The organism is Streptomyces sp. NPDC057099, from assembly GCF_042671245.1.
Classification (GTDB): Bacteria; Actinomycetota; Actinomycetes; order Streptomycetales; family Streptomycetaceae; genus Streptomyces; species Streptomyces purpurascens.
Map to the genome: position 1 here is coordinate 57,672 of NZ_JBHUTX010000021.1, position 56,462 is coordinate 114,133.

The 56,462-nt window shown below is 71.7% G+C and carries 55 protein-coding genes (2 of these 55 cut by a window edge); 41 read left to right on the plus strand and 14 right to left on the minus strand.

From position 1 onward, the window contains the following. The 12 genes from ACFT4A_RS24595 to ACFT4A_RS24650 all read left to right on the plus strand — a co-directional run. Positions 1-59, plus strand: partial view of a helix-turn-helix transcriptional regulator gene (locus ACFT4A_RS24595; protein WP_382833430.1) — the final stretch only. 1,030 nt of this gene lie to the left of the window's left edge; the window shows 59 of its 1,089 coding nt (coding positions 1,031-1,089); its start codon lies beyond the left edge, outside the window; the stop codon is at positions 57-59. A 580-nt stretch (positions 60-639) separates the two neighbouring features. Next, complete coding sequence (locus tag ACFT4A_RS24600; RefSeq protein WP_382833432.1) at positions 640-933, plus strand: hypothetical protein; 294 nt, start codon at positions 640-642, stop codon at positions 931-933. A 44-nt stretch (positions 934-977) separates the two neighbouring features. Further along, positions 978-1,172 (plus strand): hypothetical protein, encoded by a 195-nt coding sequence (locus ACFT4A_RS24605; protein ID WP_189726570.1) that lies wholly within the window; start codon positions 978-980, stop codon positions 1,170-1,172. Between the two features lie 260 nt (positions 1,173-1,432). Then, positions 1,433-1,717 (plus strand): Sec-independent protein translocase subunit TatA, encoded by a 285-nt coding sequence (gene tatA, locus ACFT4A_RS24610; RefSeq protein ID WP_382833434.1) that lies wholly within the window; start codon positions 1,433-1,435, stop codon positions 1,715-1,717. Positions 1,718-1,764: 47 nt separating this feature from the next. Beyond that, positions 1,765-2,724, plus strand: coding sequence for a twin-arginine translocase subunit TatC (tatC, locus tag ACFT4A_RS24615; RefSeq protein ID WP_382833436.1), 960 nt, complete (start codon positions 1,765-1,767; stop codon positions 2,722-2,724). A gap of 31 nt (positions 2,725-2,755) precedes the next feature. Further along, complete coding sequence (locus ACFT4A_RS24620; protein ID WP_382833437.1) at positions 2,756-3,646, plus strand: diacylglycerol kinase; 891 nt, start codon at positions 2,756-2,758, stop codon at positions 3,644-3,646. A gap of 40 nt (positions 3,647-3,686) precedes the next feature. Further along, on the plus strand, positions 3,687-6,536 hold the full coding sequence (locus tag ACFT4A_RS24625) for a DEAD/DEAH box helicase (protein ID WP_382833439.1): 2,850 nt from the start codon (positions 3,687-3,689) through the stop codon (positions 6,534-6,536). 327 nt (positions 6,537-6,863) lie between these two features. Beyond that, positions 6,864-8,507 carry a sensor histidine kinase gene (locus ACFT4A_RS24630; protein WP_382833441.1) on the plus strand — a complete coding sequence of 548 codons (1,644 nt, stop codon included), beginning with the start codon at positions 6,864-6,866 and terminating at the stop codon, positions 8,505-8,507. Beyond that, positions 8,504-8,911, plus strand: a complete 408-nt coding sequence (locus ACFT4A_RS24635) for a roadblock/LC7 domain-containing protein (RefSeq protein WP_184597403.1) — start codon at positions 8,504-8,506, stop codon at positions 8,909-8,911. Before ACFT4A_RS24630 ends, ACFT4A_RS24635 begins: the two co-directional genes overlap by 4 nt. Next, complete coding sequence (locus tag ACFT4A_RS24640) at positions 8,908-9,309, plus strand: DUF742 domain-containing protein (protein ID WP_382833443.1); 402 nt, start codon at positions 8,908-8,910, stop codon at positions 9,307-9,309. Before ACFT4A_RS24635 ends, ACFT4A_RS24640 begins: the two co-directional genes overlap by 4 nt. Continuing rightward, complete coding sequence (locus tag ACFT4A_RS24645; RefSeq protein WP_382833445.1) at positions 9,290-9,910, plus strand: ATP/GTP-binding protein; 621 nt, start codon at positions 9,290-9,292, stop codon at positions 9,908-9,910. The genes ACFT4A_RS24640 and ACFT4A_RS24645 overlap by 20 nt, the downstream gene beginning before the upstream one ends. A gap of 106 nt (positions 9,911-10,016) precedes the next feature. Then, a complete protein-coding gene (locus ACFT4A_RS24650; RefSeq protein WP_382833447.1) occupies positions 10,017-11,522 on the plus strand; it encodes a cytochrome P450 in 1,506 nt (501 codons plus the stop codon). Here the strand turns inward: ACFT4A_RS24650 and ACFT4A_RS24655 are convergent. After that, positions 11,516-12,502, minus strand: a complete 987-nt coding sequence (locus ACFT4A_RS24655) for an RluA family pseudouridine synthase (protein ID WP_382833449.1) — start codon at positions 12,500-12,502, stop codon at positions 11,516-11,518. The genes ACFT4A_RS24650 and ACFT4A_RS24655 overlap by 7 nt on opposite strands. A gap of 81 nt (positions 12,503-12,583) precedes the next feature. On the opposite strand from ACFT4A_RS24655, the gene ACFT4A_RS24660 reads away from it, so the two are divergent. After that, positions 12,584-13,165 carry a GNAT family N-acetyltransferase gene (locus tag ACFT4A_RS24660; protein ID WP_382833451.1) on the plus strand — a complete coding sequence of 194 codons (582 nt, stop codon included), beginning with the start codon at positions 12,584-12,586 and terminating at the stop codon, positions 13,163-13,165. Between the two features lie 28 nt (positions 13,166-13,193). On the opposite strand, the gene ACFT4A_RS24665 is transcribed toward ACFT4A_RS24660, so the two are convergent. Together ACFT4A_RS24665 and ACFT4A_RS24670 are read right to left on the minus strand one after the other, a co-directional pair. Then, the gene (locus ACFT4A_RS24665; RefSeq protein WP_382833452.1) at positions 13,194-14,036 is read right to left on the minus strand and encodes a siderophore-interacting protein; all 843 of its coding nucleotides are present in this window, start codon (positions 14,034-14,036) and stop codon (positions 13,194-13,196) included. A gap of 123 nt (positions 14,037-14,159) precedes the next feature. After that, complete coding sequence (locus tag ACFT4A_RS24670) at positions 14,160-15,089, minus strand: 5'-3' exonuclease H3TH domain-containing protein (protein WP_382833529.1); 930 nt, start codon at positions 15,087-15,089, stop codon at positions 14,160-14,162. 200 nt (positions 15,090-15,289) lie between these two features. Between ACFT4A_RS24670 and ACFT4A_RS24675 the strand changes: the two genes are divergently transcribed. From ACFT4A_RS24675 to ACFT4A_RS24690, 4 genes are all read left to right on the plus strand, one after another. Next, positions 15,290-16,381, plus strand: coding sequence for a glycine betaine/L-proline ABC transporter ATP-binding protein (locus ACFT4A_RS24675; RefSeq protein ID WP_382833454.1), 1,092 nt, complete (start codon positions 15,290-15,292; stop codon positions 16,379-16,381). Beyond that, positions 16,374-18,989, plus strand: coding sequence for an ABC transporter permease/substrate binding protein (locus ACFT4A_RS24680; RefSeq protein ID WP_382833456.1), 2,616 nt, complete (start codon positions 16,374-16,376; stop codon positions 18,987-18,989). The genes ACFT4A_RS24675 and ACFT4A_RS24680 overlap by 8 nt, the downstream gene beginning before the upstream one ends. Before the next feature lie 344 nt (positions 18,990-19,333). Further along, complete coding sequence (locus ACFT4A_RS24685) at positions 19,334-19,903, plus strand: helix-turn-helix domain-containing protein (RefSeq protein WP_382833458.1); 570 nt, start codon at positions 19,334-19,336, stop codon at positions 19,901-19,903. Beyond that, complete coding sequence (locus tag ACFT4A_RS24690; RefSeq protein WP_382833460.1) at positions 19,900-20,619, plus strand: helical backbone metal receptor; 720 nt, start codon at positions 19,900-19,902, stop codon at positions 20,617-20,619. Before ACFT4A_RS24685 ends, ACFT4A_RS24690 begins: the two co-directional genes overlap by 4 nt. Here ACFT4A_RS24690 and ACFT4A_RS24695 read toward each other — a convergent pair. Further along, positions 20,546-21,682 carry a TDT family transporter gene (locus ACFT4A_RS24695; RefSeq protein WP_382833462.1) on the minus strand — a complete coding sequence of 379 codons (1,137 nt, stop codon included), beginning with the start codon at positions 21,680-21,682 and terminating at the stop codon, positions 20,546-20,548. The two genes, ACFT4A_RS24690 and ACFT4A_RS24695, sit on opposite strands and share 74 nt — an antisense overlap. A 70-nt stretch (positions 21,683-21,752) precedes the next feature. Between ACFT4A_RS24695 and ACFT4A_RS24700 the strand changes: the two genes are divergently transcribed. Then, on the plus strand, positions 21,753-22,688 hold the full coding sequence (locus tag ACFT4A_RS24700; RefSeq protein ID WP_382833463.1) for a LysR family transcriptional regulator: 936 nt from the start codon (positions 21,753-21,755) through the stop codon (positions 22,686-22,688). Between the two features lie 117 nt (positions 22,689-22,805). Here ACFT4A_RS24700 and ACFT4A_RS24705 read toward each other — a convergent pair whose 3' ends face one another. The 3 genes from ACFT4A_RS24705 to ACFT4A_RS24715 form a co-directional block, all read right to left on the minus strand. After that, positions 22,806-23,537: a gamma-glutamyl-gamma-aminobutyrate hydrolase family protein gene (locus ACFT4A_RS24705; RefSeq protein ID WP_382833465.1), complete on the minus strand. Its 732-nt coding sequence runs from the start codon at positions 23,535-23,537 to the stop codon at positions 22,806-22,808. A 1-nt stretch (position 23,538) separates the two neighbouring features. Then, on the minus strand, positions 23,539-24,984 hold the full coding sequence (gene eat, locus ACFT4A_RS24710) for an ethanolamine permease (RefSeq protein WP_382833467.1): 1,446 nt from the start codon (positions 24,982-24,984) through the stop codon (positions 23,539-23,541). A 129-nt stretch (positions 24,985-25,113) separates the two neighbouring features. Beyond that, complete coding sequence (locus tag ACFT4A_RS24715; protein ID WP_382833469.1) at positions 25,114-25,848, minus strand: FadR/GntR family transcriptional regulator; 735 nt, start codon at positions 25,846-25,848, stop codon at positions 25,114-25,116. Positions 25,849-25,946: 98 nt separating this feature from the next. Here ACFT4A_RS24715 and ACFT4A_RS24720 point away from each other — a divergent pair, with 98 nt between their 5' ends. Genes ACFT4A_RS24720 through ACFT4A_RS24735 form a run of 4 tightly spaced genes read left to right on the plus strand, consistent with a single transcriptional unit; the run spans position 25,947 to position 30,416 of the window. After that, positions 25,947-27,311 (plus strand): glutamine synthetase family protein, encoded by a 1,365-nt coding sequence (locus ACFT4A_RS24720; protein ID WP_382833471.1) that lies wholly within the window; start codon positions 25,947-25,949, stop codon positions 27,309-27,311. An 8-nt stretch (positions 27,312-27,319) separates the two neighbouring features. Beyond that, a complete protein-coding gene (locus tag ACFT4A_RS24725; protein WP_382833472.1) occupies positions 27,320-28,693 on the plus strand; it encodes an aldehyde dehydrogenase family protein in 1,374 nt (457 codons plus the stop codon). Beyond that, positions 28,690-29,478: a 3-oxoacyl-ACP reductase gene (locus ACFT4A_RS24730; protein ID WP_376392718.1), complete on the plus strand. Its 789-nt coding sequence runs from the start codon at positions 28,690-28,692 to the stop codon at positions 29,476-29,478. Before ACFT4A_RS24725 ends, ACFT4A_RS24730 begins: the two co-directional genes overlap by 4 nt. Before the next feature lie 29 nt (positions 29,479-29,507). Continuing rightward, complete coding sequence (locus ACFT4A_RS24735; protein ID WP_382833531.1) at positions 29,508-30,416, plus strand: DUF2510 domain-containing protein; 909 nt, start codon at positions 29,508-29,510, stop codon at positions 30,414-30,416. Between the two features lie 5 nt (positions 30,417-30,421). Here the strand turns inward: ACFT4A_RS24735 and ACFT4A_RS24740 are convergent, their stop codons facing one another. After that, a complete protein-coding gene (locus ACFT4A_RS24740; RefSeq protein ID WP_184597366.1) occupies positions 30,422-31,624 on the minus strand; it encodes an amino acid deaminase/aldolase in 1,203 nt (400 codons plus the stop codon). Positions 31,625-32,124: 500 nt separating this feature from the next. On the opposite strand from ACFT4A_RS24740, the gene ACFT4A_RS24745 reads away from it, so the two are divergent. From ACFT4A_RS24745 to ACFT4A_RS24755, 3 genes are read left to right on the plus strand one after another with little or no spacing between them, the layout of a single operon-like run. Continuing rightward, positions 32,125-33,894, plus strand: coding sequence for a hypothetical protein (locus ACFT4A_RS24745; RefSeq protein WP_382833476.1), 1,770 nt, complete (start codon positions 32,125-32,127; stop codon positions 33,892-33,894). Further along, on the plus strand, positions 33,891-35,111 hold the full coding sequence (gene mycP, locus ACFT4A_RS24750; protein WP_382833479.1) for a type VII secretion-associated serine protease mycosin: 1,221 nt from the start codon (positions 33,891-33,893) through the stop codon (positions 35,109-35,111). The genes ACFT4A_RS24745 and mycP overlap by 4 nt, the downstream gene beginning before the upstream one ends. Before the next feature lie 59 nt (positions 35,112-35,170). After that, positions 35,171-35,899, plus strand: coding sequence for an SseB family protein (locus ACFT4A_RS24755; protein WP_382833482.1), 729 nt, complete (start codon positions 35,171-35,173; stop codon positions 35,897-35,899). A 61-nt stretch (positions 35,900-35,960) separates the two neighbouring features. On the opposite strand, the gene ACFT4A_RS24760 is transcribed toward ACFT4A_RS24755, so the two are convergent. Beyond that, on the minus strand, positions 35,961-36,317 hold the full coding sequence (locus ACFT4A_RS24760) for a DUF1844 domain-containing protein (RefSeq protein ID WP_215122530.1): 357 nt from the start codon (positions 36,315-36,317) through the stop codon (positions 35,961-35,963). A gap of 394 nt (positions 36,318-36,711) precedes the next feature. Here ACFT4A_RS24760 and infC point away from each other — a divergent pair, with 394 nt between their 5' ends. The 10 genes from infC to ACFT4A_RS24810 all read left to right on the plus strand — a co-directional run bounded on the left by infC (position 36,712) and on the right by ACFT4A_RS24810 (position 47,427). Next, positions 36,712-37,374 (plus strand): translation initiation factor IF-3, encoded by a 663-nt coding sequence (gene infC, locus ACFT4A_RS24765; protein WP_359896758.1) that lies wholly within the window; start codon positions 36,712-36,714, stop codon positions 37,372-37,374. A gap of 109 nt (positions 37,375-37,483) precedes the next feature. Then, positions 37,484-37,678: a 50S ribosomal protein L35 gene (rpmI, locus tag ACFT4A_RS24770; RefSeq protein ID WP_003989075.1), complete on the plus strand. Its 195-nt coding sequence runs from the start codon at positions 37,484-37,486 to the stop codon at positions 37,676-37,678. A gap of 95 nt (positions 37,679-37,773) precedes the next feature. Further along, complete coding sequence (gene rplT, locus ACFT4A_RS24775; protein WP_004002577.1) at positions 37,774-38,157, plus strand: 50S ribosomal protein L20; 384 nt, start codon at positions 37,774-37,776, stop codon at positions 38,155-38,157. Positions 38,158-38,248: 91 nt separating this feature from the next. Next, the gene (locus ACFT4A_RS24780) at positions 38,249-39,109 is read left to right on the plus strand and encodes a TrmH family RNA methyltransferase (RefSeq protein ID WP_382833485.1); all 861 of its coding nucleotides are present in this window, start codon (positions 38,249-38,251) and stop codon (positions 39,107-39,109) included. 54 nt (positions 39,110-39,163) lie between these two features. Further along, positions 39,164-40,315 carry an ATP-binding protein gene (locus ACFT4A_RS24785; protein WP_382833489.1) on the plus strand — a complete coding sequence of 384 codons (1,152 nt, stop codon included), beginning with the start codon at positions 39,164-39,166 and terminating at the stop codon, positions 40,313-40,315. Between the two features lie 138 nt (positions 40,316-40,453). After that, the gene (gene pheS / locus ACFT4A_RS24790; protein ID WP_382497773.1) at positions 40,454-41,575 is read left to right on the plus strand and encodes a phenylalanine--tRNA ligase subunit alpha; all 1,122 of its coding nucleotides are present in this window, start codon (positions 40,454-40,456) and stop codon (positions 41,573-41,575) included. Next, positions 41,575-44,097, plus strand: coding sequence for a phenylalanine--tRNA ligase subunit beta (gene pheT / locus ACFT4A_RS24795; protein ID WP_382833492.1), 2,523 nt, complete (start codon positions 41,575-41,577; stop codon positions 44,095-44,097). The genes pheS and pheT overlap by 1 nt, the downstream gene beginning before the upstream one ends. 132 nt (positions 44,098-44,229) lie before the next feature. Continuing rightward, positions 44,230-45,162 (plus strand): PP2C family protein-serine/threonine phosphatase, encoded by a 933-nt coding sequence (locus tag ACFT4A_RS24800; RefSeq protein WP_382833495.1) that lies wholly within the window; start codon positions 44,230-44,232, stop codon positions 45,160-45,162. Positions 45,163-45,433: 271 nt separating this feature from the next. Next, on the plus strand, positions 45,434-46,774 hold the full coding sequence (locus ACFT4A_RS24805; RefSeq protein WP_382833497.1) for a transcriptional regulator: 1,341 nt from the start codon (positions 45,434-45,436) through the stop codon (positions 46,772-46,774). 107 nt (positions 46,775-46,881) lie between these two features. Then, a complete protein-coding gene (locus tag ACFT4A_RS24810) occupies positions 46,882-47,427 on the plus strand; it encodes an NUDIX hydrolase (protein ID WP_189726532.1) in 546 nt (181 codons plus the stop codon). Between the two features lie 11 nt (positions 47,428-47,438). Here ACFT4A_RS24810 and ACFT4A_RS24815 read toward each other — a convergent pair whose 3' ends face one another. Next, positions 47,439-47,696 (minus strand): hypothetical protein, encoded by a 258-nt coding sequence (locus ACFT4A_RS24815; RefSeq protein ID WP_184597347.1) that lies wholly within the window; start codon positions 47,694-47,696, stop codon positions 47,439-47,441. A 219-nt stretch (positions 47,697-47,915) separates the two neighbouring features. Here ACFT4A_RS24815 and ACFT4A_RS24820 point away from each other — a divergent pair, with 219 nt between their 5' ends. Then, positions 47,916-48,146 (plus strand): hypothetical protein, encoded by a 231-nt coding sequence (locus ACFT4A_RS24820; protein ID WP_382833499.1) that lies wholly within the window; start codon positions 47,916-47,918, stop codon positions 48,144-48,146. 22 nt (positions 48,147-48,168) lie between these two features. On the opposite strand, the gene ACFT4A_RS24825 is transcribed toward ACFT4A_RS24820, so the two are convergent. Next, entirely contained in the window at positions 48,169-49,044 is an 876-nt protein-coding gene (locus ACFT4A_RS24825) for a 3-hydroxybutyryl-CoA dehydrogenase (RefSeq protein WP_382833502.1), read from the minus strand. Positions 49,045-49,224: 180 nt separating this feature from the next. Here ACFT4A_RS24825 and ACFT4A_RS24830 point away from each other — a divergent pair, with 180 nt between their 5' ends. Next, positions 49,225-50,454, plus strand: coding sequence for a glycoside hydrolase family 10 protein (locus ACFT4A_RS24830; protein ID WP_382833505.1), 1,230 nt, complete (start codon positions 49,225-49,227; stop codon positions 50,452-50,454). A gap of 22 nt (positions 50,455-50,476) precedes the next feature. On the opposite strand, the gene ACFT4A_RS24835 is transcribed toward ACFT4A_RS24830, so the two are convergent. Both ACFT4A_RS24835 and ACFT4A_RS24840 read right to left on the minus strand, forming a co-directional pair. Continuing rightward, positions 50,477-50,677, minus strand: a complete 201-nt coding sequence (locus ACFT4A_RS24835; RefSeq protein ID WP_382833508.1) for a DUF1918 domain-containing protein — start codon at positions 50,675-50,677, stop codon at positions 50,477-50,479. Between the two features lie 92 nt (positions 50,678-50,769). Beyond that, positions 50,770-51,687, minus strand: a complete 918-nt coding sequence (locus ACFT4A_RS24840; protein ID WP_382833511.1) for a DMT family transporter — start codon at positions 51,685-51,687, stop codon at positions 50,770-50,772. On the opposite strand from ACFT4A_RS24840, the gene ACFT4A_RS24845 reads away from it, so the two are divergent. The 3 genes from ACFT4A_RS24845 (at position 51,686) to ACFT4A_RS24855 (ending at position 54,269) form a co-directional block, all read left to right on the plus strand. Next, positions 51,686-53,122 carry a PLP-dependent aminotransferase family protein gene (locus ACFT4A_RS24845; protein WP_382833514.1) on the plus strand — a complete coding sequence of 479 codons (1,437 nt, stop codon included), beginning with the start codon at positions 51,686-51,688 and terminating at the stop codon, positions 53,120-53,122. The two genes, ACFT4A_RS24840 and ACFT4A_RS24845, sit on opposite strands and share 2 nt — an antisense overlap. Positions 53,123-53,161: 39 nt before the next feature. Then, complete coding sequence (locus ACFT4A_RS24850; protein ID WP_382833517.1) at positions 53,162-53,602, plus strand: GNAT family N-acetyltransferase; 441 nt, start codon at positions 53,162-53,164, stop codon at positions 53,600-53,602. Positions 53,603-53,675: 73 nt separating this feature from the next. Continuing rightward, positions 53,676-54,269, plus strand: a complete 594-nt coding sequence (locus ACFT4A_RS24855; RefSeq protein WP_382833520.1) for a histidine phosphatase family protein — start codon at positions 53,676-53,678, stop codon at positions 54,267-54,269. On the opposite strand, the gene ACFT4A_RS24860 is transcribed toward ACFT4A_RS24855, so the two are convergent. Then, complete coding sequence (locus ACFT4A_RS24860) at positions 54,251-54,691, minus strand: DUF6314 family protein (protein ID WP_382833523.1); 441 nt, start codon at positions 54,689-54,691, stop codon at positions 54,251-54,253. The genes ACFT4A_RS24855 and ACFT4A_RS24860 overlap by 19 nt on opposite strands. Before the next feature lie 137 nt (positions 54,692-54,828). Between ACFT4A_RS24860 and ACFT4A_RS24865 the strand changes: the two genes are divergently transcribed. Further along, positions 54,829-56,462: the 5' portion of an alpha-L-arabinofuranosidase C-terminal domain-containing protein gene (locus ACFT4A_RS24865; protein WP_382833526.1), read on the plus strand. The gene runs 850 nt beyond the window's last position; the window shows 1,634 of its 2,484 coding nt (coding positions 1-1,634); the start codon lies at positions 54,829-54,831; its stop codon lies off the right edge, out of view.

Here is a 56,462-nt window from a genome sequence, read left to right on the forward strand (position 1 = left end):
CGCGCGGCGTGAGCGCGGTACGCCCCGTTCCGGACGGACCGGACGGCGGGCGAGAGTGACGCCCGGGTGCCCGTGGCGCCGACAGCCGAGCGCGGCCGCCTCCGACATCGGCTGCGGTGCCGGGGCGCGGATCCGGCCGTCATCGGTGGTGAGCCGGACGCGTCGACGACCGAGTGCTGCCGCCCCTGACATGGGCCGTGGTGCTGGGACACGGTCCCGGCTGAGATTGGTGGTGAGCCGGACTCGTCGGCGTCCGAGTGGCGCCGCCCTCGGTATCGGCTGCGGTGCCGGGGCATGGATCCGGCCGTCATCGGTGGTGAGCGGGACGCGTCGACGGGTGAGTGCGGCCGCCCTCGGCATCGGCTGTGGTGCTGGGGCACGGTCCCGGTCGTCGTCGGTGGTGAGGCGGACGGGTCGGCGGCCGAGTGGCGCCGCCCTCGGCATCGGTTGCGGTGCCGGGGTGCGGATCCGGTCGTCATCGGTGGTGAGCCGGACGCGTCGACGACCGAGTGCGGCCGCCCCCGGCACCGGCCGGGGTGCCCGGGCGCGGACTCGCTCGATGTCGGTGGTGGGCCGGACCGTACCGGTGGCACCCGGGAGCCCCGGAGGCGTACCAGCCGAGACAGAGGAGCGAGGTCTGTGAGCGAGTCGGCGACGCACGGTGCGCGCGGTATGACGGTGGAGTCCGCGTTCGCAGGGATGACGAGCGTGTCGCCGGTGGTCTTCAGGGCGGGCTGCCCGGACTGCCGGGAGCGCTTCGAGCTCACCGCGGGCGCCCTGCGCCTCGCCATCGGCGCCACCAGCCGCACCACCTTCTACTCCTTCACCTGCCCGCACTGCGGCGCGTCCGTCCGCAAGCCCGCGGGGGAGCGGATCGTGGAGCTGCTCACGGGCGGCGGCGTGCGGACCCTGCGGCTCGCTCCGACCCGCTGAGGGTCTGGGCGTCCGCCCCTCCCGGAGGGTCTAGGCTCGACGGCATGTTCTGGCCGATGTTCGCGATTGCCGTGGGGTTCGTGGGTCTCGCCGTGCTCGGGGTGCTCGCCGTCCGGGTCTTCGTGGAGGCACAGCGCCTGGGCAGGCAGGTCACGGACTCCGCCCGCCGTATCAACCGGGCCGCCGAGGACCTGGAGCGGGCCGCGGGGAGCGCGGCCCGGTCTGTGGACGCCCTGTGAGCCGTTCGGCAGGCGGCTGTGAGTTGCGCTTTGGGGCACTTCGCCCTGTCACCTCTGTGGTTCGGACAGGTACGCTGCTGGTCGCGGCCCGGTTAACGAGGCACTGGTCGCGGAGCGGGAGTACGTACAGGGGATGCAGAGGGATTGCCTCACGTTTACCCCCGAGCGTTACGATCGCTGTCAACACGATCGTTCGGACAAATGTCCGACCGGTCGGACAGCACCCCACCCCAGCCGCCTCGGTGAGAAGGTAAAGACTTATGTTCGGAAGGCTCGGAGCCCCCGAGATCATTCTCATCCTCGTCGTCATCATCCTGCTGTTCGGCGCGAAGAAGCTTCCGGACATGGCTCGGTCGCTCGGCAAGTCCGCCCGCATCCTCAAGAGCGAGGCCAAGGCGATGAAGGACGAGAGCAAGTCGTCCACGACCCCGGCCGGCCCGCCCAACAACGACGAGCAGCCCTCGCACCGCACCATCCAGGCAGCGCCCGGCGACGTGACCAGCTCCCGCCCGGTCAACGAGCCCACGGACACGACCAAGCGCTGAAGCCGGGCCGGTGACCTCCGGCCCGCCGCACGAGATGGGAACGTGGGTTGCTGAAGTCTGCCCGCAAGCAGGAGAAGGATCCCGAGGGGCGGATGCCCCTCGCGGAGCACCTTCGCGAGCTCCGCAACCGGCTCGCCAAGGCGATGCTGGCGATCGTCGTCATCACGGTCGTCGCCGCCTTCTTCTACAACGACATCATCAACTTGATCACCAAGCCGATCCTCGACTCGGTCGGCTGTGACAAGACCTTCGAGGAACTCGCCCGGTCGCGGTCCTCCAAGCCGTGTGCGCAGATCACCATCAACGGTCTGATCACCCCCTTCACGCTGGCGCTGAAGGTGTCCCTGATGGCCGGTGTCGTGCTGGCCTCGCCCGTCTGGCTCTACCAGCTCTGGGCCTTCATCGCGCCGGGCCTGCACCGGCACGAGCGGAAGTACGCGTACGCCTTCGTCGCCACGGGCGCCCCGCTGTTCATCATCGGCGCCTACTTCGCGTACACGGTGCTCCCCACCACGGCGAAGGTCCTCCTCGAGTTCACCCCGGGCGGCACGTCCAACCTCCTCCCGCTGGACGACCTGCTCGACCTGGTCATGCGGATGGTGCTCGTCTTCGGCCTCTCGTTCGAGCTGCCCCTGCTGCTGGTCATGCTCAACCTCACCGGAGCAATCACCGGCAAGCGCATGCTCGGCTGGTGGCGCGGCATGATCATGGGCATCACGGTCTTCGCGGCCGTCGCCACGCCCAGCACCGACCCGCTGACCATGCTGATGCTCGCGGGGCCGATCTGGGTGCTGTACTTCGCGGCCGTCGCCTTCTCCCTGCTCAACGACCGCCGTCGCAGCCGTCGCGACGCCCTGGGCCCCGCCGACGACGAGGCCTCCGAGCTGGACCTCACGCCCGACGACATCGGCGAGATCGAACCCGTGACCACCAGCCGGGCCGCCCTGCCCGAGCAGGCGAGTTCGGACCGCTCGGACCGGGTCAACGGTTATGACGACGTGACCTGAAGATCGGCGGGCAGCTCATAGGGTCGGTCGCGTGACCAGCGAGATCACCCTCTTCGTCAATCCCACCGCGGGCCGCGGCCGGGGCGCCCGCGCGGCGCAGCCGGCCGCTTCCGCTCTGCGGGCGGCCGGCTTCTCGGTGCGTACGGTGCTCGGCGAGGACGCCGCGGACGCCCTCGTCCGCGCCCGCGCCGCCGTCGAGGGCGGTACCGGTGCGCTGATCGCCGTCGGCGGTGACGGCATGGCCAACCTGGCGCTGCGGGCGGTCGCGGGCACCCGCACCCCGCTCGGCCTGGTCGCCGTCGGCACCGGCAACGACTTCGCCCGCACCCTCGGCCTGCCCGTGCGCGAGCCGGCCGCCGCGGGCCGCATGATCGCCGACGCCCTCAAGTGCGGCCGGATCCGCGACATCGACCTCGGTCAGGTGGGCGACCGCTGGTTCGGCACGGTCCTCGCCTCCGGCTTCGACTCCCGCGTCAACGACCGCGGCAACCGCATGCGGTGGCCCTCGGGACGCCTCAAGTACGACCTGGCGATGATCGCCGAACTCGCCGAGTTCCGGCCCGTCCCGTACCGCATCCGGCTCGACGACGGGGAGCTCCGTGAGATCGAGGCGACCCTGGTGGCCGTCGGCAACGGCTCGTCGTACGGCGGCGGAATGCGGATCTGCCCCGGCGCCGACCTCACCGACGGGCTGTTCGACATCACCGTGGTCGGGGACTGCAGCCGTAGGACCCTGCTGCGGGTGTTTCCGAAGGTGTACCGGGGGACCCACGCCGGGCATCCGGCGGTGACCGTACTGCGGGCGGCCCGGGTCGAGGTCGCCGCCGAGGGGATCACCGGGTACGCGGACGGGGAGCCGCTCGGCCCGCTGCCGCTGAGCGCGCGCTGCGTGCGCGGGGGCGTGCGGGTCGTCGGCCCCTGAACTGCGCCGATCCCCGGTTTCACAGGAATGGATCCGGATAATGATCGTCCTGTTGTCAGTGCGGCCCGGTACGCTCGAAGGCACGATGACAGAGGACCTCTCACCGGCCGAGCGGTACGCGGCAGCCCGCAAGCGTGCTGTCGAGCAGGCCACCGCGCTCGCCTCCTTCCGCGAGATGTACGACTTCGGCCTCGACCCCTTCCAGATCGAGGCCTGCCAGGCGCTCGAGGCGGGCAAGGGCGTCCTGGTCGCCGCGCCCACCGGCTCGGGCAAGACGATCGTGGGCGAGTTCGCCGTCCACCTCGCTCTCCAGCAGGGCAAGAAGTGCTTCTACACGACACCCATCAAGGCGCTGTCGAACCAGAAGTACGCCGACCTGTGCCGCCGCTACGGCACCGACAAGGTGGGCCTGCTCACCGGCGACAACAGCGTCAACTCCGACGCCCCGGTGGTCGTGATGACCACCGAGGTGCTGCGGAACATGCTGTACGCCGGTTCGCAGACCCTCCTGGGCCTCGGCCATGTGGTCATGGACGAGGTGCACTACCTCTCCGACCGGTTCCGGGGCGCCGTCTGGGAAGAAGTGATCATTCACCTTCCCGAGTCGGTCACGCTCGTGTCGCTGTCGGCGACCGTGTCGAACGCCGAGGAGTTCGGCGACTGGCTCGACACGGTCCGCGGCGACACCGAGGTGATCGTCTCCGAGCACCGGCCCGTGCCGCTCTTCCAGCACGTGCTCGCCGGGCGGCGGATGTACGACCTGTTCGAGGAGGGCGAGGGCCACAAGAAGGCCGTCAACCCCGACCTCACCCGCATGGCGCGAATGGAGGCGAGCCGGCCGTCCTACCAGGACCGACGCCGTGGCCGGTCCATGCGCGACGCCGACCGCGAGCGCGACCGCAGACAGCGCTCCCGGGTCTGGACGCCGAGCCGGCCCGAGGTCATCGAACGGCTCGACGCCGAGGGGCTGCTGCCCGCCATCACCTTCATCTTCAGCCGCGCCGCCTGCGAGGCCGCCGTCCAGCAGTGCCTGTACGCGGGCCTCAGGCTCAACGACGACGAGGCACGCGGGCGGGTCCGCGCGCTCGTCGAGGAGCGCACGGCGTCCATCCCGACCGAGGACCTGCACGTCCTCGGCTACTACGAATGGCTGGAGGGCCTGGAGCGAGGCATCGCCGCCCACCACGCGGGCATGCTGCCGACCTTCAAGGAGGTCGTCGAGGAACTGTTCGTACGCGGCCTGGTCAAGGCCGTGTTCGCGACCGAGACCCTCGCCCTCGGCATCAACATGCCCGCCCGCTCGGTGGTGCTGGAGAAGCTCGTCAAGTGGAACGGCGAGCAGCACGCGGACATCACCCCGGGCGAGTACACACAGTTGACGGGGCGTGCGGGGCGGCGCGGCATCGACGTCGAGGGCCACGCCGTGGTGCTGTGGCAGCGCGGCTCCAGCCCCGAGCACCTGGCGGGCCTGGCCGGGACGCGCACATACCCGCTGCGCTCCAGCTTCAGGCCGTCGTACAACATGGCGGTCAACCTGGTCGAGCAGTTCGGCCGGCACCGGTCGCGCGAGCTGCTGGAGACGTCCTTCGCGCAGTTCCAGGCGGACAAGTCGGTCGTCGGCATCTCCCGCCAGGTGCAGCGCAACGAGGAGGGCCTGGAGGGCTACAAGGCCTCCATGACCTGCCACCTCGGCGACTTCGAGGAGTACGCGCGGCTGCGCCGCGAGCTGAAGGACCGTGAGAACGACCTGGCCCGGCAGGGCGCGGCACAGCGGCGCGCCGAGGCCGCCGTCGCACTGGAGAAGCTGAAGCCCGGTGACGTCATCCACGTGCCCACCGGCAAGTACGCGGGCCTGGCGCTGGTGCTGGACCCGGGCCTGCCCGCGGGCCGTTCGAACGGCCACCGGGGCTTCGAGCACCACGACGGGCCGCGCCCGCTGGTGCTGACCGCCGAGCGGCAGGTGAAGCGGCTGGCGTCCATCGACTTCCCGGTGCCGGTCGAGCCGCTGGAGCGGATGCGGATCCCGAAGTCCTTCAACCCGCGTTCCCCGCAGTCCCGTCGGGACCTCGCGTCCGCGCTGCGCACCAAGGCCGGGCACATCCCGGCCGACCGGCACCGCAAGCGGCGCTCCCAGGCGGCCGACGACCGCGAGATCGCCCGGCTGCGGACCGAGCTGCGCGCGCACCCCTGCCATGGGTGCGACGACCGTGAGGACCACGCCCGTTGGGCCGAGCGCTACCACCGGCTGCTGCGGGACACCTCGCAGCTGGAGCGGCGGATCGAGGGCCGTACGAACACCATCGCGCGGACGTTCGACCGTATCGTCGCGCTGCTCACCGAGCTCGACTATCTGCGCGCCGACGAGGTCACCGAGCACGGCAAGCGGCTCGCGCGGCTCTACGGCGAACTGGACCTGCTCGCCAGCGAATGCCTGCGCGAGGGCGTCTGGGAGGGGCTCGGCCCGGCCGAACTGGCGGGCTGCGTCTCGGCGTTGGTGTACGAGGCGCGTGCGGCGGACGACGCGATGGCGCCGAAGCTGCCGTCGGGGAAGGCCAAGGCCGCGCTCGGGGAGATGGTGCGGATCTGGGGGCGGCTGGACGCGCTGGAGGAGGAGTTCCGGATCACCCAGACCGAGGGTGTCGGACAGCGTGAGCCGGATCTGGGGTTCGCCTGGGCCGCGTACATGTGGGCCTCCGGGGCGGGGCTGGACGAGGTGCTGCGTGAGGCGGAGATGCCGGCGGGGGACTTCGTGCGGTGGTGCAAGCAGGTCATCGATGTGCTGGGGCAGATCGCGGCGGCGGCGCCGCAGGGGTCTTCCGTGGTGAAGAACGCGCGCAAGGCCGTTGACGGGTTGCTGCGGGGAGTTGTCGCCTACTCGTCGGTGGGGTGAGGTTGTCGCGCGGGTGCCGGTGGTTCGTGGCTGCTCGCGCAGTTCCCCGCGCCCCTGAAAGGGCGATGTTCTGAAGGCCACTCACCCGTCGCGGTGAGTGGTTTTCGTATGCCCGTACGCCGTTACGTACAGCATTCGAATGATCTCGCAGCGTGTAAACGACCGAGCGTACTATCCCCTCGCGTCCGGTTTCCGGCAGATGCTGAATATGACACAGCGATGATCCGGTCGGACTAAGCTCGCCCGCAGCGCACCGGCTTGAGATGAATTCGTGCGCTTGTTCCCTAAATGTGTGGAACTTCAGCCGACTCCTGTCAGAAGGCCTACATGGTGAGTGTTCAATCCCCTCCCGTTCGCCGTGAACTTCCCTACGCGCGCGTGCTGTTGCTCCCGGCCATAGCGATGGCCGCGGCGTCCGGAACCGCCGTCGCCCTGGTGACGGAGTCGGCCCGGCTCGCCGTCGGCTGGTGCGGCGGCATCGCCACCGCGCTGGTGATCGCGACGGCGGCCGAGGCGGTCCGCCGCGGCCGTGCCCTGCGGAACCAGCGTGCCGAGCACGCCCGCCACAGCGCGTACCTGGAACAGCGGATCGCCGGCCACGAGCACGAGTTGATCCGCTTCTCGAGGGAGATCGTCCCTGCCGCGCTCGACCTGCTGCGCACCGGAGAGTCCCCCAGGGAGGTGATCCGCAAGCTCGGCCTGGCCGACCCCGCGTACCGCGACCTCCCCGAGCCGGAGGTCGAGACGCTGCTGAAGGTGCTCAGGATCGTCGACCACGAAGTGACCATGCGGGACGCCGCCGCCCGCTCCTTCGTCACGGTCGCCCGCCGCGTCCAGGCGATCGCCCATCAGCAGGCCGAGGAACTCCGGGAGATGGAGGAGGACCACGGCCGCAACCCCGAGGTCTTCGACGACCTGCTGCGCATCGACCACGGCAACGCCCTGATCGGCCGCCTCGCCGACTCCGTCTCCGTCCTCGGCGGCGGCCGCCCCGGCCGGCAGTGGCCCGAGCCGGTGTCCCTGTACAGCACGCTGCGCGGCGCCATGTCCCGCATCCTGGAGTACCGGCGCATCCAGCTGTCCTCCATCGCCAAGGTCAGCGTCAAGGGCATCTACGTCGAGCCCGTCATCCACGCCGCCGCCGAACTCCTCGACAACGCCACCCGCTACTCGCCGCCGCAGACCAAGGTGCACGTCACCGCCACCGAGGTGCAGACCGGCGTCTGCATCGAGATCGAGGACGGCGGTGTCAACCTCAACGAGGAGGCGCGGGCCCGGATCGAGGGCATGCTGGAGGCCGCCAAGGCAGGCGTCGACCTCCAGGACATCGGTGAGCACCCGCGTCTGGGCCTGGCCGTCGTCGGCCGCCTCTGCACGGCGTACAACATGCAGGTGTCGCTGCGGGCCTCCGCGTACGGAGGCGTCCGCGCCATCCTCATCGTGCCGAGCGAGATGATCACCCACGAGCCCGGCGTCGGACTCGCCCACGGCATCGGCGCCACCGGCATCCCCATGACGGTCGGCATTCCCGAGGGCCCGAAGCGCGCCCCCAAGAGGCGACGCCCCACCAGCCCGAAAGTCCCCGACACGGTCCTGCTGGAGGACGACGACGTCCCCGAGGTCACCGAGTGGACGACGAACGGCCTGCCGCAGCGCCGCAGCCGGGTGAAGACGCCGCTCGCCGAGCGACTCGCCCAGCAGGCCGCCAACGAGAAGGCCGACCGGGAGGCCGCCGAACGGGGCGAGTACAACCCCTGGGCGGCCGTGTCGGAGCCCGAGACCAAGCCCCTGCGCGACATGTCGGCCCCCGACGCCCCCGGCAAGGGCCTCGAGGCCTTCTGGGAGGGACTCAAGCAGGGCATCGAACCCGGCACGCACCCGACGGACTTCATCCGGAACCCGACCAAGTACCTGCACCTGATCAACGACCCGGCCCCCACCGAGGCCGATGACGAGGGGGATCTCAAGTGATCCAGCAGCGAGGCAACTTCGACTGGATGCTCAAGCAGCTCGCCGACGGCGTGCCGGGCATCGAGATGATCGTGGTGCTCTCGGCCGACGGTCTGCGCATCGCCCGCCACGGCGGCGAGCCGGACGCGGCCGACCGGGTCGCCGCGGCCTGCGCCGGCCTGCAGTCCCTCGCGGGCAGCATCTGCCAGGAACTCACCGTGGGCGAAGGTGAGATGAAGCTCGTCATGATCGAGATCGACCGCGGCTACTTCTATCTGATGAACGCCGGCGCCAACGCCTTCCTCGCGGTGCTCTCCGACGTGCGGTGCGAACCCGGCCGGATGAGCGCGATGATGCGCGACCTCGTCGTCCGGATCGGCGGCCATCTGACCAGTCCGCCCCGGCGCAACGGGCAGATCGTATGACGCCTCCGCAACGCCAGAGGCGCGACCCCACCACCCCGGAGCCGCCCCCGCACCAGGAGGGCGAGGGGAAGCCCAGGAACCCGGAGCGGATGTACGTGGTGGCGGGCCCCGACGGCGAACGGGCCGAGCTGGACCTGGTCACGTTAATCGTGGCGCGTGCCGAAGACCCGCCGCCTTCCGCCTCCCCCGAGCAGGCGGCGCTGCTCCGGCTCTGCGCCGCCCCCCTGTCCGTGGCCGAGCTGTCGGCCTACCTCCACCTGCCGTTCAGCGCGATGGGCGTGCTGCTCACCGAGCTGCTGACGGCGGAACTGGTGCAGGCGCGCGCCCCGATCGTGCGCCGGTCACGCACCGACCGTTCCCTCCTCGAAGCGGTGATGAATGGACTTCAAAGGCTCTGACACCATCCCGGGCCCCCGGGCCGAGGACCAGTTGCCCCACACGGCACAGTCCGCGGCCAAGATCGTGATCGTGGGTGGCTTCGGCGTCGGCAAGACGACCATGGTCGGCTCGGTCAGCGAGATCACACCGCTGACCACCGAGGAGACCATGACGCAGGCCGGCATCGGTGTCGACGACAACTTCGGCTCCGCGTCCAAGACGGCCACCACCGTCGCCATGGACTTCGGCCGCATCAGTATCACCGACCAGCTCGTGCTCTACCTCTTCGGCACACCCGGCCAGCAGCGCTTCTGGTTCCTGTGGAACGGCCTGTTCGAGGGCGCGCTCGGCGCGGTGGTGCTGGTCGACACCCGTCGGCTGGAGGTCAGCTTCGATGTCATGGGGCGCCTGGAGGAGCGCGGTGTGCCGTTCGTGGTGGCGGTCAACTCCTTCCCGGACGCGCCCCGTTACGACCTCGAGGAGCTGCGCACGGCCCTCGACCTCACCACGGACATCCCGATCATGGAGTGCGACGTACGCCGCCGGGCCTCCAGCCGTGACGTCCTGATGACCCTCATGCGCTTCCTGCACTCGCTCGCCATGACGGGTGCACGCCGCTGAACCCGCGCGCTGTCCGTCCCTGTTCGGCCCTGTTCGGCCCTGTTCGGCCCACCCCCACATTCCCCCACCAGACACCTGGATTCACTTCAGTTTCGGAGCGACCACTGTGACGCCTGAATCCCACACCCCGACCGATACGGACGCCTCCCGGCTCGGCCCGCCTCCCGGCTGCCCCGCACACGGCCTCGGGCCCGGCGGACTGCACCGGCTGCACGAGTCGGAGGATCTGGGAGCGCTGTACGAGCAACTACGCAAGGACCACGGCCCCGTGGCGCCCGTGCTGCTCCACGACGACGTCCCGATCTGGGTCGTCCTCGGCCATGCCGAGAACCTGCACATGGTGCGCTCGCCCTCGCAGTTCTGCCGGGACAGCCGTATCTGGACCCCGCTGAAGGACGGACTGGTCAAGCCCGACCACCCGCTGATGCCGCACATCGCCTGGCAGCCCATCGCCTCGCACGCCGAGGGCGACGAGCACAAGCGGCTGCGCGGCGCGGTCATGGGCGCCATCTCGACCATCGACTTCCGCAGCCTGCGCCGCTACATCAACCGCAGCACGCAGGCCATCGTCAACCGCTTCTGCGAGAAGGGCGAGGCCGACCTCGTCGGCCAGTTCGCCGAGCACCTGCCGATGGCCGTGATGTGCGAGATCCTCGGCATGGCCGACGAGTACAACGACCGTCTCGTCGAGGCCGCCCGCGACGCGCTCAAGGGCACCGAGACCGCGATCGCCAGCCACTCCTACGTCATGGACGCCCTGAGCCGGCTCACCGCGCGGCGCCGCGCCCAGCCGGAGGAGGACTTCGCCAGCTACCTGATCACCCACCCGGCCCGGCTGACCGACGACGAGGTCAGGGAGCACCTGCGCCTCGTGCTCTTCGCCGCCTACGAGGCCACCACCAACCTGCTGTCCAATGTGCTGCTCACGGTGCTGATCGACCCGCGTTTCCGCGCCCAGCTCAACGGCGGCCAGATGACGGTGCCGGAGGCGGTGGAGCAGTCCCTGTGGAACGAGCCGCCGTTCAGCACGGTCTTCGCCTACTTCGCCAAGCAGGAGACCGAGCTGGGCGGTCAGCGGATCCGCCGGGGCGACGGACTGCTCTTCGCCCCGGCCCCGGCCAACGTCGACCCGCGGGTCCGGCCCGACCTGTCCGCCAGCATGCAGGGCAACCGCTCCCACCTCGCGTTCGGCGGCGGCCCGCACGAGTGCCCCGGCCAGGACGTCGGCCGTTCCATCGCCGATGTCGGCGTCGACGCGCTGCTGATGCGGCTGCCCGACGTCGAACTCGACTGCGACGAGGAGGAGCTGCGCTGGACGGCGTCCATCGCCTCCCGGCACCTGGTGGAGATGCCGGTGCAGTTCTCTCCCAAGCCGCCGCAGGACGTGACGGAGCCGCCGAACCACAAGCAGGTCCCGGCGCAGCGCTCCGACTGGCAGATCGGCAGCCCACAGCCGCAGGCCGCACCGGCCGCCGCCGTACAGCCGCGGCCGGCCCCGGCGCAGCCCCTGCCGGCGGCCCCTGCGCCCCCGCAGGTTCAGCCGACGGCGCAGGAACCGGCTCGCCGCAAGGGAGCCTGGCAGCGCTTCCTGAGCTGGTGGCGCGGCTACTGACCGGCTGACGGGCCGTCGTACGCCCCGGCGGCCCACCGGTCGTACGACGCCCAGGCCGCGAGTTCCCGGCCGCTGCGGAACCGGTGCTCCTCGCCCGTGACCGGATCGGTGAACTCCAGGGCCCGTGCCAGCAGTTGGAGCGGGCGCCGGAAGTCACCGGCCGGTACGGGTGCGGTCACCTCCGGGTAGAGCGGGTCGCCGAGGATCGGCACGCCCAGCGTGGTCATGTGCACCCGCAGCTGGTGTGTCTGCCCGGTGCCGGGCACCAGCCGGTAGCGGGCGAGTCCGTCGGCGCCTTCCGTGCGGTGCCCGAGGAGTTCGACTCGGCTCACGGCGTTCGGCTCGCCCGCCACCTCCCGGGCCTGGAGCACCCCCCGCTCCTTCAGGATCCGGCTGCGTACGGTCCGGGGCAGGCTGAGGGCGGGGTCGTACGGGGCGACGGCCTCGTACTCCTTGTGGACCCGGCGGGCACTGAACAGCGTCTGATACGCGCCGCGCTCCTCGGGGCGCACGGTGAACAGCACGAGCCCCGCGGTGAGCCGGTCCAGACGGTGCGCGGCGCCGAGCGCCGGGATGTCCAGCTCCCGGCGCAGCCTGGCCAGCGCGGTCTCGGTGACATGGCCGCCGCGCGGGGTGGTGGCGAGGAAGTGGGGCTTGTCGACGACGACGATGTGTTCGTCCCGGTGCACGACCTCCAGCGGGAAGGGCACCGGGACCTCCTCGGGCAGCTCCCGGTGGAACCACACGAACATCCCCGGCACGTACGGCGCGTCCGCCGCCACGGCCCGTCCGTCCGCCCCGAGGATCCGTCCTTCGTCGAACATCCCGTCGACGACCCCGGCACCCGCCCCGCTGAGCCGCTCCGCCAAGTGCTCGCGCACCGTGGTCCACGACCCCGCGACGGGCAGCCGCACCCGCACCGGATCCACGCCGTGGCGCTGCGGCAGGGGCGAGGGCGGGATGCGGGGCTTGCGTCTCATCGCGGCCCAGCGTACGAGGCCCGGTGCGCCGGGCGGAAAACCACTGGGACCGCGCCTCGCGTCCTTGCCAGGATGCGGGGCATGCCGTTCCTCACCAGCCCGGTCCTGACCGCCGGGACCCTCGCCCGACACCCGCAGCCCACCCTCGCCACCGGCGACGGACTCCTCCTGCGCCCATGGCGGGCCGAGGACGCGTCCGCGGTGTACGAGGTGTTCCAGGATCCCGTGATGCACCAGTGGCACGCCCGGGCCGCCGACTCCGAGGAGGAGGTCGCCGGCTGGATCCGCGACTGGCACCGGGCCTGGAAGGAGGAACGGGAGGCGCACTGGGCCGTCACCGACGCGGACTCCGGCTCGCTGCTGGGTCGCGTAGCGCTGCGTGAGATACGGCTCGACGACGGCACGGCGGAGGTGGCGTACTGGACCGTCCCGGCGGCCCGGGGGCGGGGCATCGCCGTGCGGGCCACGAGCGGGCTGACCCGCTGGGCCCTCGACGAGACCGGCTTCCACCGCCTGGAACTCCTGCACGCCGTACGCAACGAGGCGTCCTGCCGCGTCGCCTCCAGGACGGGCTTCACCCTGGAGGGCACGAAGCGCGGTGCCGTCCTGCACCCGGACGGCTGGCATGACATGCATCTGCACGCGCGGGTGCGGGGCGACTGAGACCGGGAGGGTGTCGGGCTCGCCTCGCTCAGGCGGCCGGACTGCTCTCCTGTTCCGCTTCGATGCGCGCGTTCCAGTCCCGCTTGGAGGCCTGCCAGCCGTCCTCGTTGTGGCCGCGCCGCCAGTAGCCGGAGATCGACAGGTCCTCGCGCGCGATGTCGCGCTCGACCCGGAGCAGATGGCGCAGCTCCTTCACGAAGTGCGCCTCGCCGTGGACGAAGGCGTGCACCCGGCCCTCGGGGAACTCCAGGTTCCGTACCGCCTCGACCAGCGCCTCGCCGAGGGGGCGGTCGCCGCGGTGCAGCCAGACGACGTCCACGTCCGAGTCGATCTTCTGCTCCTCCTCGGGGCCGGAGATCTCCACGAAGGCGATGGCCTTGGCGCCGCGCGGCAGGGCCTCCAGGGCGCAGGCGATCGCGGGCAGCGCGCTCTCGTCACCGACGAGCAGATGCCAGTCGGCGTCGGTGTCGGGCGCGTACGCCCCGCCCGGTCCCATGAAGCGCACGGTCTCGCCCGGCTGGACGCGTGCCGCCCAGGGGCCGGCCAGGCCCTCGTCGCCGTGGACGACGAAGTCCAGGGTCAGCTCGTGGTGCTCGGCGTCCCAATGCCGCACCGTGTACGTCCGGGTCACCGGCCACTGTTCGCGGGGGACCTCGTCACGGATGCGCTGCATGTCGAAGGGTTCCGGGTAGGTCACGCCCTCGGGCGGGAACAGCAGCTTCACATAGTGGTCGGTGCACGTGCCCGCCGTGAAGTCGGCGAGGCCCTCGCCGCCGAGCACCACACGCTGCATGTGCGGAGTCAGCCGCTCGGTGCGGACGACCTGAGCGGAGTGCGGCTTGCGCGGCTGGCGTCCCGGTCGCTCTGCCATGAGGACCTCCCTGTCTCACATAGTTAGGCTTACCTAAGTTAGCACCTCGCCCCCACTTAACACCTCTTGAATGAGAGGTTCATGAACACCGCCTGTCTCCGGAAGGCCGTCGGCCCGCCCCCGTCACACCGCCAGCGTGGTCAGAAGACGCTCCAGTGAGCCGCCCAGTCCCCAGCGCGTCGCCAGTGTCCGAAGCTCCGCCGGGTCGCGCGGGGCCCGCGGCAGCGCCGTGGTGACATCGGGCAGGGGTACGTCGTCCGCGACCCGGACCACCTTCGGCGCGACCGCGAGATAGGGGCGGGACTCATCCAGCCGCCTGCGCTGCGTCGGCGTGAGCTTCGACCGCCGGTCCTCGACCGCCGCCATGATCCCGGCCAGGTCCCCGTACTCGGCCAGCAGCTTGGCGGCCGTCTTCTCTCCGATGCCCGGCACGCCCGGCAGGCCGTCGCTGGGGTCGCCGCGCAGCAGGGCCAGATCCGCGTACCCGCTCCCGGCTACCCCATACTTCCCGCGGAGCCATGCCTCGTCGGTGAGCTGGAGCGTGCCGACGCCCTTCAGCGGGTACAGCACGCGCACCCCGCGGGCGTCGTCCACCAGCTGGTATAGATCGCGGTCGCCCGTGACGATGTCGACCGGGCCCTTCGACCGCGCGGTGAACGTGCCGATCACGTCGTCCGCCTCGTACCCGGCGACGCCCACGCGCGCGATGCCCAGCGCGTCCAGCACCGCCTCGATGACCGGCACCTGCGGCGACAGTGTGTCGGGCACCTCCTCCTCGTCCGGGCCGGCCGCGCGCTCCTCGGCGACGCGGTGCGCCTTGTAGGAGGGGATCAGCTCCACCCGCCACTGCGGCCGCCAGTCGGCGTCCATACAGGCCACAAGCTGGTCGGGCCGGTGGTCCTTGACCAGGCGGTCGATGAAGTCGAGCAGTCCGCGCACGGCGTTCACCGGTGTGCCGTCCGGGGCCCGGACCGAGTCCGGGACGCCGAAGTAGGCGCGGAAGTACAGGGAGGCGGTGTCGAGGAGCATCAGTCGTCCGGTCACGCCACGCATCATGCCGTACGTCACTGACAGCCACTCGGCGCTGCGCAGCGCGTTGCTGTGTGTGCGTTCTGTGTGAGGCGCCCCACTTATCGGTTTGCTTTTCGCGATCCAGGGGAGGCGCGGCCGCAGAGCGAGGCTGGTTGCGCATTTCAACTGTTTGCGGGGCCCTGTCCTCGCTCTGTTCTGTTGCCGCCGAGATTGAGGTGCACGTGTCAGCGAGGCTTCAGGCAGAGAGCCTGTACAAAGTGTTCGGCAGAAGACCGGACCGAGCGGTCGAGCGGCTCCGTGACGGGGCCGACCGGGAGGAACTGCGCGCCGAGGGCACGACCGCCGCCGTGATCGACGCGTCCTTCACCGTGGAGCCCGGCCAGATCTTCGTCGTCATGGGTCTGTCGGGATCCGGCAAGTCCACCCTGCTGCGCATGCTGAACGGCCTGCTCGAGCCGACCTCCGGGCACGTCCGCTTCGACGGCCAGGACCTCACCACGCTCGGCGACCGCGAGCTGCGCAAGGTCCGCTCGCAGAAGATCAGCATGGTGTTCCAGCACTTCGCGCTGTTCCCGCACCGCAGCGTGCGCGAGAACGCCGCCTACGGTCTTGAAGTGCAGGGCGTGCCCCGCGCCGAGCGCGTACGCCGCGCCGACGAGGCGCTCGCCCTGTGCGGCCTGGCCGGCTGGGAGAAGTCCTGGCCCGACGAGCTGTCCGGCGGCATGCAGCAGCGCGTCGGACTCGCCCGCGCGCTCGCCACCGACGCCGACCTGCTGCTGATGGACGAGTCCTTCAGTGCCCTGGACCCGCTGATCCGCCGCGACATGCAGGACCAGCTGCTGGAGCTCCAGCAGAAGCTCAAGAAGACGATCGTCTTCATCACCCACGACCTCAACGAGGCCATGCGCCTGGGCGACCGCATCGCCGTCATGCGCGACGGCGAGATCGTCCAGATCGGCACCGCCCAGGACATCCTGCTGCGGCCGGAGAACGACTACGTCGCCTCCTTCACCCAGGACGTCGACCGCTCCCGCGTCCTGACCGCGGGCGAGATCATGGACCCCTCGGTCACCGCCGACGCCCCCGGCTGCCACTGCCGGACCGCCACGGCCGACACCCCGTTCACCGAGCTGTGCGCGATCAGCGCCGGGCTCTCCCACCCCGTCTCGGTCGTGGACCAGGACAACAAGCAGATCGGCGTCGTCCCCCGGCAGCGTCTGATCGGCTTCCTCGGCGACGAGCAGGACACCACCCCCGAGCCCTGCGACTCCCCGCGGGACAAGGGCGGAGAGAAGGTGACCGCCCGTGCCTAGGATCGAGCTCGGCAGCTGGGTCAACGACGGGGTCGACTGGCTCACCACCCACATGGCGTGGCTGTTCGACTTCTGCAAGACCGTCTTCCTCGGCCTCTACGACGGCATCAACGCCGTCCTCCAGGCCCCCGAACCACTGATCCTCGCGGGCATCTTCGCCGTGGTCGCCTTCTGGCTGCGCGGCACGCTCGCCGGTGTCCTCACGTTCGTCGGATTCGCGTTCATCGACTCCCTCGAACTGTGGGAGAACGCGATGATCACCCTGGCGCTCGTCCTCGTGGCGACCGTCATCGCGCTCGTGATCTCCATACCCGTCGGCATCTGGGCGGCCCGCTCGGACCGCGTCAGCGGTCTGGTCCGGCCCGTCCTGGACTTCATGCAGACGCTGCCCGCGATGATCTACCTCATCCCGGCGATCCTGTTCTTCGGCACCGGCGCCCCCGCCGGCATCGTCGCCACGCTGATCTTCGCGCTCGCACCCGGCGTGCGCATGACCGAGCTGGGCATCCGGCAGGTCGACAAGGAACTGGTCGAGGCCGCCGACGCGTTCGGCACCACGCCCCGCAACACCCTGCTGCGCGTGCAGCTCCCGCTCGCCCTGCCCACCGTCATGGCCGGTGTCAACCAGGTCATCATGCTCGGTCTGTCCATGGCCGCGATCGCCGGCATGGTCGGCACCGGCGGCCTCGGCGGCGACGTCAACGAGGCCATCGGCCAGCTCAACGTGGGCCTGGGCTCCGAGGCCGGTGTGGCCATCGTGATCCTCGCGATCTACCTGGACCGCATGACCAGCGCCCTGGGCACCCAGGTCTCCCCGCTCGGCCGCCGCGCCGCCGCCAAGCTGCGCGCCACCCAGGGGCTGAAGATCTGGTCCTACCGGCCCCGCCCGGTCGTCGCCGTGATCGGCGTGGTCGTCCTCGCGCTCGCCGCGGGCGGCATGGGTGTCCTCGGCAAGAGCACCGACTCCACCGCCGTGGCGGGCGGCAAGAACGTCGGCCAGGGCAAGAAGATCAGCATCGGCTACATCCCCTGGGACGAGGGCGTCGCCTCCACCTTCCTGTGGAAGGAGGTCCTGGAGCAGCGCGGCTACGAGGTCGAGGCCAAGCAGTTCGACGCGGGCCCGCTGTACACGTCCCTCTCCCAGGGCGACGTCGACTTCCAGACGGACTCCTGGCTGCCCACGACCCACGCCCAGTACTGGAAGAAGTACGGCAAGCAGCTCGACGACCTCGGCGCCTGGTACGACAAGACGTCCCTGGAGCTGTCCGTGCCCTCCTACATGAAGGGCATCGACTCCCTGGAGGACCTCAAGGGCAAGGCCTCGCAGTTCGGCGGCAAGATCACCGGCATCGAGTCCAGCGCCGGCGAGATGGCCCTGCTCAAGAGCAAGGTCCTCAAGGAGTACGGCCTGGACAAGGAGTACCAGGTCGTCGACAGCTCCACGCCCGCGATGCTGGCCGAGCTGAAGCGTTCCTACGCCCAGAAGAAGCCGATCGTCGTCACGCTCTGGTCGCCGCACTGGGCGTACAACGACTACGACCTCAAGAAGCTCAAGGACCCCAAGGGTGCCTGGGGCAAGGGCGACGGTGTGCACACGCTGTCCCGCAAGGGCTTCGCGGACGACGACCCGACGGTCGCCGAGTGGCTGAAGAACTTCAAGATGAACGAGAAGGAACTCACCAGCCTCGAAGCCGAGATCAACAAGGCGGGCAAGGGCAATCAGCAGGAGGCCGTCCGCGCCTGGCTGAAGCAGAACCCCGGCTTCGCCGACAAGATGGCCCCGGTCGAGAACGCCGGCGGCAGCACACCGGCAGAGGCCAAGCAGCCCCTGGACGTGGCGTGGTTCCCCTGGGACGAGGACATCGCCGTCACCTACCTGTGGAAGAACGTCCTCGAGCGGCGCGGCTACAGGATGAACCTGAAGCAGATGGACGTCGGCCCCGTCTACACCGGCCTGGCCTCGGGCGACATCGACCTCAACTTCGACGCCTGGCTGCCCTATGCCCAGAAGAACTACTGGGACAAGAACAAGGACCGGCTCAAGGACCTGGGCACCTGGTACGAACCGACCTCGCTGGAGCTCGCCGTACCGTCGTACGTGAAGGGCGTCGACTCCCTCGAGGACCTCAAGGGCAAGTCCGGCACCTTCAAGGGGAAGATCATCGGCATCGAGCCGGGCACCGGCGAGATGGACCTCCTGAAGAACAAGGTGCTGCCCGGCTACGGCCTGGACGAGGAGTACGAGGTCGTCGACGGCTCCACCCCGGCCATGCTGGCCGAGCTGAAGCGCGCCTACGCCAAGAAGGAGCCGATCGCCGTCACGCTCTGGTCGCCGCACTGGGCGTACAGCGACTACGAGCTGACCAAGCTGAAGGACCCCAAGAAGGCCTTCGGCGAGGGCAACACGATCCGCACCATCTCCAACGAGAAGTTCCCCGAGGAGTACCCGCAGCTCACGAAGTGGATCAAGAACTTCAAGATGACCGAGGACGAGCTCGGCACCCTGGAGAGCGAGATCAAGAACCGCGGTCAGGGCCATGAGGAAGAGGCCGTCGCCGCGTGGCTGAAGGAGCACCCCGACATGGTGGAGCGCATGACGCCGCAGTGACGCTGTGGTGAGGCCGGATGCGGGGCGGGACGCGATACGACGCGTCCCGCCCCGCACTCGTGTCCACGAGCGGGATCCGGACAACCACAGAGCGCGACGCCACCCCCCGAGCGACCCCGGCCGTCCTGTTCCTCCCATGGGAGGAAATCCGTACGCTGCCTGAGAGCGGCCGATCCCCTGGCGCGAACTGTGGGGTCGCGCGCCGCCCTGTATGACGTCGATGTGACGGGCGCATGAAACGGTTTGCCGAACATGCGTAGGGTGCAGACAACTCAACAGAAGCAGTGCTCCGGGACACTGGTGCACGGGGACCGGATCGACGGGCGAAGGAGGGAGCCGGAGCGATGGGCGACCACAAAGAGCAGTCCCTTCGGGTGGGCGCGGCCGTGCGCCGCCGGCGCCGCGCGCTGGATCTCACCCTCGCCGCCGTGGCCGAGCGCAGCGGCCTGTCGGTCCCGTTCCTGAGCCAGATCGAGAACGACCGGGCGCGCCCCAGCCGAAGCTCTCTGGAGAAGGTCGCCGACGCCCTGCGCACCACCGCCGTGGAACTCCTCGCCGCCGCCGACCCGGCGTGCAGCGTGGACGTCGTCCGCGCCGAGGGCGCCGGGCCGCTGCCCCAGCCCCGGACCCGGTCGCTGGTGCGCGGCCACCACCAGATGCACGCCTCCGAGTTCATCGGCGACCATGACGCGGGCCGTGAATTCCAGTACCGCAACGACCAGTTGATGTACGTCGCCGACGGGGCGGTGGAGATCGAGGCGGAGGGCCGCGCCTACCGGCTCGGCCGCGGCGACACGCTGTACCTCACCGGTGGCGTACGGCATCGCTGGCGGGCCACGGAGTCGGACACCCGCGTGATCGTCGTCGCCGTGGCGGAGCACATCGAGGCGGTCCGGGACCGGCCACGCCGGTGAGGGTCGTCTCGCTGGTCCCCTCGCTGACCGAGGCCGTGGCCCGGTCCGCGCCCGGCGCCCTGGTCGGCGCCACCGACTGGTGCACCCATCCGCCCGGCCTGGACGTCGTACGCGTCGGCGGCACCAAGAACCCCGAGCCCGACCGGATCGTGTCCCTCGCCCCCGACCTGGTGATCGCCAACGAGGAGGAGAACCGCGAGCCCGACCTCGCGGCCCTGCGCGCGGCGGGCGTCGAGGTCCTGGTGACGGAGATCCGCGATGTGCCGGGGGCCTTCCGGGAACTGGCCCGGGTCCTGGACGCCTGCGGGGTGACGGCACGCCCGCGCTGGCTGGACGAGGCGGAGGAGGCCTGGTCGTCCCTGCCGCGGCCCGTGACCCGCCTGACGGCGGTCGTGCCGATCTGGCGCCGCCCGTGGATGGTCCTGGGCCGTGACACCTTCGCGGGCGACGTCCTGGCCCGCCTCGGCGTCGACCCTGTGCACGCGGCGCACCCCGACCGCTACCCCCGTATCCCGCTGGAGGAGTTGCGCGCCGCGGAGCCGGACGTGGTGATCCTCCCGGACGAGCCCTACCGCTTCACCGCCGACGACGGCCCCGAGGCCTTCCCCGGCCTGCCCTGCGCGCTCGTCAGCGGACGGCACCTCACCTGGTACGGACCGTCGCTGGCCGAGGCGCCACGGGTGTTGGAGCGGGCCCTGCGAGCAACTCGCCCCTGAACAGCCCGCGTGCGGTGCCCGCGGCGGCGGCGCCCCACGCGACGACCAGCACCGCGTACAGCACGACCGCCGGCCCTTCGTAGGCCACGAGCCCGGTGTGCCGGCCCAGGGCCTCGGCGCCCGTGACACAGGTGCCGACCGGGAAGGTGAACGACCACCACGTCATCGCGAACCGCATCCCGTGCCGCCGGGCGCGCAGCACATGGACGGTGGCGAGGCAGAACCACAGCAGGGCGAACCCCATCACGGGCACGCCGTAGAGCACGGCGAGCACGCCGAAGCCCTGGCTGTACGGCGCCGGTACGACTCCGGGGGCGGTGTCCGCGAACGCTCCGACGGCGGTCGTCGACTGCCCGAGCGGTCCCAGCACCAGGAACAGGGTCGGGGTGAGGGCGAGGGGCAGCGGCCCGCCGGTGAGCAGCCGTGCGAAGACCAGCGGCAGCATGACGAGCGTGGCGAGCAGACTGAGCCCGAACAGCGCGAAGCAGACCAGCAGCAGCGTCTCCCGGGGCTGACCGGCGGGCAGATGAGGAACCAGCAGTGGCCCGACGGCGGCCGACACCATGGGCGCGACCAGCGGCAGCAGCCAGACGGGGGTGGCCTGTCCCGGCTCGACCCGGTGTCGTACGGCCATCAGATACGGCACGGTGACGGCGGCGGCCAGCCCGAGAGCCGTACCGGCGGTGAACAGCACGGCGTCGAGCGCGACGGCCGCCCGCACGCCGATCACGTCCCGGCCCACGGTGAGAGCACCGCCGCCCACGGCGAGCAGGGCCATGGCGAGACAGCCGTAGAAGGGTGCCGTCGCCGGGTCGAGGAGATGGGCGCGGGCCTGGTCCCGGTGGTGGGCCCAGTGCACGGCCCGGGCCCCGAGCAGGGCCAGGAGCAGGACGAACGCGAGGACCCAGACACCGGCGAGCACGGGGCGCAGCCCGGGAAGGTGCGACGGCAGGGCGGCTCCGGCGGTGGCGACGACGGAGGTGCCCATCACGGTGGCGTACCAGTTGGGGCCGAGATGACGGACCGACACGGGGTACGCGAGGGGCTGGGCTGCGGTGACCATGACCCAACGGTCGTGCCGCCGGAGCCGCACCACCAGGGAGTATGCCTCTATGGCGACATAAGCTGGGTTTATGAGCAGGACGGATGAGCAGGGTGACGTGCCGACCGCCGGGACCGGGTCCCTGGCACACCGGGTGCCGGATCTCGGCGCGCTGGAGCTGTTGTTGGCGGTGGCGCGGCTCGGCAGCCTCGGCGGGGCCGCGCGGGAACTCGGCATCACCCAGCCCGCGGCGAGCAGCCGGATCCGGTCGATGGAGCGGCAGCTCGGCGTGGCGCTGGTCGACCGCTCGCCGCGCGGCTCCCGGCTGACGGACGCCGGTGCGCTGGTGACGGACTGGGCGCGGCGGATCGTCGAGGCGGCGGAGGCGTTCGACGTGGGGGCGCAGGCGTTGCGCGACCGCCGTGACTCGCGGTTGCGGGTGGCGGCGAGCATGACGATCGCCGAGTACCTGCTGCCCGGCTGGCTGCTCGCGTTGCGCGCCCAGCGGCCCGACACGGCGGTGTCCCTGCATGCCGGGAACTCGACGGTGGTGGCGGAACGGCTGCTGTCGGACGAGGCGGATCTGGGGTTCGTGGAGGGGCTGTCGGTCCCGACAGGGCTGGACTCGGTCGTCATCGCGCACGACCGGCTGATAGTGGTCACCGCCCCCGGGCATCCCTGGGCGCGTCGTCGACGGCCCTTGGCGGCGGGGGAGTTGGCGTCGACGCCGCTGATCCTTCGCGAGAAGGGGTCGGGGACGCGGCAGGTCCTGGACGCGGCGCTCGGGGGGCTGGCCCGGCCGCTGATCGAGTTGTCCTCGACGACGGCGGTCAAGGCGGCGGCGGTGAGCGGGGCTGGGCCGTCGGTGCTGAGCGAACTGGCGGTGGGGGAGGAGCTGGCCATGCGGCGGCTGGTGAGTGTGCCGGTGGAGGGGGTGGCGTTGGCGCGGGATCTGCGGGCGGTGTGGCCTACGGGGCATCGGCCGACTGGTCCGGCGCGGGATCTGCTGTCGCTGACGCGGGGGTAGGAGGTGCCCGGCCACGCTTGTCGAGCCCGGCTTCTTGTCCGACCGATTCGGGTGGCGGGTGGGCATAGGCCGGGGGTCCAGGGGGCGGGGCCCCCTGGTGCCGTGCGCGCACCGGGGTCAGGCGACCGTCGCCGCCTCCACCAACGCCCGCATCACCCGCACGTCATCCCCCATCTCCGGGTGCCACTGCACCCCCAGCACCCACCCCGCGTGGCTCGGCAGTTCCAGTGCCTCGATCGTCCCGTCCGCCGCGTGTGCCGACGGGACCAGGCCCTCGCCCAGCCGGTCCACGGCCTGGTGGTGATACGTCGGTACGAACGTCTCCTCCGGCACGACACCGCCGTAGAGACTCCCCGGCACCGGCTTGACCGCATGCCCGCCGAAGACGCCCACCTGCTCCGCGTGCCCGTCGATGTGCTGCACCAGCGTGCCGCCGAGCGCGACGTTCAGTAGCTGCATGCCCCGGCAGATGCCCAGCAACGGCACCTCCGCCGCCAGCGCCGCGTCGATCAGGGCCAGCTCCCACGCGTCCCGCTCCCGCGCCGGCGGCCCGGTCCGCGGCTCGCGCTCCGCCCCGTAGCGGACCGGCTCGACATCAGGCCCGCCCGCGATGACCACCCCGTCCAGCCGGGCCACGACATCGGCCGCGTGCAGCGGGTCGTCCGGCGGAAGCATCGCGGCCAGGCCGCCCGCCCGCCGCACCAGCCGCGGGTAACCGGCCGGCAGCAGGGCCGCCTCCAGCTCCCACACGCCCCAGCGCGCACCGGACTCCAGATACGTGCTGACCCCGATCAACGGCCTGGACACAGAAACTCCCTCATAGTCGACGCCTCGCACGCCTCGTTCCATCTCAGTCCCGTGACAACTCTGCCTCGGCCGCCGCCAGTGCCGCGAACTCCTCCTCCGGTGCCTTCGCCACCAGCCGCTTCCTGCTGTACAGGCCGAAGTACCCGACGGCGACGACGTACACCACGAGCGCGATGACCGCCGCCGTCACATCCACCAGGAACGTGGCCACCAGCGCCGCACAGGCCAGCACCAGGGCGACCGAGGAGGTCACCACCCCGCCGGGCGTGCGGTACGGCCGCGGCAGCTCCGGCTCGCGGCGGCGCAGCACGATGTGCGACAGGGACATCAGCGCGTAGGAGATGGTCGCGCCGAAGACGGCGATGTTCAGCATGCGGGCGCCGTTGCCCGACACCGCGGCCAGCAGGAAGCCGATCGTGCCGGGCACCAGCAGGCCGAGGTAGGGCGCCTTGCGGCGGCTGGTGAGGGAAAGGAAGCGGGGCAGGTATCCCGCGCGGGACAGGGCGAACAGCTGGCGCGAGCCCGCGTAGATCAGCGAGAAGAACGAGGCCACCAGGCCGGCCAGGCCCGCGTAGTTCACGATCCGGCTCAGTGTCGTCGCCTCGCCGCCCGGCTGCAGCGCCTCGACCAGCGGGTTGCCCGCCTCCTGGATCGCCGCGGAACCGCGTGCGCCCGCCGCCGCGAAGAACGTGACCACGGCCAGCACCACCAGGATGCCCATGGACCAGCGGATCGCCTTCGGCAGCGTACGGGCCGGATCCTTGGTCTCCTCGGCGGCCAGCGGCACCCCCTCGACGCCCAGGAAGAACCACATGCCGAACGGGAACGCCGCCCAGATGCCGAGCAGGCCGAACGGCAGCCAGGAGTTCGAGCCCGCCGCCGAGGCGTCGACCGGGATGTCGTCCAGCGACCCGATGGAGAAGTCCGGCAGGGCCGCCAGCGCGAACACGATCAAAGCGGCGACCGCGATGCCGGTGACGACGAAGCTGAACCGCAGCGCCTCGCCCACGCCCCACAGATGGATGCCGAGGAAGATCGCGAAGCAGAGCAGGTACATCGGCCAGCCGGACTCCAGGCCGAACAGGCCCAGCGACTCGACGTAGTCCCCGATGAAGATGACGATCGCGGCGGGCGCGAGGACGTACTCGATGAGGATCGCCGTACCGGTCAGGAAGCCGCCCCAGGGGCCCAGTGCCCGCCGTGCGAAGCCGTAGCCGCCGCCCGCCGTCGGCAGGATCGAGGACAGTTCGGCGAGGGCGAAGACCATGCAGGCGTACATCGCGCCCATGAGCACCATGGCGATCGCGAGCCCGCCGAAGCCGCCCTCGGCCAGGCCGAAGTTCCAGCCCGAGTAGTCGCCGGAGACGACGTAGGCGACGCCGAGGCCGGTCAGCAGCACCCAGCCGGCGCTGCCCCGGCGGAGCGCTCTGCGCTCCAGATAGTCGTCGCCCTCCGGGGCGACGGGAGTGGTGGTGGGTTCCTGGGACATGGGCAGACTCCCTCAATGGAATGAGGCCATACCTTTGCCGTGCCGACCGAGGGAAGGCAAGACCCGTGCGTTAATCGCCCGTAAATCCTCACCGCACCACTGCCTCGCCCCGCCGGAACACGGCCCGGCTCAGCCCAGGAACCCGCGCAGCAGCGCCGCCGTACCCCCGCAGTGCTCGCGCATGATCTCCCGTGCCTGATCCGCGTCGCCCTCGATCACGGCCTCCACCAGGGCGGTGTGCTGCCGCTGGGAGTGCTCCAGGTTGCGCACGAGGAGCGGGATGCAGTCGAGCAGGTCGTTGACGCTCGCGCGCACGGCCGCGTACTGGGCCGTGAGCGTGGGGGAGCCCGACAACTCGGCGAGCGTGAGGTGCAGCAGCGTGTCCAGGCGGCGGTAGTCGGAGAGCGGGGCGTCGTGTGTGCGGGCCAGGGCCTCACGGAGCCGTTCCGCCTGCTTCTCGTCCAGTCCGTGCGCCGCGCACAGCCCGGCCGCGCCGACCTCCAGCACCTCCCGGAAGCGCAGCACGTCCTCTATGTCGACCTCGGCGACCCGGCGCCGCAGCTCGTCCTCGCCGCCCGCGTCCGTACGCGGCAGCACGAACGTGCCGCCGTACCGGCCGCGCCGCGACTCGACCAGACCCTGGTCCTGGAGCACCTTCAGCACCTCGCGCAGCGTCACCCGGCTGATCCCCAGCCGCTCCGCCAGCTCCCGCTCGGCCGGCAGCCGCTCGCCCCCCGCCACCAGGCCCAGCCGTACGACCTGGAGGATCTGCTCCAGCGCCTCCTCGAAGCCGTTGCCCGCGCGCACCGGCCGCAGCACCGGCGTCAGTCCGTCCCGCACCTCGCCCCCAGCTTCCTCCGGCATGTGGCCGTACCCCCTTCCCAAGCAATGGTTCTCCGCAATACCTTATGGCTCCCGACGGATCCAAGGCAGCGGATCCAAGGAGCCTAGGAGGCCTTCCCGTGGCAGACCGCACACCCCCGCTGAGCGTCGAGGAGCTGCACGCCCTCGTCGCGGGCGGTGAGATCGACACTGTCGTCCTGGCCTTCCCCGACATGCAAGGGCGGCTGCAGGGCAAGCGGTTCGCCGCCCGCTTCTTCCTCGACGAGGTGCTCCAGCACGGCACCGAGGGCTGCAACTACCTGCTCGCCGTCGACACCGAGATGAACACCGTCGAGGGCTACGCGATGTCCTCCTGGGACCGCGGCTACGGCGACTTCGCGATGGTCCCGGACCTGAGCACCCTGCGCCGCGTCCCCTGGAACGAGGGCACGGCCATGCTCCACGCCGACCTCGCCTGGAACGACGGCTCCCCGGTGGTCGCCGCGCCCCGCCAGATACTGCGCCGCCAGCTGGAGCGCCTGGCCGAGCTCGGCTACACCGCCCAGGTCGGCACCGAGCTGGAGTTCATCGTCTTCAAGGACAGCTACGAACAGGCCTGGGACGCCAACTACAGCGGCCTCACCCCGGCCAACCAGTACAACATCGACTACTCGGTCCTCGGTACCGGCCGCATCGAGCCCCTGCTGCGCCGGATCCGCAACGAGATGGCGGCGGCCGGCCTCACCGTCGAGTCCGCCAAGGGCGAGTGCAACCCCGGCCAGCACGAGATCGCCTTCCGCTACGACGAGGCCCTGGTCACCTGCGACCAGCACTCCGTCTACAAGACCGGCGCCAAGGAGATCGCCTCCCAGGAGGGCATGTCGATCACTTTCATGGCCAAGTACAACGAGCGCGAGGGCAACTCCTGCCACATCCACCTCTCGCTCGCGGACGCGGACGGCGGCAACGCCATGGCCGGGGACGGCGAGGGCGGCATGTCCGACGTCATGCGGCACTTCCTCGCCGGACAGCTCGCGGCCCTGCGCGACTTCTCCCTGCTCTACGCCCCCAACATCAACTCCTACAAGCGGTTCCAGCCCGGCTCCTTCGCCCCGACCGCCGTGGCCTGGGGGCACGACAACCGCACCTGCGCGCTGCGGGTGGTCGGCCACGGCCGCTCCCTGCGCTTCGAGAACCGGCTGCCCGGCGGCGACGTCAATCCCTACCTCGCCGTCGCCGGACTGGTCGCGGCCGGACTGCACGGCATCGAGCAGAAGCTGGAGCTGCCCGAACCCTGTCCCGGCAACGCCTACACCGCCGACTTCGCCCACGTCCCCACCACCCTGCGCGAGGCCGCCGAGCTCTGGGAGAACAGCCCGATCGCGAAGGCCGCCTTCGGGGACGAGGTCGTCGCGCACTACCGCAACATGGCGCGGGTCGAGCTGGACGCCTTCGACGCCGCGGTGACCGACTGGGAGCTGCGCCGCTCCTTCGAACGTATGTGAGGCCCCCCTTGTCTTCCGAGCACCTCCTGGAAGTACTGAACCCCGCGACCGAGGAGGTCGTCGCCGCCATCGCGGCGGCCGGCCCGGCCGACGTCGACGCGGCGGTCACCCTGGCCGCCCGGGCCCAGACCGTCTGGGCCGCCCTCGCGCCCGGCGACCGCGCCCGGCTGCTGCGCCGCTTCGCGGCCACCGTCGACGAGCACCTGGAGGAACTGGCCCGTCTGGAGGTCCGCGAGGCCGGCCACCTCATCGGCAACGCCCGCTGGGAGGCCGGCAACGTCCGTGACCTGCTGGACTACGCGGCCGGGGGAGTGGAGCGGCTCACCGGCCGGCAGATCCCCGTGCCCGGCGGCCTGAACGTCACGATCCTCGAACCGCTCGGCGTCGTCGGCGTGATCGCGCCGTGGAACTTCCCCATGCCGATCGCCGCCTGGGGCACCGCCCCCGCCCTCGCGGCCGGCAACGCGGTCATCCTCAAGCCCGCCGAGACCACCCCCCTCACCGCCCTGCGCCTCGCCGAACTCGCCCTGGAGGCGGGGCTCCCCGAGCACCTCTTCCAGGTCCTGCCGGGGCACGGCGCCGTCGCGGGCGAGGCACTGGTCCGGCACCCCGGCGTCGCCAAGGTCGTCTTCACCGGCTCCACCCGTACCGGGGCGCGCGTCGCCGCGCTCGGCGCCGAGCAGGTCAAGCCGGTCACCCTCGAACTCGGCGGCAAGAGCCCCAACATCGTCTTCGCCGACGCCGACCTCGAGACCGCCGTCGACCCCTTCTCCTTCCTGGACAACTCCGGCCAGGACTGCTGCGCCCGCACCCGCGTCCTGGTCCAGGAGACTGTCTACGACGAGGTCCGCGAGCTGCTCGCCGAGGCCCTGGCCGCCGTGGTGGTGGGCGACCCGGCCGACGAGAAGACCCAGATGGGCCCGCTGATCTCCCGGCAGCAGCTCGACCGCGTCCGGGGATACGTGCCCGACGACGCCCCGGCCCTCCGCGGCAGCGCCCCCCAGGGGCCCGGCTTCTGGTTCCCGCCGACCGTGCTCACCGGCGAGCGGCCCGACTCGGCGGCGGCCTGCGAGGAGATCTTCGGCCCCGTGGCCGTCCTGCTGCCGTTCACCGACGAGGCGGACGCCGTCCGCCTGGCCAACGACACCCCCTACGGCCTCTCCGGCTCCATCTGGACGAGGGACGTCGGCCGGGCGCTCCGCGTCTCCCAGGCCGTCCGCGCCGGCAACCTGTCCGTCAACTCCCACGCCAGCGTCCGCTACTGGACCCCGTTCGGCGGCTACAAGCAGTCGGGCGTCGGCCGCGAACTCGGCCCCGACGCCCTGGCCGCCTTCACCGAAACCAAGAACGTCTTCATCAGCACGGAAGGCCCCGCACAGTGACCCAGGCTCAGGAGAACATCTGCCGCCGACTGGTCGGCCGTACGGCCGTCATCACCGGAGCCGGCAGCGGCATCGGCCTCGCCACCGCGCGCCGCCTCGCCTCCGAGGGCGCGCACGTCGTCTGCGGCGACGTCGACGAGGTACGCGGCAAGGCCGCCGCCGAGGAGACCGGCGGCACCTTCGTCAAGGTCGACGTCACCGACCCCGAGGAGGTCGAGGCCCTCTTCCGGACGGCCTACGACACCTACGGCAGCGTCGACATCGCCTTCAACAACGCCGGCATCTCCCCGCCCGACGACGACTCCATCCTGGAGACCGGCCTGGAGGCCTGGAAGCGCGTCCAGGAGGTCAACCTCACCTCCGTCTACCTGTGCTGCAAGGCCGCCATCCCCTACATGCGGCGCCAGGGCAGGGGCTCGATCATCAACACGGCGTCCTTCGTGGCCAGGATGGGCGCCGCCACCAGCCAGATCTCGTACACGGCCTCCAAGGGCGGCGTCCTGGCCATGTCCCGCGAACTGGGCGTGCAGTTCGCCCGCGAGGGCATCCGCGTGAACGCCCTGTGCCCCGGCCCGGTCAACACCCCCCTCCTCCAGGAGCTGTTCGCCAAGGACCCGGAGCGCGCCGCGCGCCGCCTGGTGCACGTCCCGGTCGGCCGTTTCGCCGAGGCCGAGGAGATCGCCGCCGCGGTCGCCTTCCTGGCCAGCGACGACTCCTCCTTCGTGAACGCCACCGACTTCCTGGTCGACGGCGGGATCGCGGGGGCGTACGTGACACCCCTCTAGGCCCCTGGCTCTAGAGTGCCGGGATGAGCATGACGCCTCCGCCCGGCTGGTATCCCGACCCGCACGGCCCCCATCTGGAACGCTGGTGGGACGGCACGGCCTGGACCGAGCACCGTCGTGCGCCCGGGGGCGGCGCCGGCCCGGTGCCCCCGCCCCCGGGCGGCGGCACCGGGCGCGCGAAGGCGGTGGCCCTCGTCGCCGCCGGGGCGGTCCTGGTCGCGGCGATCGTCACCGGAGCCCTGGTCCTCACCAGCGGCGACGACAGCGGCGCGGAGACCAGGACGGTTCCGACCGCCCCCGGCCCCACGGCGTCACAACCCTCGGAGCCGACGCCCGGGACGTCCACCTCCGAGCCGTCCGCCGACGACCCGGCCGTCGTCGAGGACCAGCTCAACGGCGTCACCTTCCCGCTGCTCGACGGCTGGGTCCGCCCGCAGTACGTCGCCGAGGACGACGTCGTCATGACGACGGACGGCACGTACGACTGCCCCGGCGACGGCACTGCCTGCCGCCACGGCCTCGTCATCTCCCGCACGGTCACCGCGAACGACGAGAAATCCCCCGAGGCCCTCGCCAAGGCGGACATCTCCGAGGCGGCCGAAGAGGCCTACGACCGCGACCGGATCGGCCGCAAGCCCCACGGGGGCATGGAATCCCACGAGGTCGTCAAGTCCGGGCCGGTCGCGGTGGCCGGCCGCGCCGGGTACTGCGTGCGCTGGCGCGTGCAGACCGCCAAGGGACCGGGCGGCTACGTCCAGTCGCTCGTCTTCCCCTCCAGCGTCGGCACCGAGTCACCGGTCCTCGTCCGGTACGTCTTCGACGCGGGCGAGGACGGACCACCGCTCGCCGACATGGACCGCGTCACCAAGGGCATCCGCCCGGTCGGCGACGCGGACACGGGCGGCGGCGTCGGCAGCAGCATCGGCCCCTCGGACTGACGCGACTACAGGAACGTGTGCCCCTCGCCGCGATAGGTCGGCACGGTCGCCGTCACCGCGTCGCCCTCGATCAGCCGCAGCTGGTCGAACCGCTCGCACAGCTCACCGGCCTTCGCGTGCCGGAACCAGACCTTGTCACCGATCAGCAGGTCGTCGGCGGGCGAGCCGAGCAGCGGCGTCTGCACCTCACCGGCCCCCTCCTGCGGGTCGTAGCGCAGCCCCTCGGGCAGGTACGGCACGGGCGACCGGTCGGCCCCTGCGGCACCGGAAGCGGGATACCCGCCACCGAGCACGGTCACCACGCCCACGCCCGGCCGCCGTACGACCGGCTGGGCGAACAGGGCCGCCGGACGGCCGCTGAACGACGTGTAGTTGTCGAACAGCCGCGGCACGTACAGCCCCGACCCGGCGGCGATCTCGGTCACCGAGTCCTCAGCCGCCGTGTGCTGCACCGAGCCGGTGCCGCCGCCGTTGACGAACTCCAGACCCGGCACCACGGCCCGCACCGCGCGCACCACCTCCGCACGCCGCTCGGCGAGCTCACGCTTCGCGGCGGCCTGCATCAGCCGTACGGCACGGGACCTCAGCGGGCGCCCCGCCACCGCGTCGCCGACACCGGCGACGTGTCCCTCGTACGCCATGATCCCCACGACCTCGAAGCCGGGCCGCCGGGCCACCGCCCGGGCCACGTCCGCGACCTGCGCGGGGGAGTGCAGTGGCGAACGCCGGGCCCCGACGCGCACGCGCCCGCCGAGCAGCCGCAGGGACGTGTCCAACTCCAGGCACACCCGCACCACTTCACGACCGCCGCCCCGCGAGGCGTCGATCAGATCGAGCTGGGCGACATCGTCCACCATGACGGTGACGGCGGCGGCGAGCTTGGGATCACCGGCGAGCTCGGCGTACGCGGCACGGTCGGCCGAGGGGTAGGCGAGCAACACGTCCTCGAACCCCGAGCGGGCCAGCCACAGCGACTCGGCGAGCGTGAAGGACATGATCCCGGCGAAGCCGTCCCGGGCCAGGACGCGTTCCAGCAGCGCCCGGCACCGCACGGACTTGCTGGCGACCCGGACGGGCTTGCCCCCGGCACGGCGGACCAGATCGGCGGCGTTGGCGTCGAAGGCCTCCAGGTCCACGATCGCGAGAGGGGCGTCGAGATGGGCTGTGGCCCGGTCGTAACGGGCCCGGTCGGCGGCGCGCGCAGTCATGAACGCAGCCTGCCAGACTGGATTACCGCAGGGTAGGGGGACGTTCCGGGCAGATGCCCCGGGCTCGTGGACTGGTTCCCGTTCGTGCAGGAACAAGCCGTAGAGTGACGCGCACGTACGGCGGAACGAGCCGGCCGGGGATCCGCGCCGGGATGACGCTCCGTCCGTACGGGTATGTGTGCCCGGGACGATTCCGTGCCGGGCCTCGGGCAGGACGCCACCGGCCCGCGCAGAACGCAGCGGCCCGGGCACGAGGAAACGGGGGGTGCATGAGCACGGAAGCGCGGCGTGCCTCCTTCCCTCCACGCCCCAGCAGCCCACCGCGTCCCGCACACCCCCCGGAGAACACGACGGCGGAACCGTCCGACACGGCTATGGGTGACGACGCCCCGTCGGGTTCACGGAGGCCGTCCCCGGAGCGGGACACCGACCGGCCCGGGTCTGCCGTAGCCGGGGCGCGTGATGTGTCGGACGGACGTGGGTTCTTCGGTGTCGGCGGCATGACGACTGATACACAGGGGCCCTCCTCAGCGCGCGAGGCGGCCTCGACGGGCTCTACCGCCGAGGACCGGGCCGCGCCCCGTGGGCGCATCGGCGCGGGTGGCCCATCGGCCGGGGACGGCACCGGTCCCGGCACGGCGGCTCGGGGCGGCGGTCCGGCCGGTCCGCGTGGCCTTTCAGGCGCGGGTGGCTCATCGGCCGGGGACGGCACCGGTTCCGGACCGGCCGCTCCAGCCGGCAGTCCGGCCGGTCCGGGCCCCTCTGGCTCCGGCGGCGGCTCGAACGGGCGTCCTCGCTTCCCGAGCCTCGGCACCACCACGCCCGAGCGCACCGAGTCCACGACACCGCCCCCGCCGCTCGCCTCCGCCCGCTTCCCGGACACCCCGCCCGGTGTCCGCACCGAGCCCCGGCCCGAGGCGAACAGGACAGCCACCCCGCCCGGCGTCCGCACGGAGACCCGGCCCGAGGCGTCCACTCCGCCCGGTGTCCGTACCGAGTCCCGGCCCGAGGCCAACAGGACAGCCACCCCGCCCGCCACCCCTCCGCGACCGCGTCACCTGCCGGGCTCCTCCGGCCGGCCCGGGCCGCTCCCCACGCCACGCCGTACCGGCGCCCCCGCCGAGAACGCGGCGGAGACGACCCGGCGCCTGCGGCCGATCCCCGCGGACCCGGCACCTGCCGAAACCTCCGCCCGGCCCGCTCCCGTACGCCCCGGCACCCCGCCGCGCCCCACCCGTGAGCCACAGGCCGGCGCGGGCTCGGTCGCCGGAGCCGATGCCGGTTCCGGTGCCATGCCCGCGATGCGCATGCCGCCCGCGCCCACTCAGCGGCCCCGCCCCGCCACCCCGGCCCCTCCGCCCCCGGAGTCCCCCCGCGTCTCTCCCGACCCGGCCTTCTCCTGGAGTGCGAGCGCCCCCCTGACCCCCGGCGGGACACCCACCGGCGCCCGGCCCGTCGTGTCGTTCGGGCAGCCCGAGGTGTACGACGGCGACGCCCGGCCCCGCCTGCTCGGCGGGCGCGGCGCATCGCAGGCCGCCGCGGCCGCCGCCTGTCTCGTGCTCGGGCTGGGACTCATCTCGGGTGCGGCCACCGGCAGCTGGCTGGTCGGTGACTCCGGCGAGGAGGGCTCGCGCAGCACCTTCGCCACGGCCGGAAGCCTCTGGCACAGCGTCCCCGTCGACCAACTGTTCCCGCCCACCGTGCAGGGCAAGGGCGCCGGCCCCGGCGGAGCCGACCGCACCTGGACCCGTATCGCCGTCGCCCCGGACAGCGGCTGCGAGGACGCCTTCGACCCCCTGCTGCGCAAGGCCCTCGCCCCCGTCGGCTGCGACCGGCTCCTGCGTGCCACCTACACCGACGCCACCCAGAGCTACGTGACCACCGTCGGCCTGCTCTTCACCACGGCCGACGCCCCGGGCATGACCTCCCTCGCGAACCGTTTCCGCAAGGAGCGCCTGGACCGCCGCAGCGATCTGATGCCCCTGCCGTACGCCGCGAAGAACACCCCCGCCGCCGACTTCGGCAGGGGACAGCGCGCCGCCTGGACCGTCTCCGTGCTCACCGAGGCCCCGGTCGTCGTCTACGCCGTCTCCGGCTGGGCCGACGGCCGCACCGTCGACGACCCGCAGCCCGCCGAGGACGCCATGGAGCCGAACGCCACCACCGCCCCGGCCCAGGCCGGCCTCGGCAACGAGGCACAGGGCCTCGCCGACCGCGTCGAACGCGGCCTCCGCAAGAACGTCCGCTCGGCCACGGAGCAGCCGTCGTGAAAGCCCCAAGCCGCCCGGCCGGACGAACCTTCGCGCCACGGCGAGCCGCCGCGACCCGGCGGACCGGCGCCCTCGGCGTCCTGCTCGCCGCGGGCCTCGTCCTCCTCCCCGCCCCCGCCGCCCACGCGGACAGCATCCGCGCCCAGCAGTGGGCCCTGGAGGCCATGCACACCCAGGAGGCCTGGCAGACCACCAAGGGCGACGGCGTCACCGTCGCCGTCCTGGACACCGGCGTCGAGGCCGACCACCCCGACCTGGTCGGCAACGTCCTCACCGGCAAGGACCTGGTCGGCTTCGGAGCCGAGCCCGGCGAGCGCGCCTGGGCCCGGCACGGCACCGCCATGGCCGGCATCATCGCCGGCCACGGACACGGCCCGGGCAACGCCGACGGCGTCCTCGGCATCGCCCCCGAGGCGAAGATCCTCCCCGTCCGCGTGATCCTGGAGGACGGCGATCCCTCCCGCGCCAAGGCCCGCAGCACCCGCGGCAACGCCCTCGCCGAGGGCATCCGCTGGGCCGCCGACCACGGCGCCGACGTCATCAACCTCTCCCTGGGCGACGACTCCGCCTCCGCGCACCCCGAACCCACCGAGGACGCGGCCATCCAGTACGCCCTGAAGAAGGGCGTGGTCGTCGTCGCCTCCTCGGGCAACGGCGGTGAGAAGGGCGACCACATCTCCTACCCGGCCGCCTATCCGGGCGTCATCGCCGCCACCGCCGTCGACCGCTCCGGGACCCGCGCCACCTTCTCCACCCGCCGCTGGTACGCCACCGTCAGCGCCCCCGGCGTCGACGTCGTCATCGCCGACCCCGACCACAAGTACTACGAGGGCTGGGGCACCAGCGCCGCCGCCGCCTTCGTCTCCGGCGCCGCCGCCCTGGTCAAGGCCGCCCACCCGGACCTGACCCCGGCCCAGATCAAGTCGCTCCTCGAGGACACCGCCCGCAACGCCCCCGTCGGGGGCCGCGACGACTCCCGCGGCTTCGGCTTCATCGACCCGGCCGCCGCCATCAAGGCCGCCGACGGGCTCGAGCCGGAGGGCCTGCGCTCGGCGGCACACAGCGAGAAGTACTTCGGCAGCGGCCCGGACGACGCGGCCTCGGGCGACGACACCGCCGACTGGGCCGCCCCCCTCGCGGGCAGCGCCGGCGCCGTCCTGCTGGTGGCGGGCGTGGTCCTGTGGCGCGGCCGCCGTAGGCACCGCGACGAGTTCTAGCCGCCGGCCGCCGGAACCGCTGCCGAAGCGGCGGCACCCGGCCGATAGGGTCGACGACCGTGGCGAACAAGAACATCCCCGACTCCGGCTTCTCCGACGACGACGGCTCCGCCGACCCCCGGCTGAGCGCGGCGCTCGCCGCCTGGTCGGAGGACCGCGGCGCGGTCGGCCCGGTCCTCGACGCCCTCAAGGGCGCCCGGCTGCTCGTCCCCGTCGTGGCCGTGCTCGGCGAGGTCGAGGAGGACGAGCGGGGACTGCGCCACGAGAAGACCAGCGACATGGCCGTACCGACCCTGAAGGCCGGCGACCGCACCGCCCTCCCCGCCTTCACGTCCACGGACTCCCTCGCCCGCTGGGACCCGGCGGCCCGCCCCGTCGCCGTCCCCCTGCACCAGGCCCTCCAGGCCGCCGCCCACGAGAAGGCGGACACGGTCGTACTGGATCTGGCCGGACCCGTGCCCTTCGAACTGACCGGCTCCGCCCTGCTCGCCCTCGCGGAGGGCAGGTCGACCGCCGACCCGCTGGCCGACCCGGCCGTGATCGCGGCCGTACGCGATGCCGTGGCCGCCGAGCCCGCCGTCCTGCGCGCCCACCTCGGCCCGGGCCGGGCCGACGGCACCCTCGCCCTGGTTCTCGACCCGTCCGCGCCCCCGGCCGAGGCCGCCCGGGCCGTCGCCGAGCGGCTCGCCACCGACGAGACACTGAGGGCCCGCCTGGTACGCGGCCTCGACCTGGCACTGCTGCCGGCCGAGGCGACGCCCCCGGGCGAGCCCTTGTACGAACGCTGACGGACCGGCCCTGCCGGCCGGTCTCGGGACCAGCCGTGGAAGCAACCAGCCGTAGAAGTGACTAGCCGTAGACCGGGCCCGTGTACTTCTCGCCCGGCCCCTGGCCCGGCTCGTCCGGGCTCAGCGATGCCTCGCGGAACGCCAGCTGCAGCGACTTCAGGCCGTCGCGCAGGGGCGACGCGTGGAAGGAGCTGATCTCGGTCGCGGAGGCGTCCAGCAGACCGGCCAGCGCGTGCACCAGCTTGCGGGCCTCGTCCAGGTCCTTGTGCTTGTCGCCCTCCTCGGTCAGACCGAGCTTCACCGCGGCGGCGCTCATCAGGTTGACGGCGACCGTCACGATCACCTCGACCGCCGGGACCTCGGCGATGTCGCGGGCCATGGCGTCGAAGTCGGGGGATTCAGGAGGGGTCTCACTCATGCCCCACACGATAGGCGCAGGGAGGGCCCGCGCCGCACCAGGCCCCGCGGCGTCCCAATTAGCCGTTGCCTGCCATTGCTGGTAACCTCGTGTAACGACCGGTCGGACCCGTATGCCTCACGGCCCACGAGCCCGACCCACAAGTGGAGGCTTTCGAACTCCCACCTGACCGCCCCCAGGGCGGCGGGTCACCGGTCAGACGGTCCCGTCCCAGCGGCGGCGATCCGTCCGAAAGCGCGCCCCGCGATCACCGCGGCGGTGCTCCGGTAGTTCGAGGAGCCCCGCCTGGGATCGTCCGGGGCATTTTTTCTGCTTCGGCGCGGTTAGGTCTATCGAATAGAGACGTTACGCGGCCGTCCGCCAGACCGTCGCGTGGTGCTACCGAGGAGGATCCATCAGCGCCGAGCCCCGCATCAACGACCGGATTCGCGTTCCCGAGGTGCGACTTGTCGGTCCCAGTGGCGAGCAGGTGGGCATCGTCCCCCTGGCCAAGGCACTGGAGCTTGCGCAGGAGTACGACCTGGACCTGGTCGAGGTCGCGGCGAATGCCCGTCCGCCCGTGTGCAAGCTCATGGACTACGGGAAGTTCAAGTACGAGTCGGCCATGAAGGCCCGTGAGGCGCGCAAGAACCAGGCGCACACGGTCATCAAGGAGATGAAGCTCCGGCCGAAGATCGACCCGCACGACTATGACACCAAGAAGGGTCACGTCGTCCGGTTCCTCAAGCAGGGCGACAAGGTCAAGATCACGATCATGTTCCGTGGTCGCGAGCAGTCCCGGCCCGAGCTGGGCTACCGACTGCTGCAGCGTCTCGCGGAGGACGTCCAGGACCTCGGTTTCGTGGAGTCGAACCCGAAGCAGGACGGCCGAAACATGATCATGGTCCTCGGTCCGCACAAGAAGAAGACCGAGGCGATGGCCGAGGCTCGCCAGGCGCAGGAGGCCCGCAAGGCGGAAGCGAAGGCCAACCCCGGCCGCTCGCAGAACGCCGCGGAAGCCGACGCGGACGCCGACGTGGACGTCGAGGCGCCGGCCGAGGAGCCCGCCGAGGCGTGACCCCTGGGGACGCGAGTCCCGAGGAAGCAACCGAAACAAGACGACGCTCCACCGTGCCCGGTTTCACGACCGGGCACCGGAGCGCCACCGACGAGGAGAGTACGGCGCTATGCCGAAGAACAAGTCGCACAGCGGGTCCAGCAAGCGCTTCAAGGTCACCGGCTCCGGCAAGGTGCTCCGCGAGCGTGCCGGCAAGCGCCACCTGCTCGAGCACAAGTCGTCCCGTGTGACGCGTCGCCTCACCGGCAACGCCGAGATGGCCCCGGGCGACGCCAAGAAGATCAAGAAGCTTCTCGGCAAGTGACGCTTCGGCGCGCGAGCGCCGTACGTCAGGACCGGGACCCAATCGATTTCGGGCCGTGTGACGACCACCGCGGCCCCGCTACAAGGAGTTAAAAAGTGGCACGCGTCAAGCGGGCAGTGAACGCCCACAAGAAGCGCCGGGCGATCCTCGAGCAGGCCTCCGGCTACCGCGGTCAGCGTTCGCGCCTGTACCGCAAGGCCAAGGAGCAGGTCACCCACTCGCTGGTCTACAACTACAACGACCGCAAGAAGCGCAAGGGTGACTTCCGTCAGCTGTGGATCCAGCGCATCAACGCCGCTGCCCGCGCCAACGGCATCACGTACAACCGCTTCATCCAGGGTCTGAAGGCCGCGAACGTCGAGGTCGACCGCAAGATCCTGGCCGAGCTGGCCGTCAACGACGCCGGTGCGTTCGCCGCGCTCGTCGAGGTCGCCCAGAAGGCGCTGCCGAGCGACGTCAACGCGCCCAAGGCTGCGTGACGCCGCGCCGGCCGCAAGCCGACGTGATTCAAGGACCCGCAGGCCGAACGGCCTGCGGGTCCTGCTGTGCAGCTAGCAGAAAGTGAACAGGATGTCCCCCGCCACGCCCGAGCTCATCTCCCCCCGCTCGCCCCGCGTCCTGGCCGCGCGGCGGCTGGCCAAGCGGAACTTCCGGGGGAAGGAGCGGCTGTTCCTCGCGGAGGGACCGCAGGCCGTGCGCGAGGCGGCCGGGCACCGGGCCGGGGCCACGGCCACGCTCGTGGAGCTGTTCGCCACGCTGGAGGCCGCCGAGCGGTACGCCGACATCGTGGGGGCGGTCCGGGACACGGGTGCCCGGGTGCACCTCGCCTCCGAGCAGGTCATCGCCGACATCTCCACCACCGTCACCCCGCAGGGACTCGTCGGCGTCTGCCGGTTCCTGGACACGCCCTTCGAGGAGGTCCTCGAAGCGCGCCCCCGGCTCGTCGCCCTGCTCGCGAACGTCCGCGACCCCGGCAACGCCGGCACCGTACTGCGCTGCGCCGACGCCGCCGGCGCCGAGGCGGTCGTCCTGACCGACGCCTCCGTCGACGTGTACAACCCCAAGGCCGTCCGCGCCTCCGTCGGTTCCCTGTTCCACCTGCCCGTCGCCGTGGGCGTCCCCGTGGAGCAGGCGGTCGACAGGCTGCGGGCCGCCGGTGTCCGGGTCCTCGCCGCCGACGGGGCGGGCGACCGCGACCTCGACGAGGAACTCGACAAGGGAACCATGGGCGGGCCGACCGCCTGGGTCTTCGGGAACGAGGCCTGGGGCCTCCCGGAGGAGACCCGCGCCCTCACCGACGCCGTCGTGCGCGTCCCGATCCACGGGAAGGCCGAGAGCCTGAACCTCGCCACCGCCGCGGCCGTATGTCTCTATGCGTCCGCGCGTGCACAGCGCGCCGCCGGAGGGTGCCGTTCCGTCACCGGGAACTAGTAGGGTGACCAGCTCAGGGACCCCTCTGTGGAGCCTTGGAGGTGGGGTACGGGGATGAGCGTCGGCACGAGCAGCGCACCGGGAGCCCAGGACGCCGGGAGCCCGCCCGACGCGTCCCGGACATCCGGTGATCTCGTCGACCTCGGCATCGACCCCGACCAACTGCCCGACGGGCTCGTCGTCGCCGACGAGCAGGGCCGGGTCATCTGCTTCAACGCTGCTGCCGAGCGCATCACTGCCGTCCGTGCCCGGGGCGCCCTCGGGCAGCGGTTGGAGAAGGCCCTGCCGTTAGAGGATCTCGAGGGGCGTCGCTGGTGGCAGCTCACCGACCCCTACGGCGGCCTCGCCATCCGCGTCGGACAGCCCGAGCGCAACCTCCTGCTCCCCGGCGGCCGTGAGGTGCTGGTCTCCGCGCGCTACGTCCGCAGCCGTCCCACCGGGCCCCTCCGGCGCCTCGTCGTCACCCTGCGCGACACCGAGGCCCGGCGCCGCACCGAGCGCAGCCACGCCGAGCTGATCGCCACCGTCGCCCACGAACTGCGCTCCCCGCTCACCTCGGTCAAGGGCTTCACCGCCACCCTGCTCGCCAAGTGGGAACGCTTCACCGACGACCAGAAGCGGCTGATGCTGGAGACCGTCGACGCCGACGCCGACCGGGTCACCCGGCTCATCGCCGAGCTGCTCGACATCTCGCGGATCGACTCCGGCCGGCTGGAGGTGCGCCGCCAGCCCGTCGACATCGGCGCGGCCGTCGGACGGCACATCCAGGCCTACGTCGCCGCCGGGCAGGCGGCCGACCGGTTCCTGCTGCGCGTCCAGCAGCCGCTGCCCGACCTGTGGGCCGACCCAGACAAGATCGACCAGGTGCTCAGCAACCTCCTGGAAAATGCCGTGCGGCACGGCGAGGGAACTGTCACGATCGACGTCACGGCGACGGCGTCCCTCCGCGAGGGCGAGTTCGCCGAGAACGCAGCCACGTCGGTCACGGTGAGCGACGAGGGGCCCGGCATCCCGGAGGAGTCCATGAACCGCGTCTTCACCCGCTTCTGGCGGGGCAGCAAGCGCGGTGGCACCGGCCTCGGGCTCTATATCGTCAAGGGCATCGTCGAGGCCCACGGCGGCACCATCACGGTCGGCCGCGCGCCCGGCGCCGGCGCCGAGTTCCGATTTACGTTGCCCGTGAGCGCTCCGGCCTATCTCGCCTGAGCCCCGCGGGCGCATTCGTATACCTCCACCCCGTTAGACTCGGCCATTGGCACCCATGTGTCCTGCACACGGTCCATCGCGGAGTCTCGGAGTCGGTGACGGGGACCTTCAGTTAGCCAATCGGAAGCACGGGAAGAGATGTCGGCACCCAATAAGTCGTACGACCCGGTCGAGGTCGAGACACTGAAACCGGAAGAGATCGAGCGCATGCGGGACGAGGCGCTCGCCGCCTTCGCCGCCGCGGACTCCCTCGACGCGCTCCAGGAGGCCAAGGTCGCCCACACCGGCGGTACCTCCCCGCTGGCCCTCGCCAACCGCGAGATCGGCGCCCTGCCCCCGCACGCCAAGGCCGAGGCCGGCAAGCGCGTCGGCCAGGCACGCGGCGCCGTGAACAAGGGCCTCGCCGCCCGCCAGGCCGAACTCGAGGCCGAGCGGGACACCCGCGTGCTCGTCGAGGAGGCAGTGGACGTCACGCTGCCCCACGACCGCGTACCGGCCGGCGCCCGGCACCCGCTCACCACGCTGTCGGAGCGCATCGAGGACATCTTCGTGGCCATGGGCTACGAGGTCGCCGAGGGCCCCGAGGTCGAGGCCGAGTGGTTCAACTTCGACGCCCTGAACATCGGCCCGGACCACCCGGCCCGCGGCGAGCAGGACACCTTCTTCGTCAAGGGCCCCAAGGGCGGCACCGAGTCCGGCGTCGTGCTGCGCACCCACACCTCGCCCGTGCAGATCCGCTCCCTGCTCGACCGCGAGCTGCCGGTCTACGTGATCTGTCCCGGTGTCGTCTACCGCACCGACGAGCTGGACGCCACGCACACGCCCGTCTTCCGGCAGGTCGAACTGCTCGCGGTCGACGAGGGCCTCACCATGGCCGACCTCAAGGGCACCCTGGACCACATGGTCCAGTCGCTGTTCGGCGAGGGCATGAAGACCCGGCTGCGGCCGAACTTCTTCCCCTTCACCGAGCCGTCCGCCGAGATGGACATGGTCTGCTACGTCTGTCGCGGCGCCTCCGTCGGCAACCCCGACCGCCCCTGCCGCACCTGCTCCTCCGAGGGCTGGATCGAGCTGGGCGGCTGCGGCATGGTCAACCCGCGCGTGCTGCGGGCCTGCGGTGTCGACCCGGAGAAGTACAGCGGTTTCGCCTTCGGGTTCGGCATCGAACGGATGCTGATGTTCCGCCACAACGTCGAAGACATGCGAGACATGGTCGAGGGTGACGTCCGGTTCACCCGGCCGTTCGGGATGGAGATCTGATGCGGGTCCCGCTTTCTTGGCTGCGGGAGTACGTCGACCTGCCGGAGACGGAGACCGGTCGTGACGTGCAGGCCAAGCTGATTTCGGCCGGTCTGGAGGTCGAGACCGTCGAGCAGCTCGGCGCCGACCTCAAGGGTCCCCTGGCCGTGGGCCGGGTGGCGACCATCGAGGAGCTGACGGAGTTCAAGAAGCCGATCCGCTTCTGCACCGTCGACGTCGGCCAGGCCAACGGCACCGGCGAGCTCCAGGAGATCGTCTGCGGCGCCCGCAACTTCGCCGTCGGCGACAAGGTCGTCGTGGCCCTGCCCGGTGCCGTCCTGCCCGGTGACTTCCAGATCGCCGAGCGCAAGACCTACGGCAAGATGTCGCGCGGCATGATCTGCTCCAGCGACGAGCTGAACATGGGCGACGACGGCACCAAGGGCATCATCGTGCTGCCCCCGGAGACCGAGGTCGGCAAGGACGCCGTCGAGCTGCTGGAGCTGGTCGACGAGGTTCTGGACATCGCCGTCACCGCCAACCGCGGCGACTGCCTGTCCATCCGCGGCGTCGCCCGCGAGACCGCCATCGCCTACGGCCTGCCGCTGCGCGACCCGGCGCTGCTCGACGTGCCCGGCCCGAACGCGTACGGCTACCCGGTGCGGGTCTCCGACCCCTCCGGCTGCGACCGCTTCACCGCCCGTACGGTGGCCGGCCTGAGCGCCGAGGCCCGTTCCCCGATCTGGCTGCAGCGCCGGCTGCAGAAGGTCGGCATGCGCCCGATCTCGCTCGCCGTCGACGTCACCAACTACGTGATGATGGAGCTCGGCCAGCCGCTGCACGCCTACGACCGCGGCCTGGTCCAGGGCACCATCGGAGTGCGCCGGGCCGAGCACGGCGAGAAGCTCACCACCCTCGACGGTGTCGAGCGCACGCTGGGCGCCGAGGACCTGGTGATCACCGACGACCGCGGCCCGATCGGGCTCGCCGGTGTCATGGGCGGCGCCAACACGGAGATCGCCGACCACGCCGACGCCGAGAACGGGGCGAACGCCACGGCCGACGTCGTCATCGAGGCCGCGCACTTCGACGCGGTGTCCATCGCGCGTACGGCCCGCCGGCACAAGCTGTCCTCCGAGGCGTCCCGGCGCTTCGAGCGCGGCGTCGACCCGCAGGCCGCGGCCGCCGCCGCGCAGCGCACCGTCGACCTGCTGGTGCTGCTCGCGGGCGGCACCGCCGAGGCCGGCGTCACCGAGGTCCTCGCCCCGACCGCGCCGCACACCATCACCGTCCCGGCCGACCACCCGGACAAGGTCGCGGGCGTCACGTACGGCCGCGAGACCGTCGTACGCCGCCTCCAGCAGGTCGGCTGCGACGTGTACGGACAGGACGAGCTGATCGTCACCGTGCCGTCCTGGCGGCCCGACCTCACCGCCCCGAACGACCTGGCCGAAGAGGTCATCCGCCTGGAGGGCTACGAGAACCTGCCCTCCACGCTGCCCAGGCCGCCGGCCGGCCGCGGCCTGACCCACCGGCAGCGGCTGCACCGCCGCGTCGGCCGGGCCCTGGCCGGTGCCGGGTACGTCGAGGCGCCGAACTACCCGTTCGTCAGCGAGCAGGTCTTCGACCAGCTCGGCCTGGACTCCGACGACCCGGCCCGCCGTGTCGTGAGGCTCAGCAACCCGCTGAGCGACGAGGAGCCCGCGCTGCGCACCTCGCTGCTGCCGGGCCTGCTGGGTGCCCTGCGCCGCAACGACGGCCGGGGCTCGCACGATCTCGCGCTGTTCGAGACCGGCCTGGTCTTCCAGCCGCGCGAGGAGCAGCCGACCGCCACCGTGCTGACGGTCGACCGCCGCCCGACCGACGAGGAACTCGCCGAGCTGAACGCCGCGCTGCCCGTGCAGCCGCGGCACGCCGCCGTCGTCCTCGCCGGTGCCCGCGAGCAGTCCGGCTGGTGGGGCAAGGGCCGTCCGGCCGACTGGGCCGACGCGGTCGAGTCGGCGCGGAGCGTCGCCCGTGAGGCGGGCGCCGAGCTGATCATCCGCAAGGGACAGTACGGGCCGTGGCACCCGGGCCGGTGCGCCGAGCTGGCGATCACCGTGGACGGTGCCGAGCGGGTCGTCGGTCACGCGGGGGAGTTGCACCCGCGCGTCGTCAAGGCGCTGGGGCTGCCCGCGCGTACCTGCGCGATGGAGATCGACCTGGACGCGGTGGAGAAGGCCGGCGACGCCGCGCTGACCGCGCCGCGGATCTCCGCGTTCCCGGTGGCCACACAGGATGTCGCCCTGGTCGTCGACGCGGTGGTTCCGGCGGCGGAGGTCGAGGAGGCGCTGCGTGCCGGGGCCGGGGAGCTGCTCGAGTCGATCCGGCTGTTCGATGTGTACGAGAACGTCGAGCAGTTGGGCGAGGGACGGAAGTCGCTCGCGTACGCGCTGCGGTTCCGGGCGGCCGACCGGACGCTGACGGTGGATGAGGCGTCGGCGGCTCGGGACGCGGCGGTGACCCTCGCCGGTGAGCGTGTGGGGGCCGAGCTGCGGAGTTAGGGCCGAATCACTCATTTGGGTGGTAAAGGGAGGTCATGCCTGCCCTTTCCGGCTTGCTGTCGAAAGAATCGGACCGGCCTTCTTGGGCCGGTCCGATTCTGTGTGTCAGGGCCTAATTGGGGGGCCATCGGCATGATCCGCTTCAGGGGTCGGGTGCGCAGCCTCGGTCTGCCCGGTGCCGTTCTCTTCGCGGTCGGTACCGGAGTGATCCTTCACGTGCGGCGGACGCTGGTGCGTGAGCTGCGGCAGCTGCGCCGGGTCGCGGGCGCCGCGCAGGACGCGGTGCTGCGGCCGTTGCCCTCGCGCGTCGGCGGGCTGGGCGTCGCCGCCGCCCAGTTGTCGGCGGAGCGCGGGGCCGCGATCGGGGGTGACCTGTACGAGGTCGTCGCCACCGAGCACGGCGTACGGGCGGTGATGGGCGATGTGCGCGGGCACGGGATCGGCGCGTTCGGGACCGTCGCCGCCGTGCTCGGCTGTTTCCGCGAGGCCGCGTACGACGAGGACGACCTCGGCGGGGTGCTGCGCCGGCTGGAACGCGCCCTGGAGCGGCATCTGCGCCGGGAGCATCCGGCGAGCGTCGCCGAGGAGTTCGTGACCCTGCTCCTCGTGGAGATCCGCGCCGACGGCGAGATGGTCGCCCTGAACTGCGGGCACCCGTGGCCGTACCGGATGGGCGCCGGGGGAGTGGAACAACTCGCCCCCGCCGATCCGTACCCGCCGCTGGGAGTGTTTCCCCTGCCGGACGTGCTGTCGACCGTCGATCTGGGGCATCTCCCGCCCGGCGACGCGCTGTTCCTCTACACGGACGGTGCTCAGGACGCGCGGGACGCCCGTGGCCGGTTCTTCCCCCTGTCGGTCGTGCTGGCGAGGGTCGCACGGGAGGGGCCGCTCGCACCGCAGGAGGTTCTCCGCGGTGTCCAGAGCGCGCTGGTCGATCATTCCCAGGGCACCCCGGCGGACGACATCGCCCTGCTGGTCCTGAGGAACGATGGGTTCATGCCCCCAGGGGTGCGGGGACCTGCGCGAACAGCCACCACGCACCCGCAGCCGACAACGCACCTCTGACCCACCGGTGATGACTCGCCCGGCCGGCCGGCGATGCCGTCCGCCCCGCCACGGAGTGTCGGGCAGGCGGCTGGGCGGACGGCGGAAGCGGGCCGCCGCACTGTACGAGGGGGAGCCGGCGGCCCGGCCGGCCTCTTGCGAGGCATTTCAGTCAACCGGCCGGCGACTCTGCGCGACAGTGCGCACACCGTGCGGATTCGAGCACTCCGTTCACACCCCGTGTGAAGGCGGAACCACTAATCTGGCCGCACCGAGCCACCGGGGGGCCCACATGCAGCCCAACACTCTGCTCGACGCGATCCTGGACGAAGCCGGGATCTCGCACGCGGGGCTGGCCGCACACGTCAATCAGGCGGGACGGGCACGGGGCCTGTCCCTGAGGTACGAACACACCGCCGTCGCCCGGTGGTTGAAGGGGCAGCGCCCCAGGGGCCAGGTGCCCGACCTGATCTGCGAGGTGCTCGCCGCCCGGCTCCAACGGCATGTCACCCTCGACGACATCGGCCTCGGCATGCCCGGCGAGCCGGCCGCGCCGCACACCGGCTCCCTGTCCGGGTTCGTCGAGCGGGCCACCGCCCTGTGGCGCTCCGACCAGCAGCAGCGCCCGCACATCCTCGGCGCGCCCGCGCTCACCGGTACGCCCGCCGTCATGCCGGTGTGGGAGTGGGAGAACCCGCCCGAGGACGTGGACGTCTCCCGCGGCGGCAGACACCGGGTCACCGCGGGCGATCTGGAGATGCTGCGGTCGGCCCGGGCCCACTACGAGCAGATGTACCGCAAGGCCGGGGGCATCGCGACCAGGGCCCGCATCGTCGGCTTCCTCAACTCCGAGGCGGCCCCGCTGCTGCGCGGCAGCTACACCGACGAGACGGGACGGCAACTGCACCGGGCGACGGGCGGGTTGGTGGCCGTCGCCGGGATCTGTGCCTACGACTCCGACGCCCACGGCCTCGCGCAGCGCTACTTCCACCAGGCGCTGCGGCTCGCGAAGGCCAGCGGGGACCGGGGGCTCGGGGCGTATGTGATCGCCCTGCTCGTCAACCAGTCGCTGTTCATGCGGGAGTACCGGCAGTCCGTCGCCTTCGCGGAGGCCGCGCTGCGGGCGGCCGGCAAGCAGATCACCCCGGCGCTCGCCTCCGACCTGTACGCGATGCAGGCCAAGGCGTACGCGCATCTCGGCGACGGCACCAGTGCCCTGTCCTGCATCCGGCGGGCCGAGCAGTCCGCCGAGCGCATCCGGCGCGGTTACGAGCCAGACGAGACCGGCTATGTCCAGCCGGGGCTCGTCAATGTCCAGGTGGCGGAGGCGCTGCTCAGTCTCGGGGAGATCGCGGCCGCCGGGGAGCATGCCGCCGCCGCCGTCGACAACCCGGCGCACGACCGCGGCCGGGTGCACCGGCTGGCCATGCTGAGCACCATCGAACTGCGGCAGGGCAATGCCGACAAGGCGGTGGCCATCGCCGTGCAGATGGCCGAGCAGGCCCGCGGCATGGAGTCCCAGCGGCTGCGGGACCGGCTGCGCGCGGTGCGCGAGCATCTGGTGCGCAGCGGAAGCGCGGGTACGGCCGAGGCCGCCGAACTCATCGACGGGGCACTGCGCGTACCGTTGTAGATCCAGGGCAGCGGCGTCCGCGTCATCCCGAGCGACGTCCTGTGCGCCTGCTGTCAGTACGTCCCTGCTGCGATATTGCCACTCACTCGATGGAAGGTGGCAGAACCGTGCAGTGGACGAAACACAACGAACAAACTGTGTACTCAAACCGCTGGTTCAGCGTCAATCTCGCGGATGTCGAACTACCGGACGGCCGGCACCTCGACCACTTCCTCATACGGCTGCGGCCTGTCGCGGTGGCCACGGTGGTGAACGAGGCCAACGAGGTGCTGCTGCTCTGGCGGCACCGCTTCATCACGGACAGCTGGGGGTGGGAACTCGCGGCGGGCGTCGTCGAGGACGGCGAGGACATCGCCCGCGCGGCCGCCAGGGAACTGGAGGAGGAGACCGGCTGGCGGCCGGGACCCCTGCACCACCTCATGAGCGTGGAGCCGTCCAACGGGCTCACCGACGCCCGGCACCACGTGTACTGGGCCGACGAGGGCGAGTACGTCGGGCACCCCGTGGACGACTTCGAGTCGGACCGCCGGGAATGGGTTCCCCTCAAGCTCGTCCCCGACATGGTCGCCCGCGGCGAGGTCCCGGCCGCCAACATGGCGGCCGCGTTACTTCTGCTGCACCATCTCAGGCTCGGACAGGACGCGTTGCCCTAGGCCCGACGGGCCTAGCGTCCCAGCGCCTGCCAGATCGCCAGGACGAGGGCACCCACGGCGGTGAGGGCGGCGACCGCGGGCAGCGGCCAGCGCGTGTGTTCGAGCGTGTGGATCCGGGTGTTGAGCTCGTCGATTTCCTTGGCGGTCTCCTCGGTGCGGTGGCTGAGCAGAGCCAGCCCGCCCTCGACGCGGGCGTAGGCCACGTCGAGGCGGCGTCGTAACTCTGCGAGTTCTCCATGAACGACGGGATGCTCGGGATCGGCGGCCACGAGTCCGCTCCTTTCCGTAGTCGTTTCACATCCCTTGTCTGCGCAGGTGGAGTCAACTCGCCTGGTGGGCGCCTGGGGAGAGTGTGCGAGGGGCATATGCGAGCCCGGCGCGCACACGGTGTGTGAATACCGCGGGCCCGGCACCCATTCCGGTGCCGGGCCCGCGACTTGGCCGAAATCTGACCGTCCGTAATCGGCCTCGGGGGGTATCCGGGGCGTATGACGAAGTGGCAGAAGATCGCGGCGTATGCGCTGGCGCTCTACGCGCTGCTGGCCGTGGTGATCCGGTTCTCCGGCGGCGGCCAGGGGTGGGGCACGGCGCTGCTGCTCGCTCTCGTGGCCACTCCGCTCGCCCTCTGGATGGGCTGGCTGCGCCGCCGCCTCAACGAGCAGGCGGCGGAATGGGGACGCCGCCGGGTCCGGCCGTGGCCGGAGGAGCGGCGGCGTTGAGGTGGTGGCGTCGGCCGGCCGGTCAGTCGTACGTGTAGAAGCCCGAGCCCGACTTGCGGCCCAGGCGGCCCGCGTCGACCATGCGCTGGAGCAGCGGGGGAGCGGCGTACAGGGGCTCCTTGTACTCCTCGTACATCGACTGGGCCACCGAGGCGACCGTGTCCAGGCCGATGAGGTCGGAGAGCTTCAGCGGGCCCATCGGGTGGGCGCAGCCCATCTCCATGCCGTTGTCGATGTCCTCGCGGCTCGCGATGCCCGTCTCGAACATGCGGATCGCGGAGAGCAGGTACGGGATCAGCAGCGCGTTGACCACGAAGCCGGAGCGGTCCTGGGCGCGGATCGCGTGCTTGCCCAGGAGCTTCTCGGTGAACTGCTCGGCCCGGCCGATGGTGTCCTCGGACGTGGTGAGGGCCGGGATCAGCTCGACGAGCTTCTGCACCGGGGCCGGGTTGAAGAAGTGGATCCCGATGACCCGGTCGGGCCGCGAGGTCGCCACCGCGAGCTTCACCAACGGGATGGAGGAGGTGTTGGAGGCCAGGATGGCGTCGGGCCGGGTCACGACCTGGTCGAGGACCTGGAAGATCTCGGTCTTGACGTGCTCGTTCTCGACGACGGCCTCGATCACCAGGTCGCGGTCGGCGAACTCGCCGAGGTCCGTGGTGAAGCTCAGCCGGTCCAGCGTGGCCTCCCGCTCCTCCTCGGTGATCTTGCCGCGCTCCGCTGCCTTGGCCAGGGAGTTGTACAGCCGGGTCCGGCCGATCTCCAGGGCCTCGCCGGTGGTCTCGGCGACCATGACGTCCAGACCGACCCGGGCGCACACCTCGGCGATCCCCGCGCCCATCTGACCGCAGCCCACGACTCCGACGCGTGCAATGTCTCCCGCTGGGATGTCCGTCACATCGTCCCTTTCGCTGCTGATCCACGTCCGGGCAGGTGCTCCGTGGTCCGGTGCCTGCTCCGTTCGAGCACGTTACTCCCAAGTATCGATGATCGATCGCGGGGGGCGGCTCAGAGTCGGGCATTCTGGGCCCGGAGCGATCCGCGACCGGGCGGATCCGCGGCATTTTGGGGCATGCGGATGGGACGAGTGTCACGCAGGGCGTTCGCGGTGGCGGCGCTGTCGGCTTTCACGATGGTGCCTCCGGCGTCGGCCGCGCCCAAGGGGGACGTCGAACGGGACGGCAAGGGAGGTGACAGGGCGGCTTCCGCGATGCGGGGCGTATGGCTGGCGACCGTGGCCAACCGCGACTGGCCGTCCAAGTCGGGGCTGAGCGCCTCGAAGCAGCGCGCCGAGCTGCGGGGGCACCTCGACACGGCGGTCAGCAGGCGGCTCAACACGGTGTTCTTCCAGGTCAGGCCCACGGCGGACGCCCTGTGGCCCTCACCGTACGAGCCGTGGTCGCAGTACCTCACCGGCACCCAGGGCAAGGACCCGGGCTGGGACCCGCTGGGCACGGCCGTCAAGGAGGCCCACGCCCGCGGTCTGCAGCTGCACGCCTGGTTCAACCCGTACCGGGTCGCCACGCACGCCGACCCGTCCCGGCTCGCCGCCTCCCACCCCGCGCGCCGGAACCCGGACTGGGTGGTGACGTACGGCGGGAAGCTCTACTACAACCCGGGGCTGCCCGAGGTCCGTGCCTTCGTGCAGGACGCGATGCTCGACGCGGTGCGGAAGTACCCCGTGGACGGCGTCCACTTCGACGACTACTTCTACCCGTACCCGGTGGCCGGCCAGCGCTTCGACGACGACGCGGCCTACGCCGAGTACGGCGGCGGCTTCCCGAGCCGGGCCGCGTGGCGGCGGGACAACATCAACAAGCTGGTGCGGGAGACGGCGGCCCGGATCAAGAAGGTCAGGCCGAACGCCCGCTTCGGCATCAGCCCCTTCGGCGTGTGGCGCAACGCCGCCACGGACAAGCGCGGCTCGGACACCCGGGCCGGCGTGCAGACGTACGACGACCTGCACGCGGACACCCGCAAATGGGTGCGCGAGAGCTGGATCGACTACATCGTCCCGCAGCTGTACTGGAACATCGGCTTCGCCGCCGCCGACTACGCGAAGCTGGTGCCCTGGTGGGCGGAGGTCGCGCGCGGCACCTCGACGCAGCTCTACGTGGGGGAGGCGCTCTACAAGGCCGGTGACCCGGCCCAGCCCGCCGCCTGGCAGAACCCGGCCGAGCTGTCCCGGCACCTGGCGCTGGCCGAGGACTACGCACAGGTGCGCGGGCACGTGTTCTTCGCCGCCAAGGACGTGGCGACCGATCGGATCGGGGCGATGGCGAAGGTGGTCGCCGACCACTACGAGTAGCCGGCGTCGTCCCCGCGCCGCATCACGGCCCGGTGGTGGTCTCCCGGTGCCGGATCTCGGTGTCGGGTCCCGGTGAGCACACTCCCTCGTGCCCGTCCTCGAACCGGACGCGGTACGGGGGCGTGCCCTCCTGGCCGAGCACTTCGACGATCTCGCCGACCTTGTCGTGCTGACCGACCACCCTGCCGTGCTGGACAAGCTGGTCGCCCACGGTTGCGCGCATCTGGGGCCTCCTCACGAGGTGCGGAGCAGCGGTCCGTGGCCTTCGAGTCTACGGCTGGGGGCGCTGCTCGGCAGGGAGCCGGGCGCGCCCGTTCAGCCGCGCGCCCGCTGTGTGACGGCGATGCAGACCAGCACCGCCGCTGCCGTCAGCGGGGCGGCCACCGGCAGGTGCTCGCCCAGCAGCAGCACCGACCACACCAGTGTGAGCAGGGGCTGGGCAAGCTGCAACTGGCTGGCCTTCGGGATGCCGACGGCTGCCATGCCCCGGTACCAGACGACCAGGCCGACGAACTGCGAGCCGACCGCGACCCACAGCAGCCCGGTGACGCTGTGCGGGGTCACGTGCACGGGTTCCTGCGCCAGGGCGAGCGCGGCGACGGGCACGGTCAGCGGCAGGCACAGCACCAGCGCCCAGCCGATGACGTGCCAGCCCGGCATGACCCGGGCCAGCCGGCCGCCCTCGGTGTAGCCGGCCGCGCAGACCAGCAGCGCCGCGAAGAGGTACAGGTCGGCCGTGCTCAGGGCGCCGCCGCTCTGCTGCACGGTGAAGGCCAGCACCGCCGCCGCGCCCGCGAGGGCCGCCGCCCAGAAGGTGCGCGAGGGCCGGGTGCCGACGCGCAGGGCGGAGCAGAGGGCGGTGGTGAGGGGGAGCAGGCCGACCACGACGGCGGCGTGCGCGGTGGTCGAGGTCCGCAGCGCCAGCGTGGTCAGCAGCGGGAAGCCGAGCACCACCCCGCCCCCGACGACCGCGAGACCCGGCCAGTGCCGCCGGTCGGGCAGCGGCACCCGCAGGGCCAGCAGACAGCCACCCGCGATCACCGCGGCCAGGACACTCCGGACGGCGACCAGCGACCAGGGCCCGAAGCCCTCAAGGCCCCAGGCGGTCGCGGGGAACGTGAGGGAGAAGGCGATGACGCCGAGGGCGGCCTGGAGGGTGCCGAGGCCGGAGCGGTCCCGATCTGCGGCGACTGCTATCCGGGGTGCGGTAGTAGCGCTACTCTGTACTCTCATGCAAGAGCGTAGCAGCGTTGCTGAACTGTCAGAACAGCTCCGGAGGGAGCTCAACCGCTACTCTCCGGGTGGAAAGCTGCCGTCGAGCCGGGCCCTCGTCGAGCGGTTCCGGGTGAGCCCCGTGACCGTGTCCCGGGCCCTGGCGCAGCTCGCCGCCGAGGGGCTGGTGGTCACCCGGCCCGGCGCGGGCGCGTTCCGCGCCGAGGCCCGGACGGCACCGGCGCCCGCCGGGGACACCTCCTGGCAGGAGGTCGCGCTCAGCGCGGACGGCGCCCCCGACCTCGTCCCGCGCTCGGTGGACGCCTCCGGGGTGCTGGCGACGCTGGCCACCCCGCCGCCGGGCGTGATCGAGTTCACCGGCGGCTATCTCCACCCGTCGTTGCAGCCGGAGCGGGCGATGGCCGCCGCCCTCTCGCGCGCCGGACGGCGTCCCGGTGCCTGGGGGCGCCCGCCCATGGAAGGGCTGCCCGAGCTGCGCGAGTGGTTCGCGCGCGGCATCGGCGGGTCCTTCACCGCCGCCGAGGTGCTGATCACCGCGGGCGGACAGTCCGCGCTCACCACCGCCCTGCGCGCCCTCGCCCCGTCCGGCGCCCCCGTCCTGGTCGAGTCGCCGACCTACCCCGGCATGCTCGCCATCGCCCGGGCCGCAGGTCTGCGCCCGGTCCCCGTCCCGGTGGACGCCGACGGTGTGAGACCGGCCCTGCTCGCCGACGCCTTCCGGGCCAGCGGCGCCCCGGTCTTCGTCTGCCAGCCCCTCTTCCAGAACCCCACCGGCGCCTCGCTCGCGCCCGGGCGGCGCCACGAGGTGCTGCGCATCGCCCGGGAGGCGGGCGCGTTCGTCGTCGAGGACGACTTCGTACGGCGGCTCGTGCACGAGGACGCCGGGCCGCTGCCGCGCCCACTGGCCGCCGACGACCCCGACGGCGTCGTCGTCCACGTCTGCTCGCTGACCAAGGCGACCTCGCCGAGCTTCCGGGTGAGCGCCCTGGCCGCGCGAGGGCCGGTCCTGGAGCGGCTGCGCGCCATCCAGGTCGTCGACACCTTCTTCGTGCCGAGGCCCCTTCAGGAGGCCGCGCTCGAACTCGTCGGCTCGCCCGCCTGGCCGCGTCATCTGCGGTCCGTGTCCGCCGAGTTGAAGGCCCGCCGGGACGCGATGACCACCGCGCTCGCACTGCATCTGCCGGAACTCGCCCTGCCGCACGTCCCGTCCGGCGGCTACCACCTGTGGCCGCGCCTGCCCGATGGAGCGGAGGAGTCCGCCCTGACCGCCGCCGCCCTGCGCGCAGGGGTCGCGATCACCCCCGGCCGCCCCTACTTCAGCGCCGAGCCGCCCGCTGCGCACGTCCGGCTGAGCTTCGCGGCGGTCGCGGGGACCGGGGAGCTCGCGGAGGGCGTACGGCGGCTGCGTACGGCCTGCGACGAGGTGCTGGGATAAGGGTTCGACGCCTGGGCGGTGGCCTGCGAGCATCCCGTCATGACCGACACGCCGAGCCTGCCCGAGGGCTACGAGATCTCCACCGACCCCGCCCGCCTCGACGCCGAGCGCGTGCACGGCTGGCTGTCCACCGACGCGTACTGGGCGCTGGGCCGTACCCGCGAGAAGCAGGACCGGGCGATCGAGGGCTCCCTCAACTTCGGCGTGTACGAGACGGTCTCGGGGGCGCAGGTGGCGTACGCCCGGGTCATCACGGACCGGGCGACCTTCGCATGGCTGTGCGATGTGTACGTCGACCCCTCGGTGCGCGGCAAGGGCGTCGGCACCGCGTTCCTGGCGGCCGTAAGGGACGAGCTGCAGCAGTACGGGCTGCGCCGGGTCCTGCTCGCCACGCACGACGCGCACGGCGTGTACGAGAAGGTCGGGTTCGCGGAGTTGGAGCACCCCGAGCACTGGATGGCGCTCATCTTCGGCCAGTGAGGGCCGGGGCACCCTGGGTAACTCCCAAGTAACACCTCTTGACCTGCGCACTTGAGGCACCCACGATCTGCGCATGCCACTTCGGGTCACATTCGTCGCCGCAGCGCGCAGCTCCTCGCTGCTCGCCGAGAGATTCGAGGACGACCGGCCGCTGGACCAGGCCGGCTGGGGCGAGGTGGAGCATGCCGCCCAGGGGCTGCTGCCGCTCGCCGCGGCCGAGCTGCGCTACTGCTCGCCGACCCCGCGCAGCCGTGCGACGGGGGAGGGGCTGGGGTACGCGCCGCTGGTGCAGCTCGCCCTGCGGGACTGCGACATGGGCCGCTGGCGCGGGCTGACCCTGGGCGAGGCGATGGCCCGGGAGCCGGAGGCCGTGGACGCCTGGCTCGCCGACCCGCGTGCCACACCGCACGGCGGTGAGTCGCTGATGGACTTCATCACCCGGGTCGGCGGCTGGCTCGACACCCGGCCCGTCGACGACGGCTGCCGGGTGGTGGCGGTGGCCGAGCCGTCCGTGATCCGTGCCGCCCTGGTCTACGCCCTGAAGGCGCCGCCCTCGACGTACTGGAACATCGACGTCCGCCCACTGTCGACGACCTCCGTGACCGGCCGGGGCGGGCGCTGGAACCTGCGCTTCGACGGGGTGTCCGCTCAGCCCTCGCGCGCGTAGTCGGTGCGCAGCACCAGGTCCTTGGCCGGGCCGCGCACCCTCCACACCGTCCGCCAGCGGTCCGCGTCCAGGACCGTGAACTCGCCGCGGTAGAGGTCCGCCGCGCAGGGGTGGTCGGCGACATGCCGCCCGGACGTCAGATCCAGGTCGTGGAACGGCCGGCCGTCCGCGAACCGCACGTCCGCGGTGCCGCCCGGGCCCGGCAGGAACCGCAGCGTCCGCTCGGCGGGCCGGGCGACGCCCTGCCAGACGAAGGTGCCGGACTCGTGGTGCAGCAGGCCGCCGTCCTGCTCTGCCCGGAAATCGGTGGTTCCGGAGAACTCCCCCTGATCGCCGCTCGCGAGATCCCGCACCGACCGCGTCACGCCCCAGCGTCCGGCCAGATACGCCAGTGCGTCCGGCACTGGCCAGAACTCGCCCATTCCGTCCCGCTCTCCGTCCCAACCGTTGCTGCGCGACCCATTGACGCGCCCCAGCCCCCTCCCTATCTTGCCGTTCGAAGTGCTGACCAATGTCTGATATTTCGAACACTCCTCTACCAGAGAGCCGCGGAGTATCCATGCCACGCACCGCCCGCACCCGATGGAGAGTCGGTCTCACGGCCACCGCCCTCCTGACGGCAGCAGCCCTCGTACCGGCCCCCGCGCACGCCGAGGACGTCACCGACTACGCGATCACCGTCGACCCGTCCGCCCAGGGCGCGGCGATCGACGACACGATGTACGGCGTCTTCTTCGAGGACATCAACCGGGCCGCCGACGGCGGTCTGTACGCCGAGCTCGTGCAGAACCGATCCTTCGAGTACTCCACCGCAGACAACGGCTCCTACACGCCCCTGACCTCCTGGGCGGTCGGCGGCACGGCCGAGGTCGTGAACGACTCGGGCCGCCTCAACGCGCGCAACCGCAACTACCTCTCCCTGGGCGCCGGTTCGTCCGTCACGAACGCCGGCTACAACACCGGCATCCGGGTCGACCAGGGCAAGCGGTACGACTTCTCGGTGTGGGCCCGCGCCGAGAGCGGCAGCACGCTCACGGTCTCGCTGAAGGACACCGCGGGCGCGCTGGCCACCGCCCGCCAGGTCGCCGTGAAGGGCGGCTGGGCCAAGTACAAGGCCACGTTCACCGCGACCCGCACCAGCAACCGCGGCCGCCTCGCCGTGGCCTCGGCGAACGCCGCCGCGCTCGACGAGGTGTCGCTGTTCCCGCGCGAGACGTACAAGAACCAGCCGAACGGCCTGCGCAAGGACCTCGCCGAGAAGATCGCCGCCCTCAAGCCGGGCTTCGTACGCTTCCCCGGCGGCTGCCTGGTCAACACCGGCTCCATGGAGGACTACAGCGAGGCGTCCGACTGGCAGCGCAAGCGCAGCTATCAGTGGAAGGACACCATCGGTCCCGTAGAGGAGCGCGCCACCAACTCCAACTTCTGGGGCTACAACCAGAGCTACGGCCTCGGCTACTACGAGTACTTCCGCCTCTCCGAGGACATCGGCGCCATGCCGCTGCCCGTCGTCCCGGCCCTGGTCACGGGCTGCGGCCAGAACAAGGCGACCGACGACGACGCCCTGCTCGAGCGGCACATCCAGGACACCCTCGACCTCATCGAGTTCGCCAACGGACCGGCGACCTCCACGTGGGGCAAGGTGCGCGCGAAGATGGGTCACCCCAAGCCGTTCCACCTCACCCACATCGGGGTCGGCAACGAGGAGAACCTCCCCAAGGAGTTCTTCGCCCGCTTCCAGCAGTTCCGGGCCGCCATCGATGCGAAGTACCCGGACATCACCGTCATCTCCAACTCGGGCCCGGACGACGCAGGCGCGACCTTCGACACCGCCTGGCAGCTCAACCGCGAGGGCAAGGTCGACATGGTCGACGAGCACTACTACAACAGCCCGAACTGGTTCCTGCAGAACAACGACCGCTACGACTCCTACGACCGCGAGGGCCCCAAGGTCTTCCTCGGCGAGTACGCCTCGCAGGGCAACGCCTGGAAGAACGGCCTCTCCGAAGCCGCGTACATGACCGGCCTGGAGCGCAACGCGGACATCGTCAAGCTCGCCTCGTACGCCCCGCTGCTCGCCAACGAGGACTACGTCCAGTGGCGGCCGGACATGATCTGGTTCAACAACCGGGCCTCCTGGAACTCGGCCAACTACGAGGTCCAGAAGCTGTTCATGACCAACGTCGGCGACCG

Coding starts and splice junctions, on each gene's coding strand:
- ACFT4A_RS24860 (WP_382833523.1), bottom strand. CDS start 54,691: ATGGGCGAGTTCTGGCCAGTGCCGGACGCACTGGCGTATCTGGCCGGA.
- ACFT4A_RS24655 (WP_382833449.1), bottom strand. CDS start 12,502: ATGAGACGCAAGCCCCGCATCCCGCCCTCGCCCCTGCCGCAGCGCCAC.
- tatA (WP_382833434.1), top strand. CDS start 1,433: ATGTTCGGAAGGCTCGGAGCCCCCGAGATCATTCTCATCCTCGTCGTC.
- ACFT4A_RS24625 (WP_382833439.1), top strand. CDS start 3,687: ATGATCGTCCTGTTGTCAGTGCGGCCCGGTACGCTCGAAGGCACGATG.
- ACFT4A_RS24850 (WP_382833517.1), top strand. CDS start 53,162: ATGACCGACACGCCGAGCCTGCCCGAGGGCTACGAGATCTCCACCGAC.
- ACFT4A_RS24785 (WP_382833489.1), top strand. CDS start 39,164: ATGAGCGTCGGCACGAGCAGCGCACCGGGAGCCCAGGACGCCGGGAGC.
- pheT (WP_382833492.1), top strand. CDS start 41,575: ATGCGGGTCCCGCTTTCTTGGCTGCGGGAGTACGTCGACCTGCCGGAG.
- ACFT4A_RS24855 (WP_382833520.1), top strand. CDS start 53,676: ATGCCACTTCGGGTCACATTCGTCGCCGCAGCGCGCAGCTCCTCGCTG.
- ACFT4A_RS24670 (WP_382833529.1), bottom strand. CDS start 15,089: ATGCGTGGCGTGACCGGACGACTGATGCTCCTCGACACCGCCTCCCTG.
- ACFT4A_RS24840 (WP_382833511.1), bottom strand. CDS start 51,687: ATGAGAGTACAGAGTAGCGCTACTACCGCACCCCGGATAGCAGTCGCC.
- ACFT4A_RS24805 (WP_382833497.1), top strand. CDS start 45,434: ATGCAGCCCAACACTCTGCTCGACGCGATCCTGGACGAAGCCGGGATC.
- ACFT4A_RS24845 (WP_382833514.1), top strand. CDS start 51,686: ATGCAAGAGCGTAGCAGCGTTGCTGAACTGTCAGAACAGCTCCGGAGG.
- ACFT4A_RS24665 (WP_382833452.1), bottom strand. CDS start 14,036: ATGGCAGAGCGACCGGGACGCCAGCCGCGCAAGCCGCACTCCGCTCAG.
- eat (WP_382833467.1), bottom strand. CDS start 24,984: ATGTCCCAGGAACCCACCACCACTCCCGTCGCCCCGGAGGGCGACGAC.
- ACFT4A_RS24695 (WP_382833462.1), bottom strand. CDS start 21,682: ATGGTCACCGCAGCCCAGCCCCTCGCGTACCCCGTGTCGGTCCGTCAT.
- ACFT4A_RS24705 (WP_382833465.1), bottom strand. CDS start 23,537: ATGGAACGAGGCGTGCGAGGCGTCGACTATGAGGGAGTTTCTGTGTCC.
- ACFT4A_RS24820 (WP_382833499.1), top strand. CDS start 47,916: ATGACGAAGTGGCAGAAGATCGCGGCGTATGCGCTGGCGCTCTACGCG.
- rpmI (WP_003989075.1), top strand. CDS start 37,484: ATGCCGAAGAACAAGTCGCACAGCGGGTCCAGCAAGCGCTTCAAGGTC.
- ACFT4A_RS24760 (WP_215122530.1), bottom strand. CDS start 36,317: ATGAGTGAGACCCCTCCTGAATCCCCCGACTTCGACGCCATGGCCCGC.
- ACFT4A_RS24835 (WP_382833508.1), bottom strand. CDS start 50,677: ATGCGCGCAACCGTGGGCGACCAGCTTGTCCAGCACGGCAGGGTGGTC.
- ACFT4A_RS24740 (WP_184597366.1), bottom strand. CDS start 31,624: ATGACTGCGCGCGCCGCCGACCGGGCCCGTTACGACCGGGCCACAGCC.
- ACFT4A_RS24640 (WP_382833443.1), top strand. CDS start 8,908: ATGACGCCTCCGCAACGCCAGAGGCGCGACCCCACCACCCCGGAGCCG.
- ACFT4A_RS24830 (WP_382833505.1), top strand. CDS start 49,225: ATGGGACGAGTGTCACGCAGGGCGTTCGCGGTGGCGGCGCTGTCGGCT.
- ACFT4A_RS24780 (WP_382833485.1), top strand. CDS start 38,249: ATGTCCCCCGCCACGCCCGAGCTCATCTCCCCCCGCTCGCCCCGCGTC.
- ACFT4A_RS24700 (WP_382833463.1), top strand. CDS start 21,753: ATGAGCAGGACGGATGAGCAGGGTGACGTGCCGACCGCCGGGACCGGG.
- pheS (WP_382497773.1), top strand. CDS start 40,454: ATGTCGGCACCCAATAAGTCGTACGACCCGGTCGAGGTCGAGACACTG.
- ACFT4A_RS24630 (WP_382833441.1), top strand. CDS start 6,864: ATGGTGAGTGTTCAATCCCCTCCCGTTCGCCGTGAACTTCCCTACGCG.
- ACFT4A_RS24660 (WP_382833451.1), top strand. CDS start 12,584: ATGCCGTTCCTCACCAGCCCGGTCCTGACCGCCGGGACCCTCGCCCGA.
- ACFT4A_RS24685 (WP_382833458.1), top strand. CDS start 19,334: ATGGGCGACCACAAAGAGCAGTCCCTTCGGGTGGGCGCGGCCGTGCGC.
- ACFT4A_RS24645 (WP_382833445.1), top strand. CDS start 9,290: ATGGACTTCAAAGGCTCTGACACCATCCCGGGCCCCCGGGCCGAGGAC.
- ACFT4A_RS24735 (WP_382833531.1), top strand. CDS start 29,508: ATGACGCCTCCGCCCGGCTGGTATCCCGACCCGCACGGCCCCCATCTG.
- ACFT4A_RS24715 (WP_382833469.1), bottom strand. CDS start 25,848: ATGCCGGAGGAAGCTGGGGGCGAGGTGCGGGACGGACTGACGCCGGTG.
- ACFT4A_RS24745 (WP_382833476.1), top strand. CDS start 32,125: ATGACGACTGATACACAGGGGCCCTCCTCAGCGCGCGAGGCGGCCTCG.
- ACFT4A_RS24800 (WP_382833495.1), top strand. CDS start 44,230: ATGATCCGCTTCAGGGGTCGGGTGCGCAGCCTCGGTCTGCCCGGTGCC.
- ACFT4A_RS24605 (WP_189726570.1), top strand. CDS start 978: ATGTTCTGGCCGATGTTCGCGATTGCCGTGGGGTTCGTGGGTCTCGCC.